This is a genomic window from Xylophilus sp. Leaf220 (assembly GCF_001421705.1).
GTDB lineage: Bacteria > Pseudomonadota > Gammaproteobacteria > Burkholderiales > Burkholderiaceae_C > Xylophilus.
Genome location: NZ_LMKO01000002.1, coordinates 1 through 56,474, shown reverse-complemented (window position 1 = coordinate 56,474; position 56,474 = coordinate 1). Strand labels below are relative to the sequence as shown.

At 70.5% G+C, this 56,474-nt stretch carries 52 protein-coding genes (1 of these 52 running past the window's edge); 31 read left to right on the top strand and 21 right to left on the bottom strand.

What is annotated here, in order from left to right:
* On the top strand, positions 1–1,185 hold the 3' portion of the coding sequence (tkt, locus tag ASE76_RS05160; RefSeq protein ID WP_055836198.1) for a transketolase. It extends 855 nt beyond the left edge of the window; 1,185 of the gene's 2,040 nt are visible here — the last part of the coding sequence; its start codon lies beyond the left edge, outside the window; it ends in the stop codon at positions 1,183–1,185.
* A gap of 97 nt (positions 1,186–1,282) precedes the next feature.
* The gene (gene gap / locus ASE76_RS05155) at positions 1,283–2,284 is read left to right on the top strand and encodes a type I glyceraldehyde-3-phosphate dehydrogenase (protein WP_055835824.1); all 1,002 of its coding nucleotides are present in this window, start codon (positions 1,283–1,285) and stop codon (positions 2,282–2,284) included.
* 72 nt (positions 2,285–2,356) lie between these two features.
* Here the strand turns inward: gap and ASE76_RS21370 are convergent, their stop codons facing one another.
* The 4 genes from ASE76_RS21370 to ASE76_RS05135 all read right to left on the bottom strand — a co-directional run bounded on the left by ASE76_RS21370 (position 2,357) and on the right by ASE76_RS05135 (position 6,513).
* Positions 2,357–3,967: a methyl-accepting chemotaxis protein gene (locus tag ASE76_RS21370; protein WP_304437650.1), complete on the bottom strand. Its 1,611-nt coding sequence runs from the start codon at positions 3,965–3,967 to the stop codon at positions 2,357–2,359.
* Positions 3,968–4,331: 364 nt separating this feature from the next.
* Complete coding sequence (locus ASE76_RS05145; RefSeq protein ID WP_055835818.1) at positions 4,332–4,655, bottom strand: hypothetical protein; 324 nt, start codon at positions 4,653–4,655, stop codon at positions 4,332–4,334.
* Positions 4,656–4,807: 152 nt separating this feature from the next.
* Positions 4,808–5,614 (bottom strand): DUF2076 family protein, encoded by an 807-nt coding sequence (locus tag ASE76_RS05140; protein WP_082448019.1) that lies wholly within the window; start codon positions 5,612–5,614, stop codon positions 4,808–4,810.
* 104 nt (positions 5,615–5,718) lie between these two features.
* Entirely contained in the window at positions 5,719–6,513 is a 795-nt protein-coding gene (locus ASE76_RS05135) for a sulfite exporter TauE/SafE family protein (RefSeq protein WP_168389217.1), read from the bottom strand.
* 139 nt (positions 6,514–6,652) lie between these two features.
* Here ASE76_RS05135 and ASE76_RS05130 point away from each other — a divergent pair, with 139 nt between their 5' ends.
* Both ASE76_RS05130 and ASE76_RS05125 read left to right on the top strand, forming a co-directional pair.
* Complete coding sequence (locus tag ASE76_RS05130; RefSeq protein WP_055835813.1) at positions 6,653–7,546, top strand: LysR substrate-binding domain-containing protein; 894 nt, start codon at positions 6,653–6,655, stop codon at positions 7,544–7,546.
* A 106-nt stretch (positions 7,547–7,652) separates the two neighbouring features.
* Entirely contained in the window at positions 7,653–7,874 is a 222-nt protein-coding gene (locus ASE76_RS05125) for a DUF3606 domain-containing protein (protein ID WP_055835810.1), read from the top strand.
* A gap of 51 nt (positions 7,875–7,925) precedes the next feature.
* On the opposite strand, the gene ASE76_RS05120 is transcribed toward ASE76_RS05125, so the two are convergent.
* Positions 7,926–9,791 carry an AAA family ATPase gene (locus tag ASE76_RS05120; protein ID WP_055835807.1) on the bottom strand — a complete coding sequence of 622 codons (1,866 nt, stop codon included), beginning with the start codon at positions 9,789–9,791 and terminating at the stop codon, positions 7,926–7,928.
* Positions 9,792–10,157: 366 nt separating this feature from the next.
* On the opposite strand from ASE76_RS05120, the gene mntP reads away from it, so the two are divergent.
* Positions 10,158–10,730, top strand: coding sequence for a manganese efflux pump MntP (gene mntP, locus ASE76_RS05115; RefSeq protein WP_055835805.1), 573 nt, complete (start codon positions 10,158–10,160; stop codon positions 10,728–10,730).
* A gap of 95 nt (positions 10,731–10,825) precedes the next feature.
* Complete coding sequence (locus ASE76_RS05110; protein WP_055835802.1) at positions 10,826–12,022, top strand: MFS transporter; 1,197 nt, start codon at positions 10,826–10,828, stop codon at positions 12,020–12,022.
* A 9-nt stretch (positions 12,023–12,031) separates the two neighbouring features.
* Here the strand turns inward: ASE76_RS05110 and ASE76_RS05105 are convergent, their stop codons facing one another.
* Positions 12,032–12,859 (bottom strand): transglutaminase family protein, encoded by an 828-nt coding sequence (locus ASE76_RS05105; RefSeq protein ID WP_055835799.1) that lies wholly within the window; start codon positions 12,857–12,859, stop codon positions 12,032–12,034.
* 261 nt (positions 12,860–13,120) lie between these two features.
* Positions 13,121–13,951 (bottom strand): metallophosphoesterase, encoded by an 831-nt coding sequence (locus tag ASE76_RS05100; protein ID WP_055836191.1) that lies wholly within the window; start codon positions 13,949–13,951, stop codon positions 13,121–13,123.
* 165 nt (positions 13,952–14,116) lie between these two features.
* On the opposite strand from ASE76_RS05100, the gene ASE76_RS20815 reads away from it, so the two are divergent.
* Positions 14,117–14,293 carry a hypothetical protein gene (locus ASE76_RS20815; RefSeq protein WP_168389216.1) on the top strand — a complete coding sequence of 59 codons (177 nt, stop codon included), beginning with the start codon at positions 14,117–14,119 and terminating at the stop codon, positions 14,291–14,293.
* A gap of 232 nt (positions 14,294–14,525) precedes the next feature.
* Here the strand turns inward: ASE76_RS20815 and ASE76_RS05095 are convergent, their stop codons facing one another.
* Positions 14,526–15,491 (bottom strand): LysR family transcriptional regulator, encoded by a 966-nt coding sequence (locus ASE76_RS05095; protein WP_055835796.1) that lies wholly within the window; start codon positions 15,489–15,491, stop codon positions 14,526–14,528.
* 133 nt (positions 15,492–15,624) lie between these two features.
* Here ASE76_RS05095 and ASE76_RS05090 point away from each other — a divergent pair, with 133 nt between their 5' ends.
* Positions 15,625–16,056 (top strand): hypothetical protein, encoded by a 432-nt coding sequence (locus ASE76_RS05090; RefSeq protein ID WP_055835793.1) that lies wholly within the window; start codon positions 15,625–15,627, stop codon positions 16,054–16,056.
* A 134-nt stretch (positions 16,057–16,190) separates the two neighbouring features.
* On the opposite strand, the gene ASE76_RS05085 is transcribed toward ASE76_RS05090, so the two are convergent.
* The 3 genes from ASE76_RS05085 to ASE76_RS05075 all read right to left on the bottom strand — a co-directional run bounded on the left by ASE76_RS05085 (position 16,191) and on the right by ASE76_RS05075 (position 20,643).
* Entirely contained in the window at positions 16,191–18,080 is a 1,890-nt protein-coding gene (locus ASE76_RS05085) for a phosphoenolpyruvate carboxykinase (GTP) (RefSeq protein WP_055835790.1), read from the bottom strand.
* Positions 18,081–18,406: 326 nt separating this feature from the next.
* On the bottom strand, positions 18,407–18,598 hold the full coding sequence (locus tag ASE76_RS05080) for a hypothetical protein (RefSeq protein WP_055835787.1): 192 nt from the start codon (positions 18,596–18,598) through the stop codon (positions 18,407–18,409).
* A gap of 86 nt (positions 18,599–18,684) precedes the next feature.
* Entirely contained in the window at positions 18,685–20,643 is a 1,959-nt protein-coding gene (locus ASE76_RS05075; RefSeq protein WP_055835784.1) for a RecQ family ATP-dependent DNA helicase, read from the bottom strand.
* 288 nt (positions 20,644–20,931) lie between these two features.
* Between ASE76_RS05075 and ASE76_RS05070 the strand changes: the two genes are divergently transcribed.
* The 16 genes from ASE76_RS05070 to ASE76_RS04995 all read left to right on the top strand — a co-directional run bounded on the left by ASE76_RS05070 (position 20,932) and on the right by ASE76_RS04995 (position 37,926).
* Positions 20,932–21,900, top strand: a complete 969-nt coding sequence (locus tag ASE76_RS05070; protein ID WP_055835781.1) for an ABC transporter substrate-binding protein — start codon at positions 20,932–20,934, stop codon at positions 21,898–21,900.
* 10 nt (positions 21,901–21,910) lie between these two features.
* The gene (locus ASE76_RS05065; RefSeq protein ID WP_082448018.1) at positions 21,911–22,810 is read left to right on the top strand and encodes an ABC transporter permease; all 900 of its coding nucleotides are present in this window, start codon (positions 21,911–21,913) and stop codon (positions 22,808–22,810) included.
* Positions 22,807–23,586, top strand: coding sequence for an ABC transporter ATP-binding protein (locus ASE76_RS05060; RefSeq protein ID WP_055835779.1), 780 nt, complete (start codon positions 22,807–22,809; stop codon positions 23,584–23,586). Before ASE76_RS05065 ends, ASE76_RS05060 begins: the two co-directional genes overlap by 4 nt.
* Positions 23,587–23,619: 33 nt before the next feature.
* Complete coding sequence (gene hutC, locus ASE76_RS05055; RefSeq protein WP_082448016.1) at positions 23,620–24,432, top strand: histidine utilization repressor; 813 nt, start codon at positions 23,620–23,622, stop codon at positions 24,430–24,432.
* A 58-nt stretch (positions 24,433–24,490) separates the two neighbouring features.
* The gene (gene hutH / locus ASE76_RS05050; RefSeq protein ID WP_055836182.1) at positions 24,491–26,131 is read left to right on the top strand and encodes a histidine ammonia-lyase; all 1,641 of its coding nucleotides are present in this window, start codon (positions 24,491–24,493) and stop codon (positions 26,129–26,131) included.
* 54 nt (positions 26,132–26,185) lie between these two features.
* Entirely contained in the window at positions 26,186–27,955 is a 1,770-nt protein-coding gene (gene hutU, locus ASE76_RS05045) for a urocanate hydratase (RefSeq protein WP_055835776.1), read from the top strand.
* A 2-nt stretch (positions 27,956–27,957) separates the two neighbouring features.
* Positions 27,958–28,959, top strand: coding sequence for an ornithine cyclodeaminase family protein (locus ASE76_RS05040; RefSeq protein ID WP_055836179.1), 1,002 nt, complete (start codon positions 27,958–27,960; stop codon positions 28,957–28,959).
* Positions 28,960–28,979: 20 nt separating this feature from the next.
* On the top strand, positions 28,980–29,789 hold the full coding sequence (locus ASE76_RS05035) for a phosphate/phosphite/phosphonate ABC transporter substrate-binding protein (RefSeq protein WP_055835773.1): 810 nt from the start codon (positions 28,980–28,982) through the stop codon (positions 29,787–29,789).
* On the top strand, positions 29,789–30,742 hold the full coding sequence (locus ASE76_RS05030) for a tripartite tricarboxylate transporter substrate binding protein (protein WP_055835771.1): 954 nt from the start codon (positions 29,789–29,791) through the stop codon (positions 30,740–30,742). Before ASE76_RS05035 ends, ASE76_RS05030 begins: the two co-directional genes overlap by 1 nt.
* Entirely contained in the window at positions 30,742–31,353 is a 612-nt protein-coding gene (locus ASE76_RS05025) for a HutD family protein (RefSeq protein WP_055835768.1), read from the top strand. The genes ASE76_RS05030 and ASE76_RS05025 overlap by 1 nt, the downstream gene beginning before the upstream one ends.
* A 66-nt stretch (positions 31,354–31,419) precedes the next feature.
* Positions 31,420–32,694, top strand: a complete 1,275-nt coding sequence (gene hutI, locus ASE76_RS05020) for an imidazolonepropionase (protein WP_055835765.1) — start codon at positions 31,420–31,422, stop codon at positions 32,692–32,694.
* Positions 32,691–34,073, top strand: coding sequence for a formimidoylglutamate deiminase (locus ASE76_RS05015; protein WP_055835762.1), 1,383 nt, complete (start codon positions 32,691–32,693; stop codon positions 34,071–34,073). Before hutI ends, ASE76_RS05015 begins: the two co-directional genes overlap by 4 nt.
* Before the next feature lie 3 nt (positions 34,074–34,076).
* Positions 34,077–34,904, top strand: coding sequence for an N-formylglutamate deformylase (gene hutG, locus ASE76_RS05010; protein WP_055835759.1), 828 nt, complete (start codon positions 34,077–34,079; stop codon positions 34,902–34,904).
* Complete coding sequence (locus ASE76_RS05005; protein WP_055835755.1) at positions 34,901–36,292, top strand: FAD-binding oxidoreductase; 1,392 nt, start codon at positions 34,901–34,903, stop codon at positions 36,290–36,292. The genes hutG and ASE76_RS05005 overlap by 4 nt, the downstream gene beginning before the upstream one ends.
* Before the next feature lie 61 nt (positions 36,293–36,353).
* Entirely contained in the window at positions 36,354–37,499 is a 1,146-nt protein-coding gene (locus ASE76_RS05000) for a histidinol-phosphate transaminase (RefSeq protein ID WP_055835752.1), read from the top strand.
* A 139-nt stretch (positions 37,500–37,638) separates the two neighbouring features.
* A complete protein-coding gene (locus ASE76_RS04995) occupies positions 37,639–37,926 on the top strand; it encodes a cupin domain-containing protein (protein ID WP_055835749.1) in 288 nt (95 codons plus the stop codon).
* A 58-nt stretch (positions 37,927–37,984) separates the two neighbouring features.
* Here ASE76_RS04995 and ASE76_RS21365 read toward each other — a convergent pair whose 3' ends face one another.
* The 7 genes from ASE76_RS21365 to ASE76_RS04960 all read right to left on the bottom strand — a co-directional run bounded on the left by ASE76_RS21365 (position 37,985) and on the right by ASE76_RS04960 (position 47,544).
* Complete coding sequence (locus ASE76_RS21365; RefSeq protein ID WP_082448011.1) at positions 37,985–39,784, bottom strand: methyl-accepting chemotaxis protein; 1,800 nt, start codon at positions 39,782–39,784, stop codon at positions 37,985–37,987.
* Positions 39,785–39,923: 139 nt separating this feature from the next.
* Positions 39,924–40,766, bottom strand: coding sequence for a PA4780 family RIO1-like protein kinase (locus tag ASE76_RS04985; RefSeq protein ID WP_055835744.1), 843 nt, complete (start codon positions 40,764–40,766; stop codon positions 39,924–39,926).
* Between the two features lie 64 nt (positions 40,767–40,830).
* Positions 40,831–41,223: a thiol-disulfide oxidoreductase DCC family protein gene (locus ASE76_RS04980; protein ID WP_055835741.1), complete on the bottom strand. Its 393-nt coding sequence runs from the start codon at positions 41,221–41,223 to the stop codon at positions 40,831–40,833.
* Positions 41,220–41,777 (bottom strand): DUF4166 domain-containing protein, encoded by a 558-nt coding sequence (locus tag ASE76_RS04975; protein ID WP_055836176.1) that lies wholly within the window; start codon positions 41,775–41,777, stop codon positions 41,220–41,222. The genes ASE76_RS04980 and ASE76_RS04975 overlap by 4 nt, the downstream gene beginning before the upstream one ends.
* Before the next feature lie 125 nt (positions 41,778–41,902).
* Positions 41,903–43,015: a saccharopine dehydrogenase NADP-binding domain-containing protein gene (locus ASE76_RS04970; RefSeq protein WP_055835739.1), complete on the bottom strand. Its 1,113-nt coding sequence runs from the start codon at positions 43,013–43,015 to the stop codon at positions 41,903–41,905.
* A 121-nt stretch (positions 43,016–43,136) separates the two neighbouring features.
* On the bottom strand, positions 43,137–44,108 hold the full coding sequence (locus ASE76_RS04965; protein WP_082448010.1) for a response regulator: 972 nt from the start codon (positions 44,106–44,108) through the stop codon (positions 43,137–43,139).
* Positions 44,092–47,544 carry an ATP-binding protein gene (locus tag ASE76_RS04960; protein WP_055835733.1) on the bottom strand — a complete coding sequence of 1,151 codons (3,453 nt, stop codon included), beginning with the start codon at positions 47,542–47,544 and terminating at the stop codon, positions 44,092–44,094. Before ASE76_RS04960 ends, ASE76_RS04965 begins: the two co-directional genes overlap by 17 nt.
* A 291-nt stretch (positions 47,545–47,835) precedes the next feature.
* Between ASE76_RS04960 and urtA the strand changes: the two genes are divergently transcribed.
* The 7 genes from urtA (at position 47,836) to ASE76_RS19880 (ending at position 54,728) form a co-directional block, all read left to right on the top strand.
* A complete protein-coding gene (gene urtA / locus ASE76_RS04955) occupies positions 47,836–49,101 on the top strand; it encodes an urea ABC transporter substrate-binding protein (protein WP_055835730.1) in 1,266 nt (421 codons plus the stop codon).
* Positions 49,102–49,400: 299 nt separating this feature from the next.
* A complete protein-coding gene (urtB, locus tag ASE76_RS04950) occupies positions 49,401–50,315 on the top strand; it encodes an urea ABC transporter permease subunit UrtB (protein ID WP_055835727.1) in 915 nt (304 codons plus the stop codon).
* A 28-nt stretch (positions 50,316–50,343) separates the two neighbouring features.
* Positions 50,344–51,549, top strand: coding sequence for an urea ABC transporter permease subunit UrtC (gene urtC / locus ASE76_RS04945; protein WP_055835724.1), 1,206 nt, complete (start codon positions 50,344–50,346; stop codon positions 51,547–51,549).
* 66 nt (positions 51,550–51,615) lie between these two features.
* On the top strand, positions 51,616–52,359 hold the full coding sequence (gene urtD, locus ASE76_RS04940) for an urea ABC transporter ATP-binding protein UrtD (RefSeq protein ID WP_055835722.1): 744 nt from the start codon (positions 51,616–51,618) through the stop codon (positions 52,357–52,359).
* A gap of 19 nt (positions 52,360–52,378) precedes the next feature.
* Positions 52,379–53,068 (top strand): urea ABC transporter ATP-binding subunit UrtE, encoded by a 690-nt coding sequence (urtE, locus tag ASE76_RS04935; RefSeq protein ID WP_055835717.1) that lies wholly within the window; start codon positions 52,379–52,381, stop codon positions 53,066–53,068.
* 57 nt (positions 53,069–53,125) lie between these two features.
* Positions 53,126–54,352, top strand: a complete 1,227-nt coding sequence (fmdA, locus tag ASE76_RS04930) for a formamidase (protein WP_055835713.1) — start codon at positions 53,126–53,128, stop codon at positions 54,350–54,352.
* Between the two features lie 13 nt (positions 54,353–54,365).
* Positions 54,366–54,728, top strand: coding sequence for a zinc ribbon domain-containing protein (locus ASE76_RS19880; protein WP_082448009.1), 363 nt, complete (start codon positions 54,366–54,368; stop codon positions 54,726–54,728).
* Between the two features lie 150 nt (positions 54,729–54,878).
* On the opposite strand, the gene ASE76_RS04920 is transcribed toward ASE76_RS19880, so the two are convergent.
* The 3 genes from ASE76_RS04920 to ASE76_RS20810 form a co-directional block, all read right to left on the bottom strand.
* The gene (locus tag ASE76_RS04920) at positions 54,879–55,577 is read right to left on the bottom strand and encodes a hypothetical protein (protein ID WP_055835707.1); all 699 of its coding nucleotides are present in this window, start codon (positions 55,575–55,577) and stop codon (positions 54,879–54,881) included.
* A 44-nt stretch (positions 55,578–55,621) separates the two neighbouring features.
* Positions 55,622–55,837, bottom strand: a complete 216-nt coding sequence (locus ASE76_RS20410) for a hypothetical protein (protein WP_156362525.1) — start codon at positions 55,835–55,837, stop codon at positions 55,622–55,624.
* Positions 55,834–56,474: hypothetical protein (locus ASE76_RS20810; RefSeq protein WP_201781836.1), on the bottom strand; the 641-nt coding region annotated here is incomplete at its 5' end. The genes ASE76_RS20810 and ASE76_RS20410, both read right to left, overlap by 4 nt.

Below are 56,474 nucleotides of genomic sequence, written 5' to 3'. Positions count from 1 at the left end.
GCCGCCTGGGACGCGAAGGAGGCCGGCGCCAAGGCCGAGGCCGACTGGAACCAGCGCTTCGCCGCCTACCAGGCCGCCTACCCCGAGCAGGCCGCCGAGTTCACCCGCCGGATGCGCGGCGAGCTGCCGAAGCACTTCGCCCAGACCGCGGTCGACACGGTCATCGCCGCCCACACCAAGGCCGAGACGGTCGCCAGCCGCAAGGCCAGCCAGCTCGCGCTGGAGAGCTTCACCGCCGCGCTGCCCGAGCTGCTGGGCGGCAGCGCCGACCTGACCGGCTCCAACCTCACCAACACCAAGAGCACCCCGCCGCTGCGCTTCGACGAAGCCGGCCAGGTGGTGCAGGTCGAGTCGGCCGTCGGCACCCCGGTCGGCGGCCGCCACATCAACTACGGCGTGCGCGAGTTCGGCATGGCCGCGATCATGAACGGCGTGGCGCTGCACGGCGGCTTCATCCCCTACGGCGGCACCTTCCTCACCTTCAGCGACTACAGCCGCAACGCGATCCGCATGGCCGCGCTGATGAAGCTGCGGGTGGTGCACGTCTTCACCCACGACTCGATCGGCCTGGGCGAGGACGGCCCGACCCACCAGTCGATCGAGCACGCCGCCAGCCTGCGCCTGATTCCCAACCTGGATGTCTGGCGCCCCGCCGACACCGCCGAGACGGCGGTCGCCTGGGCCGTGGCGATCCAGAACCAGGACCGCCCGACCGCGCTGCTGCTCTCGCGCCAGAACCTGCCCTACGCCGCCAAGGACGACCTGGGCGAGATCAGCCGCGGCGCCTACGTGCTGAGCGAGCCGGCCGCCGTCGGCCTGAAGGGCAAGAAGGCCCGCGCGGTGATCCTCGCCACCGGCTCCGAAGTGCAGCTGGCCCTGAAGGCGCAGAAGCTGCTGGCCCGCGACAGGATCGCGGTGCGGGTGGTCTCGGTGCCGAGCACCACCGCCTTCGACCGCCAGGACGCGGCCTACAAGGCGTCGGTGCTGCCCGCCGGCCTGCCCCGCGTGGCGGTCGAGATGGGTGTGACCGACGGCTGGTGGAAGTACGGCTGCGACGCGGTCGTCGGCATCGACCGCTACGGCGAGTCGGCGCCGGCCGCCGTGCTGTTCCAGCAGTTCGGCTTCACGCCGGAGAACGTGGCCGCCACGGTGCGCAAGGTGCTGGCCACGGCCGGCCGCAGGTAGAAAGAGCAGGACTGCCGCGGCGCCGCCGGCTGCAGGGCCGGGCGCCGTCGGCGGCAGGGTTTCGTGAACGGTTTCGCAACATCCAGGAGCAAGTGACATGACCATCAAGATCGGCATCAACGGCTTCGGCCGCATCGGACGCAACGTGCTGCGCTCGGCCGTGCAGAATTTCTCGGACATCGAAGTCGTCGGCATCAACGACCTGCTCGAGCCCGACTACCTGGCCTACATGCTGCAGTACGACAGCGTGCACGGCCGCTTCGACGGCAGCATCGCGGTCGAGGGCAGCACCCTGATCGTCAACGGCAAGAAGATCCGCCTGACGCAAGAGCGCGACCCGGCCAACCTCAAGTGGGACGAGATCGGCGCCGACATCGTGCTGGAGGCCACCGGCCTGTTCCTCGACAAGGCCGGCGCCGGCAAGCACCTGGCCGCGGGCGCCAAGAAGGTCATCATCTCGGCGCCGTCGAAGGACGACACGCCGATGTTCGTGCGCGGCGTCAACTGCGGCAGCTACGCCGGCGAGGCGATCATCTCGAACGCCTCGTGCACCACCAACTGCCTGGCGCCACTCGCCAAGGTGGTCCACGACAAGTGGGGCATCAAGCGCGGCCTGATGACCACGGTGCACGCCACCACCGCCACCCAGAAGACGGTGGACGGCCCGTCCAACAAGGACTGGCGCGGCGGCCGCGGCATCCTCGAGAACATCATCCCCAGCAGCACCGGCGCCGCCAAGGCGGTGGGCGTGGTGATCCCCGCGCTCAACAAGAAGCTGACCGGCATGAGCTTCCGCGTGCCGACCTCCGACGTGTCGGTGGTCGACCTGACCGCCGAGCTGAGCAGCCCGGCCACGCTCGACGAGATCAAGGCCGAGATCAAGGCCCAGTCGGAAGGCGCGCTGAAGGGCATCCTGGGCTACACCGAGGACAAGGTCGTCGCCACCGACTTCCGCGGCGACACCCGCACCTCGATCTTCGACGCCGACGCCTCCATCGCGCTCGACAGCACCTTCGTCAAGCTCGTCGCCTGGTACGACAACGAATGGGGCTACTCGAACAAGTGCCTGGAGATGGTCCGCGTGGTGGCCGCGAAGTAATCCGTGCCTCTGCGACCATGAAGAACGCGCCCGAGGGCGCGTTCTTCATTGGGGCTGCGATCGATCGCCGGGTCAGGGCGTTGTCAGCGCCCACCCGGCTTTCCGCGGCGCGCCCACCGCCGCCATCGTCGCCACCGGCACCTGCGGTGCCACCGTGCCCAGCCGGAACACCGCCACCGCCCGCACCAGTTCCTCGGCCTGCAGGCGCAGGCTGCCGGCGGCGGCCGCGCTTTCCTCGACCAGCGCGGCGTTCTGCTGGGTGGTCTGGTCCAGCTGGTTGACCGCGTCGCCGATCTGGGCGACGCCGCTGCTCTGCTCGGCGCTGGCGGCGCTGATCTGGGCCACCACGCCGCTCACCTGGCGGATGGCCTCGACCACCTCGGCCATCGTGGCGCCGGCACGGTCGACCAGCGCAGCGCCCTGGTCGGCGCGCTGCACGCTGGTGTCGATCAGGCCGCGGATCTCGCGGGCGGCGCTGGCGCTGCGCTGGGCCAGGTTGCGCACCTCGGAGGCGACGACCGCGAAGCCGCGGCCCTGTTCGCCGGCCCGCGCCGCCTCCACCGCGGCGTTCAGCGCCAGGATGTTGGTCTGGAACGCGATGCCGTCGATCAGGCCGATGATGTCGGCGATGCGGCGGCTGCTGTCGTTGATGCCCTTCATCGTCTGCACCACCTCGGCCACCACCGCGCCGCCGCGGGTCGCCACGTCGCTGGCGCCCTGGGCCAGCCGGTGCGCCTGGCGGGCGTTCTCGGCGTTCTGCACCACGGTCGAGGCCATCTCCTCCATCGACGCCGCCGTCTGCTGCAGGGCCGAGGCCTGGGTCTCGGTGCGGCCCGACAGGTCGTGGTTGCCCTGGGCGATCTGGGTGGAGCCGGTGGCGATGCTGTCGCTGCTGGCGCGCACCCGCTGCACCGTGTCGGCCAGGTTGGCGCGCATCTGCTCCAGGGCCGCCATCACGCTGCTGCGGTCGCCGGGCGCCACCGGCACCCGCACCGACAAATCACCCTGCGCCACCGCGTTGGCGACGGCCGCCGCCGCCGCGGGCTCTCCGCCGGTGGCGGCCCAGACGCTGCGGCGCACCCACCAGCTCAGGCCGAGCAGCAGCACCGTCGATAGGCAGAAAACCGCGATCTGGATCGCGCTGGCATCGGTCTGCACGGCGGCCAGCTCGGTGAGGGAGTCGTCCGCGAAGGCGGTCGCCGCCTTGACGGTGCCGTCCACGCCCTGGCGGTGGTCCAGGTACAGCGCCTGGGCGCTTCCCAGGGCGGTGCGGGCGGCAGCGGTGTCGCCCGCCGCAAGCGCTGCGAAGACCGGTGGCACCGCCGCCATGAAACGTTGCGCCGCGGCATGCTGCGCGCCGAGCAACTGGGTTTCCAGGCCGTAGGTGGGATGGGATTTCCAGAAGTCGACACGCTCCTGGTATTCCTTCTGGAGCCGGGCCGCCTCGGCCTGCGCCTGAGCCGGCGGCATGGTGCCTTCTACCGCCTGCGACAGCACCAGGCGCAACTCCAGCAGGTAGAGCGGCGGCGGCAGGATGTCGGCGGTGATGTCCTTGGCGACCAGGGCGCGTTGCACCGATCGGTTGGCGATGGACGACTCGACCACCGAGGTGGCGGTGAGTACGCCGGCGGCGAGGATTCCCGACGCGATCAGCGCCAGGAGCATGGATTTGAGAGACTTCACGGACGCTTTCTACGGTTGACACCTGCTTACAGGCGCGGCCATTAGAGCGTTGCAGTTTGCGGGTTTTTGTAGGCCGTGCGCCTGTCGTTATCCCTGTAATTCGCTATTTCTACGGGCGATAAGAAAGTTTCTTTCACCCTGATCAAATTGGCAGGTGTGGAGAACGGTGCCTGCGCCTGCTGCGACAGCCTGGTGGTAAAGCATGCGTAAAGCTTTAGGTGTGAAGCAGTTGGCGTGTTCTGTCCGGGCGACCGCTGGTGCGCAGCAGACGAGCTTCGGTGCGTGCGATTCGGATGAAAAGTAGCCGCGGCCGACGTTGCACGCCGATATTCAGCTATCGAAAAAGGAGCAGAGCCGGAGGGCGCTAGGCCGGCGTTTCGTCGGCAGTCTCGGGCGGCCAGTCGAGCAACTCGGCCAGGCGCCGGGTCACCCAGCGCGCCTCGACGTGGAGCAGGCCCGCCTCGGGAACCGAAAGCGTCGCGTAGAAGCGCTGCAGCAGCGCATGCTGCTCGGCGAAACCGTCGGGCTGCAGGGCGAGGGCCTGTCCGGTCAGGTGCTGGGCCAGGTCTTCGCAGAGTTCGTAGCGGCCCTGCACGGCGGCCAGCGGCGCCGTGGGGCGCTGGCGCTCGTCGAGGTAGAGCGCGTGGAAGGAGGGCGGCAGCGACAGCTGGTTTTCGTCGTAATCCATGCGGAAGCCTATCACCGCCCTGGCTCGGCTCACCCCCGGGCTGAGCGGGTCGCGTCTACGACCACCCCTTGCGAGGGGGCGACACCGGCGGCCCGGCGGAGCCGTCCTGCGGCATCCCGGGGACGGGGTGGCCTTCGCGGTGGCCGCGATCGTCAGATGAAGTTGTCGCCGTCGTCGTCGGCGAATCCGCCGTCGTCCACCAGCCAGCTCCCGCTGCCGTCGTCGACGGCGGTTTGCCGCGACGCGTCGGCGTAGGCGCCGTTGTCCGAGAGGAAAGGGCTGGCCGAGCCGCTGCCGGCCGAAACGTCGTCGCGCGGGCCGAGCGCATCGCCGATGCGCTGGTTGGCGGGGTCGTCGTGTCCTCCGGCCGTGGCCGCTGCGAGGGGCGATCCGTCCACCAGGTTCTTCGCGGCGCCGCCGGCATGCTCGCCCCAGTGCTGCAGGCCGTTGAACAGGAACATGCCGCCGGCCACGCCCGCCGCGGTGGCGGCCGCCTGGCCCAGGAAGCCGGAGCCGCCGCCTGCCGGGGCCGCCTGCAGCGGCGCTGTCGGCGGCTGGCCGGCGGACGGCGGGGCGCCGAAGAGCCGCTCGCGCCAACCGCCGACCGGTGCCGACGGCGGCTGCACCGCGGCGGCGGGCGGAAAGCCCGCGGGCGGCGGCATGTAGGTCTGCGACGGCGCGCGGCCGAAGCCCGGCTCCGGTGCGGGCGCGGGCGAGAGGAAGCTGCCTTCGGCCGGCGCCTGCGCCGTGGCCTGCTTCAATTGCGCGATCTGCCGCTGCGCGTCGTCCAGCGCCTGCTGCAGCAGCAGGGCGCGCTGCACCAGCAGATAAGGTGCATCGGGCTGTACGGCCAGCCGTTCGCGGATCAGGGCGTCGGCGGCAGGGTCCTTGGCGACGCTTCCCACCCGGGCCAGCCGGTCCAGGAAGTCGTCGAGCATGCGGTGTTCTTGGGGCGTCATGGTGCGGGCATCCTTTTTTCACGCGCCCATCCAGGTAGCCGGGCACGCGGTACGACTGTCGCACGCGGCGGATGTTCCGCGGCCCGCGGCCCGTTAAGCGTGGTCTAAGCCAAGGCCACCCGCACCACCATGTAGGTGCCGAGCGCCGCCAGACTCGCGAACAGGCAGCGCCGGAAAACGGCCACCGGCAGGCGCTGCCGCAGGCGCTGGCCCAGCGCCATGCCGGCCAGCGCCGGCAGCAGCAGGACCAGCGACGCGGCGGCCGGCAGCGTGTGCGGCGTCCCGGCCGCCGCGGGCGCCAGCAGCAGGCCGGCGGCGAGTGCCATGGTCGAGGTGGTGAAGGCGATGCCCATCGCCTGCACCAGCGCATCCCGCTGCAGCCCGAGCGCCTGCAGGTAGGGCACGGCCGGCAGGATGAACACGCCGGTCAGCGCGGTGACCAGCCCGGTGGCCATGCCCACCGCCGGACCCAGCCAGCGCTCCTGCGCCGGCGGCACCTGCCACGGCCGTCCGGCGAGTCCCCAGGCGGCATAGACGACCAGCGCCACGCCCAGCAGCACGCCGCTGGCGGCGCCGGCGGGCGCGCCGAAGGCCAGGGCGCCCAGCAGGGTGCCGGCCACTGTGCCCGCCTGCATGCCGGCCAGCCGGCGCGCCAGCGGCCAAAGGGTGGCAAGGGGGCGCAGCTGCCAGGCATTGGTCACCAGCGACGGCACCACCAGCAGCGCCGCCGCCTGGGCCGGCGCCATCCACAGCGCCAGCAGCGCCATCGCCACCGTGGGCAGGCCCAGCCCCACCAGGCCCTTGATGCCGCCCGCCAGCAGGAAGACCGCGCCGGCGGCCAGCCACGCGCCGACGCCGGTCCCCGACGCCAGGCCGCCACCGACCAAATGCATGTCCATCTCCGCTCCTTTCGCTGCCGGCGGCCGCACCGCGGGCCGCGCCGGCCGCCAGTGTGGGCGGTGCCGCGGCGCCTGCCTATCTGCGGTTTCCGCAGCCTGCCTTCGTCCCGGCCTGAGGCTGACGTGCTAGCGTTCGCGCATGCGCTTCGACCTCACCGACCTGAAGCTGTTCCTGCATGTGGCGGCGTCCGGCAGCCTCACCGCCGGCGCCGCGCGCAGCCACATGGCGCTGGCCAGCGCCAGCCAACGGGTGCGGGGCATGGAGGACGCGCTGGGCGTGCCGCTGCTGCTGCGCCGGGCCCGCGGCGTGGAGCCGACCGAGGCCGGCCGCACGCTGCTGCACCATGCCCGGCGCGTGCTGCAGCAGATGGACCAGCTGCACGGCGACCTGGCCGCCTATGGCCAGGGCCTGCGCGGCCAGGTCCGGCTGCTGTGCAACACCTCGGCGATGGCGGAGCACCTGCCGGTGCCGCTGGCGCGGTTCCTGGCCGCGCATCCCGGCCTGTCGGTGGAGCTGGAGGAGCGGCCGAGCGACGAGACGGCCGAGGCGCTGCGGCGCGGCGATGCCGACATCGGCATCGTCTCGGACGCGGTGGACGTCGCGGGCCTGCAGGCGGTGCATTTCCGGCCCGATCCGCTGGTGCTCGTCGTGCCGCGCGGCCATCCGCTCGCGGCGTCGCGACGGGTCGGGATGGCCGACGCGGCGGCGCTGGAATTCGTCGGCCTGTCGGCCGGCAACCCGCTGCAGGAGCACATCGCCCGGCAGGCCCGTCGGTTCGGGCAGCGGTTGCGCTACCGGGTGCGGGTCGGCAGCTTCGAGGCGGTGTGCCGCATGGTCGAGCAGGGCATCGGTGCCGGCATCGTGCCGCGCGCCGCGGCGCTGCGCTACGGCCGCCCGGCGCGGCTGGCCCGGCTCGCGATCGACGAGGCCTGGGCCCGGCGCGCACTGCTGCTCTGCACCCGGCCGGGCGAGACGCTCGCGCCGCCGGCCGCGGCGCTGGTTCGGTCGCTGCTCGCGGCCGACGCGCCCTGAGCGCCCCCGTCGCGCGCAGCGATGCGCGCCCTTTGCCTACACACGCTGCGGCGGGGCTTCCGTACGGTGGACCGCTTCACTGATCCACGACTTCCAGGAGACCGGCATGACCACTTCCACCACCGGCGGCACCCAGCCCGACCGCATCGACATCGCAGACGCCGGCGCACGCGCCGAATGGGCCGAGAAATTCGACGTGAGCGAGGAGCAGCTGCAGGACGCGGTGAAGGCCGCCGGCGACCGCGCGACCGATGTCGAGATGCACCTCAAGGGATCGCGCAGCATCACCAATGCCGACCGAGTGGACGAACTCGGCGCCGGAAACTGACCGGCCTTCGCGCCGAACCGACAGCCGGCCGCGCCATGCGGCCGGCTTTTTTCATGCCGCGCGCCGCAGCGGGGAATGCACCAGCTCTTCCACCCGGTCGCCGTCGACTTCTTCCTGCTCCAGCAGTTCGGCCGTCAGCGCCTTCAGGGCAGGCAGGTGGGCTTCCAGCACTTCGGTGCAGCGGGCTTCCAGCGCCACCAAGAGGGTGTTGGCCTGGCGCACCGCGTCGCCCACCGCCGAGCCGGCGTGCGCCTCGGGCACGGCGGCCAGGCTGAACAGGCCGGCCTCGGGCGACAGGCCGAAGCGGCCGACCATGTCGAGCGCCAGGCGAGACGCCTCCTGCAGGTCCTGCGCCGCGCCGCTCGAGGCTTCGCCCAGCAGCATCAGTTCGGCGCCGCGGCCGGCCAGCAGCATCTGGATGCGGGCCTCGATGAAGCTCTTCGGGTAGAGCACCTTGTCCTCTTCCTGCGTCACCAGCGTCACGCCCAGGGCGCCGCCGCGCGGCAGGATGGTGACCTTCTCGACCTTGCCCGAGCGCAGCGCCGAGGCCACCACCGCATGGCCCGCCTCGTGCACCGCGATGCGCCGCAGCTCGCCCTCCGACAGCGCGCGCTGGCCGCCGTTGAGTTCGCCGATGCGGGTGGTCTCCACCGACTCCATCAGGTGGGCCATGGTGACCCGCTGCGCGTCCCCGCGGGCCGCGACCAGGGCCGCGTGGTTGACGATGTGGGCCAGCGCCGCCGGCGCCAGGCCGGTGGTCATGCGGGCCAGCTGGTCGAAATCGGCCTCGGGCATCGTCGGCAGCTTGCCGGCGTAGAGCCGCAGGATGTCGGCGCGGTCGCGTACGTCGGGCAGCTTCACGTTCACCCGGCGGTCGAAGCGGCCCTCGCGCAGCAGCGCCTCGTCGAGGTTGTCGGCGAGGTTGGTCGCGCCGATGACGATCACGCCCTCGTTGTCGGCGAAGCCGTCCATCTCGACCAGCACCTGGTTGATGATGCGGTTGCCCTCGCTCTCGGCCGCGCCGGTGCCCGAGCTGCGCTTCGAGAGGCCGTCGATCTCGTCGATGAACAGGATGCACGGCGCGTTCTTGCGGGCGGTGGCGAAAAGCTGCTTGACCTTCGACACCCCCACGCCGTAGAACTTGGAGCTGAACTCGCTGCCATTGGTGGCGATGAAGTTGACGCCGGCCTCGCCCGCCATCGCCTTGGCCAGCAGCGTCTTGCCAACGCCCGGGCCGCCCAGCATCAGGATGCCGCGCGGCGCCCGTGCGCCCAGCGCGGCGAAGCGCGCCGGCTGGTGCAGGAACTGCACCACGTCGGCCAGCGCCGACTTGGCCTCGCCCGCGCCCACCACCGAGGAGAACGAGACGCCGGTGGGCTTCTCGACCAGCTTCGAGAGCGAGGTCACGTCCCGGCGCATCAGGTAGAACATCGCGCCGATCAGCAGGATCGGCAGCAGCAGGCTGATCAGCGCGCGGAACAGCTCCATGCCGCGGTCCCAGGCCTGCGAGGTGTCGGCGCCGACGCGCACCTGCGGCAGCATCGCCAACTCGAAGGCCGGGGTGGCGGCGCTCTGCGCCTGCTGCACCACCAGGCCGGCGAAGGCGCCGCGGCCGTCGACCACGTAGTAGCGCTCGCCGCCGGTGGTGGTGACCAGCAGCGCGTGCGGGGTGACGCCCACCGCGGCGACGCTGCCGGTGCGCAGGTCGGCCAGCAGGGCCGAGCCGTCGCGCTGGGTCGCGCCCCATCGGGCCGGGTCGGCGGCCATCTGCTGGCCGGCGGCGCCGGCGGGCAGGGCGCCGGCCGGTGCCGAAAAGCCGGGCCAGAGGCCCACCGCCAGCGCGGCGAGCACGGCGAGGGCGATGCCGCCGACGGCCAGGCGGTAGGTCTTCACGAAGCGGAGCAGGTTCTGTTTCATGCGGTGGGGGCCCCGCGGCAGGCGCCAACGCCTGCGGCGCGCGGTAGCAAGATTGTAGGAAAAGACCTACGGGTTGCCTTTTTGTTAGGCAATTTCTCCAGTGCCGCGCAGGCCCATTGCATCCGCCCGGCCCTGCTCCGCGTAGGGCGGGCGCCACGGCCGGCCGCGGGGCGCGGCTAGAATCGCGCCTCCTTTGGGGAGTAGCCTGCTGCCGGATGTCGGCAGCGCCCGCGTCAACAGACTCGGCACCGTGCGTGCCGTGGTGCGGGTAGCCGGAAGGTTGGCGAGACCAGCGGTGCACCGACACGGGACGGCCGGGTGGTGGTGCGCCGCGGTGTCTTGCAACCGGCTGCGTCTGTGCTCCCCATGAATCTCGCCTCCACCCTGTTCCTGGCCTTCGCCATGTCGACCGACGCCTTCGCCGCGGCCGTCGGCAAGGGCGCCGCGCTGCACAAGCCCCGCTTCCGCGAGGCGCTGCGCACCGGCCTCATCTTCGGCACCATCGAGGCCATCACCCCCGTCATCGGCTGGGCCGCGGGCCTGGCCGCCGCCAGCTACGTCAAGGCCTGGGACCACTGGATCGCCCTGGTGCTGCTCAGCGTGCTGGGCCTGCGGATGATCCGCTCGGGACTGTCGGCGCACGAGGCCGAGGAAGACCGCCCGCAGCGCAACGCCTTCTGGGTGCTGGTGTTGACCGGCGTAGGCACCAGCATCGACGCGATGGCCGTCGGCGTGGGCCTGGCCTTCGTCGACGTGGAGATCCTTCCCACCGCGCTGGCCATCGGCCTGGCGACCACGCTGATGGTGACCGCCGGCGTGATGGTCGGCCGGGTGCTGGGCCGCGTCGTCGGCAAGCGTGCCGAGATCGTCGGCGGCGTGGTGCTGATCGGCATCGGCTGCACCATCCTGTACGAGCACCTGGGCCGCGCCGGGGGCTGAGGACGGCGCGGCCGCGTCCGGCCTTTCGGGCGGCCGACGGCGCCGTGCGGGCGCGGCCCGCAGAATGTCGGGTTTCCACCACCCGGGCGAATTCGATGACGACGCACTCTCCTTCGCCGCAGGCCGACGTTCCCGGCAGCCTGGTGCTGCTGCTGGCCGTCGGTGCCGGGCTGGCGGTGGCGTCGCTCTACTACAGCCAGCCGATGCTCGGGGTGCTCGGCCCCGACCTGCGGGTGGGCGCCACCACCATCGGCCTGGTGCCGACGCTCACGCAGCTGGGCTACGCGCTCGGCATCCTGACGCTGGCGCCGCTGGGCGACCGGTTCGACCGCCGGCGGATCATCCTGGCCAAGGCCGGCGTGCTGTGCCTGGCGCTGCTGCTGTGCGCGCTGGCGCCGTCGCTCGGCGTGCTGCTGGCGGGCAGCTTGGCGATCGGGCTGGCCGCCACCCTGGCGCAGGACCTGGTGCCCGCCGCCGCCACCCTGGCGCCGGCCGCCAGCCGGGGCCGCACCGTGGGCACGGTGATGACCGGGCTGCTGCTGGGCGTGCTGCTGTCGCGGGTGGTGAGCGGCTTCGTGGCCGAGCACTTCGGCTGGCGCACGATGTACGGCGCCGCCGCGCTCAGCATCGCCTTGCTGGCGGTGGCCGCCTGGCGCGGGCTGCCGCGCTTCGCACCCACCACCCAGTTGCCCTACGGCGCGCTGCTGGCCTCGCTCGGCACCCTGTGGCGGCGGCACCCGGCGCTGCGCCGGGCCGCGCTGGCCCAGGCGCTGCTGAGCGTCGGCTTCAGCGCCTTCTGGTCGACGCTGGCGGTGATGCTGCACGGCGCGCCGTTCCACCTGGGCAGCACCGCCGCCGGCGCCTTCGGCCTGGCGGGCGCGGTGGGTGCGCTGGCCGCACCGCTGGCCGGCCGCATCGCCGACCGCAAGGGGCCGGAGCTGGTGGCGCGGCTGGGCGCCGGGCTGGTGGCGGTGTCGTTCCTGGCGATGGCGGCGGGGCCCGACCGCCTGTGGCTGATCGCGGTCAGCGCGGTGGGCTTCGACCTGGGCATGCAGGCCACGCTGGTGGCGCACCAGACCATCGTCTTCGGCATCGAGCCTGCGGCGCGCAGCCGGCTCAACGCGGTGCTGTTCACCGCCATGTTCGTCGGCATGGCCAGCGGCGCGGCCCTCGGCAGCCTGGTGCTGGCCCACGGCGGCTGGACGGCGGTGTGCGCCATGGCCACCCTGACCGCCGCGGCCGCCCTGGCGGTGCGGATGTGGCCCGGTGCGCCGCGCACCGTGCAGGCCTGACGGCCGCGCTCAGCCGGCGGGCGTCGGCTGCGAAGGCTCCGGCTCGGGCATGTCGAGCCGGGTGACGGTGGTGTGCATCTCGCCCATCTGCAGCGGCACCGCGCCGTAGTCGCTGATGAAGGCCACGTCGGCGGCGTCGCGGCCGTAGGCCACCACGATGCGGCCGCCGCGGGGCTCCGACTGGGTGGCGTCGAAGGTGTACCAGCGGCCGCCGACGAAGGCCTCGAACCAGGCGTGCATGTCCATCGGGTCCAGCTGCCAGAGGTAGCCCACGACCACCCGCGCCGGGATCTTCAGCGCCCGGCAGAGCGCGATGCCCACGTGCGAGAAGTCGCGGCAGACGCCCGCGCCGTGGATCAGCGTGTCAAGCGCGTCGGTGTTGGGGGTGCTCACGCCGTAGCGGTACTCGATGTTGGCGTGGATCCAGGCGCGGATCGCCTCCACCTGCGCGTAGCCGGGCGCATGGCCCTGCACCAGGGAGAGTGCCTGGCCCTGCATCTTGTCCGACGGGCAGTAGCGGCTCGGCAGCAGGTAGTGCAGCACGTCGTCGGGCAGCAGCGCCACCGGCGTGTAGTGGGCGTCGTGCTGCACCGCGATGTGGTCCTCCGCCTGCAGCACCATCTCGACCTCGATGCGCATCGTACCCTGCGGCACGGTGAAGCGCTGGCAGAGGTTGCCGTACGGGTCGACCATCTCCGAGGTGGGCACCAGCGGCGAGATTTCGTAGCGCTCGCTCATCATCCACTGCGCCCGGCCGCTGCGGGGCCGCAGCACGGCGACGACCGGGCTGTCGGCATAGGCGGTCACGGTCATCGAGCAGTGGGCTTTGAGTTTCATGGGGCGGAGCGTGGGAAGGGACGGGCGCCGTGCAGACGCCGAAAGTCGGAACGAAAAAAAGCGCAGCTGTCGTGCCGCGCCTTGTAGACCCCGAGCGTAACCGGCGGCGCCCCGCATCCGGTGTAGGCCGCCTGCCCGGCTCTGCGGCGCGGCGGGGTTTTCCGGATGCGGCGGTACGGCCGGTGCGTGCCCCGCCGGGGCGCACCGGCCGATACTGCGAACGAAAATGGCCTGGGGCCGGCGTGGATCGCCGGCATGCAGCTATGGTTTTCGTAGCGCGGGCACCTCGACCAGCCAGTGCGGCCGGAACGTCGCCTGCTCGCCCTTGCCGGCATAGCCCAGCGGGTTCGCCACCACCCGGCAGCCGGCCTGCCGGTAGTCGCTGGGCGCATGCAGGTGGCCGTGCAGCCAGAGCTGGGCCCGGGGCAGCAGAGGGTCGAGCGCGTTGCAGAAGCCGGCGGTCCCGGGCACCAGGCCGTAGCGCGGATCGGCGCTGCCCAGGCTGGGCGCGAAGTGGGTGACGACCACCGTCGGCCCGGCGAAGGGCGTGGCCAGCGCGCCGGCCAGCCACTGCTGGCAGGCCAGGGCTTCCTCCCGCACGCCTTCGGACAGCCAGGGCGCGCCGTGGCGGGTGGTGCCGGTCTTCCGCAGGTAGAAATCGGCGGCGCGCATCGCCTTGCCGCGGGCCTTGAGCGCGGCGGCGGGTGCCGCACCGGCGGGGACCAGGGCCTCGAAATCGGCCCAGAGGGTGGTGCCCAGGAAACGCACGCCGTCGACCGCGACGGTTTCGCGGTCGAGCCAGCCGATGCCGAGCCGGTCGCAGAGGCGCCGCAGCCGGAGCCGGGCGGCGTCGACATCCTGCCCGTCGTATTCGTGGTTGCCCGGCACGAACAGCACCGGCTGCGGCCAGCCGCCGAACTGCGGCAGTGGCGAGAAGCGGGCAAGGCCGAAATCGTCGCCCGGCAGGCGGGAGGACGGATGGTGGGAGCCGATGTCGCCCGCCAGGACCAGGAGGTCGGCGCCGGGCGTGGGCGAAAAGCCGAAATCGGGTTGCACTTCCAGGTGCAGGTCGGACAGGAGCTGTAGCTGCATTCGGCCATTGTGCGGTGCGGCGACGCTGCCCATTCCCGTGCGCTGCGCACCAGAGTGGAACAGGTTATGCACGCTCGGCATGGGCAAGGGGTGGGCAAGGCTAGGGAAAACCCTTAATCTACCCCTATCGCCACTTTTTGATGCACCCACAAGGTGCAAGACGCCATGTTCACGCTGATCGCCCGCCTCCTGAGCTCCGCCCCTGCCTCCCGCGGGATGGCACCGCCGGCCGGCATTGCCAACCGCCTGATGGAAAGCGCCGAGGCCCGCGCCGGCCAGGACCCGCACCACGCCCACGAGCTGCGCCAGGCTGCGCGCGCCTACCTCAGCGTCATCCGCTGACGAAGATGTGAGAGAACCTGCTGCGCGGCCCGATTGCGCGCCTGCGGTCCTCACCGTACCTGAGTACGGCTCCGGTCCTCCACGCACACTCGGGCCGCCCGCTACGGTTCTTTCACATCTTCTGCGTTGTGTGGGAATACCAGTTTCCATAGCCGACGCTATTTAATTGATAGCTATAGGCCTTTTTCCCGAGCCGGCTAGCGTCTCAATCGTTCTTGAACTTTCTATTCACTCACAGCAGTGGATGCAGCACTGCCGATCGCTCCACCGCGTTGCGCAGCCACTCGTGCGCGGCCGACGGTTGCTGGCGGCGGTGCCAGAGGGCGTCGACGTGGACGGTCGGTACCGGGAACGGCAGGGGGCGCCAGACGATGTGTTCGGCCAGGCCGGTCGCGCCGACGAAATGGCGCGGCAGGATGGTCAGCATGTCCGACTGGGCCACCACCCGGCCGGCGGTGAAGAACTGGTTCACCGTGACCGCCACGTGGCGGGTGCGCCCCAACAGCGACAGCGCCTCGTCGATGAAGCCGTAGGGGCGCCCCGAAAAACTCACCAGCATGTGGCGCGCCGCGCAGAAACGGTCGATGGTGAACGCGTCCTGCGATAGCTCCGACAGCGGATGGCCGCGCCGCATCACGCAGACGTACTGGCCGTCGTAGAGCCGGTGGTGGGCGAAGCTCTCCAACTCGCCGGCCTGGCTGCGGGCGGTCAGGTCGGCCATCACCGCGGGAAAGTAGCCGACCGCCATATCGGCTTCTTCGTCGGCCAGCAGCCGGCGCGGGTCGCGGGTGGCCAGCGGCACCACCCGCACCTGGATGCCCGGCGCTTCCGCTTCCATGATGTTGACCAGCGCCGGCATGACCACCGCCGCGGTGGCGTCGGCCATTGCCAGCACGAAGGCGGTGGACGCCTCGGCCGGCACGAACACGTCGGGCGCCAGCGAGCGCTGCAGCTGCCGCAGCGCCTCGCGCACGTCGGGCCAGATCGCCGCGGCCCGGGCGGTCGGCTCCATCACCGCACCGTTGCGCCGAAGCAACTCGTCGCCCAGCACCTCGCGCAGGCGCCGCAGGGCGTTGCTGACGGCCGGCTGGGTGATCGACAGGTTGTGGGCCGCGCGGGTGAGGTTGCGCTCGGCCATCACCTCGTCGAAGACCCGCAGCAGGTTGAGATCGAGGGCGCGGAAGTTGGTGGAAGCCATGCGCCGCACGATAGGCCATCACCGTGGTGAATGCCAAGCATCACGCAAATAAATTTGAGGAATGCCGGGGTAAACCCTAATATTCACCCCAGGCGCTGAAATCCTCTTCCGGCGCTACCCGCAGGAGATCACCATGACCAGCTTCGTACACCCTCAGTTCTCTTCCCAGCACGTCGGCGCCAACCGCGCGGTCCGCACCGTCGAGCATGTCTCCGGCCTCGTCCAGGGCGCCCGTGGCGGCGCTTCGCTGCTGCTGGCCGCCGTCGTGTCGGCCGTCCTCGTCGTCGCCAACCAGGTGGTCGACACCTGGTCCGAAGGCCATCTGCTGACCGCCTGGGCCGTGCTCTGGGCCATCGCCTTCGCCGCCCTGGCCCTGCTGGCCGGCCCGCTGCGCCGCGCCGCGATCACGCTGCGCGCCACCGTCTTCGCCTGGAACGAGCGCCAGATCGCCGCCGAGCAGGACCGCCAGATGATGCGCGTCGCCATGACCGATGCCCGCGTGATGGCCGACATCAGCCGCGCGATGAGCATGGGTGCCGCCCGCGACGTCCGCAACTACTTCTGATCGGCGCCGGGCGCGCGACGCGCCCCGCCTGCAGAAAAGCCGCTGGTCCCGGAAGGGGCCAGCGGCTTTTTCAATGGGCGGTCGGTCGGCGCAGGGCCTGCACCGGCGCACCGCAGCCGGTGCGCGGCGGGCGATCAGCCCTGGATGCGCGCTTCCAGTTCCGCGCGGGTGTCCTTCAGCTCCTGCGGCAGGCCGCGCGCCAGCTGGGCGAACAGCTCGTCGTGCAGTGCCAGCTCGGCGCCCCAGGCGGCGTCGTCGGTGCGGGTCACCGTGTCGAACTGCGCGGGGGTGAAGTCCAGGCCGGTCCAGTTCAGGTCTTCGTAGGCGGGGCTGGTGCCGGTGAGGTGATCGACGCCGGCGCCGGCCGTGCCTTCGATGCGGTCGATCATCCACTTCAGCACGCGCATGTTCTCGCCGTAGCCGGGCCAGGCGAACTTGCCGTCGGCACCCTTGCGGAACCAGTTGGTCTGGTAGATCTTCGGCAGCTTCGCGCCCCGGGCCTGCAGCTTGGCGCCCAGGTCGATCCAGTGCTGGAAGTACTCGCTCATGTTGTAGCCGGCGAACGGCAGCATCGCGAACGGGTCGCGGCGCACCACGCCCTGCTGGCCGAAGGCGGCGGCGGTGGTCTCGGAGCCCATGGTGGCGGCCATGTAGACGCCTTCGTTCCAGTTGCGGGCCTCGGTCACCAGCGGCACGGTGGTGGAGCGGCGGCCGCCGAACAGGAAGGCGTCGATCGGCACACCGGCCGGATCGTCCCAGGCGCTGTCGAGCGCCGGGTTGTTGGTGGCCGCCACGGTGAAGCGCGAATTGGGATGCGCGGCCTTGGCGCCGGTCTCCTTGGCGATCTGCGGCGTCCAGTCCTTGCCCTGCCAGTCGATCAGGTGCGCCGGCAGCGCCTTGCCCGGTGCGTCCTGCTCCATGCCTTCCCACCAGACGTCGCCGTCGTCGGTGAGCGCCACGTTGGTGAAGATCACGTCGCGGTCCAGGCTCTTCATGCAGTTGGGGTTGGTCAGCATGTTGGTGCCGGGGGCCACGCCGAAGTAGCCGGCCTCGGGGTTGATCGCATACAGCCTGCCGTCGGCCGCGGGCTTGATCCAGGCGATGTCGTCGCCGATGGTGGTGACCTTCCAGCCGTCGAGGGCCGGTGGCGGCACCAGCATCGAGAAGTTGGTCTTGCCGCAGGCCGACGGGAACGCCGCCGCCACGTGGTACTTCTTGCCGGCGGGCGACTGCACGCCCAGGATCAGCATGTGCTCGGCCAGCCAGCCGGTGGCCGTGTCGGTCGCTTCGGCGCGGCCCATGGCCGAGGCGATGCGCAGCGCCAGGCACTTCTTGCCCAGCAGCGCATTGCCGCCGTAGCCCGAACCGTACGACCAGATCTCGCGCGTCTCGGGGAAGTGCACGATGTACTTGGTGGTGGGATTGCACGGCCAGGCCACGTCCTGCTGGCCGGCGGCCAGGGGCGCGCCGACGGTGTGCAGGCAGGGCACGAACTCGCCGTCGTCGCCCAGCACGTCGAGCACCGCGCGGCCCATGCGGGTCATCAGCTTCATGTTCACCGCCACATAGGCGCTGTCGGACAGCTCGACGCCGATGTGGGCGATGTCGCTGCCGAGGGGCCCCATCGAGAACGGCACCACGTACATCGTGCGGCCCGCCATGCAGCCGTCGAACAGCGGCTGCAGGATGCCGCGCATCTCGGCCGGGGCCTTCCAGTTGTTGGTCGGGCCGGCGTCTTCCTGCTTCTCGGAGCAGATGAAGGTGCGGTCCTCCACCCGTGCCACGTCGCTCGGGTCGGAGCAGGCCAGGAAGCTGTTGGCGCGCTTGGCCGGGTTGAGGCGCTTGAAGGTGCCGGCATCGACCAGCTGCTGGCAGAAGCGGGCGTATTCCTCGTCGCTGCCGTCGCACCAGACGATGTCCTGCGGCTTGCAGAGGGCGGCCATCTCCGACACCCAGGCGATCAGCCGGGCGTTCTTGACGTAGGAAGGGGCCTGTACGGGCAGTCCTTGGGTGGGGGCGTTCATCGGTCGAGCTCCTGAGTTTGAAAACCGTCTTGTCCAAGACCGCGTGCGCGGGTGGTCTTGGAGAAGGCGGCTCCGGACTACCGATGGGCGTTGCTGCAGGCACCCCGGGGTGCGGCGCAAGCCGGTTTCGGCGGGGGCGGATGACGATTTTATGAATCCGGGCCGGAAGCGAAACCGGATTACCCTGTAATTTCATGCAAACAAAGCATGGGGTTATGCGCGCGATGACGATGGCCGGACGGCAAAAAGCCGCGTCGAGCGCGGCTTTCGGGAGGGGGACGCGGGCGTCGCCCGCGCAGACCGATGCGGGCCGGCCCGCCGCCCGGTCAGGCCATGTAGATCGCGATGAAGGCCAGCAGGAACATCAGCACGCCGCCGACGATGGGCAGCACGATCGGCATCAGGTGCACCACCTGCTCGACCGCGTCCTTCTCGTGCTCGGCCGCGATGTGCGCGCGCGGATCGTGGGAGTTGTCCGGCTCGGGCGTGTTGGTGGCGGCATTGACGGGTAGGGGCATGGGGCTTCCTTCGGGAGGTGCATCGGTGCAGCGGCCGATTTTAGCGGCCGGATGCCCCTGCGCGGCGGTTCGCCGTCTGGGGGATTTCACGCCCCCATCGACACCCGCAGCACCTCGTCGCCGTAGGCCTCGAGCTTCTTGGCGCCGATGCCGGTGATGCCGTGCAGGTCGTCCTGCGAGCGTGGCGCCCGCTCGGCGATGGCGGCCAGGGTCGCGTCGTGGAAGATCACGTAGGCCGGCAGGTTGTGCTCGCGCGCCACCTCGGCGCGCCAGGCCTTCAGCGCCGCGAAGCGCGTCTGGCCGTCCGCGTCGAGCGCGGCGGCGGCGGGCGACGCGGTCTTGCCGGTTCCGCTGCGCTCGCGCCGGGGCTTGCGCTCGGCCGGCGCCGAGATCGACGCGCGCAGCCGCACCGGCACCTCGCCCTTGAGCACCGCCCGGGCGCCGGGCATCAGCTGCAGCGTGTTGTAGGCCTCGGCATCGACATGCAGCGCGCCGGTCGCGATCAGCTGGCGCAGCACGCCGCGCAGCTGCGCCTCGCTGAAGTCCGATCCGCGGCCGAAGGTCGAGAGCCCGTCGTGGCCGTGCTGCTTGGTCTTGTCGGTCTCCTTGCCGCGCACGATGTCCATGATGTGGCCGGCGCCGAAGCCGATGCCCTGCTGCTTGCGGATCCAGTAGATGGTCGAGAGCAGTATCTGCGCCGCCTCGGTGCCGTCCCACAGTTCGGGCGGGTTCAGGCAGTTGTCGCAGTTGCCGCACGTGTACTTGGGAGCCCCCCGGCTTGCCACTTCGTGTGCTTCGCCACCCCCAGAGGGGGAGACACGGCCGCCTTGGAGCGGTCCTGCGGCGCCGTACGCCTCGCCGAAGTACGACAGCAGCCGCACCCGCCGGCAGTCGGTCGCCTCGGCCAGGGCCAGCAGCGCTTCCAGCTTGCCGACCAGCGCCTGCTTGAACTGCTCGCCCGCCGGGCTCTCGTCGATCATGCGGCGCTGGTTCACCACGTCCTGCAGGCCGTAGGCCATCCAGGCGTCGGCCGGGGCACCGTCGCGGCCGGCGCGGCCGGTCTCCTGGTAGTAGCCCTCGATGTTCTTCGGCATGTCCACGTGGCCGACGAAGCGCACGTCGGGCTTGTCGATGCCCATGCCGAAGGCGATGGTGGCCACCATCACGATGCCTTCCTCGCGCAGGAAGCGGTCCTGGTGCTTCTGCCGCACCTTCGCGTCCAGGCCCGCGTGGTAGGGCAGGGCGTTGATGCCGGCGGCCGACAGCGTGGCGGCCAGGTCCTCGACGCGCTTCCTGGACTGGCAATAGACCACACCCGCATCGCCCGGGTGCTCCCGCTCGATGAAGCGCAGCAGCTGGGTGGTGGCGTCCTTCTTCTCGACGATCTGGTAGCGGATGTTGGGCCGGTCGAAGCTGCTGACGAACTGGCCCGCGTCTTGCAGCTGCAGCCGCTCGACGATGTCGGCCCGGGTCAGCGCGTCGGCGGTGGCGGTGAGCGCGATGCGCGGCACGCCGGCATAGCGCTCGTGCAGGATCGACAGCGCCCGGTACTCGGGCCGGAAATCGTGGCCCCACTGGCTCACGCAGTGCGCCTCGTCGATCGCGAACAGCGCCAGCTGGCCGCCCTGCAGCAGGCCGTCGAGCAGCTCCAGGAAGCGCGGCGTCGTCAGCCGCTCGGGCGCCGCATAGAGCAAAGTGATCTCGCCGCGCGACATGCGGCGCTCGACCTCCAGCGTCTCCTGCCAGTCGAGCGTCGAGTTGAGGAAGGCCGCGTCCACGCCCGCCTCGTGCAGCGCGCCCACCTGGTCGTGCATCAGCGCGATCAGCGGCGAGACGACGATGGTGATGCCGTGCCCCGCCCGCTGCCGCGCGATCGCCGGAATCTGGTAGCAGAGCGACTTGCCGCCGCCGGTCGGCATCAGCACCAGCGCGTCGCCGCCGGCGGTGACGTGCTCGACGATGTCCGCCTGGGGCCCGCGGAACCGGTCGTATCCGAAAACCTCGTGAAGGATGTGCAGCGGATCGGCGGAGAGAGAGTCTGGCATGGCGCGTTTTCGGGTGAGCCCCCGATTTTGCGGCCATTGCGGTCTGGCACGTGTCGTGCTTGTCTAGTCAACCTGGGCAGGGCCGGGGAGATGCGCACGGAGAGCGTGCCGTTTTCGGGCCTTTCGGGTGCCATCCGGCCCGTGGAATGCACCGGCACGGTTGCGGGTTAGCCTGTATGTACAGGTCTGGTGCATTCCCGACAATCGGCGCCTGCCCGGTCTCCGGTTCCCGGCGGCCGCCCGCGGGCGGACCACCCCGTTTTTCTTCAATCGCAAAGAGGTAGATCGATGAGCAAGCGTTCCATGGTCAAGTTGGCGGTCCGCACGGCGGCCGGCGTGTGCGCGGCAGCGCTGGCGTTCGGCTCGGCAGCGCAGGACACGAAGATCGTGCTGGGCATGTCGGGCTGGACCGGCTTCGCGCCGCTCACGCTCGCCGACAAGGCCGGCATCTTCAAGAAGAACGGCCTCGACGTGGAGATCAAGATGATCCCGCAGAAGGACCGCCACCTGGCGCTGGCCTCGGGCGCGATCCAGTGCGCCGCCACCACCGTCGAGACGCACGTCGCCTGGAACGCCAACGGCGTGCCGATCGTGCAGATCTTCCAGATGGACAAGTCCTACGGCGCCGACGGCATCGCGGTGCGCGGCGACGTCAAGAACTTCGCCGACCTGAAGGGCAAGACCATCGGCGTCGACGCGCCCGGCACCGCGCCCTACTTCGGCCTGGCCTGGATGCTCGGCAAGAACGGCATGACGCTCAAGGACGTGAAGACCGTCACCATGACGCCCCAGGCCGCGGCCCAGGCCTTCGTGGCCGGCCAGAACGACGCCGCCATGACCTACGAGCCCTATCTCTCCACCGTGCGCGACAACCCGGCCGCCGGCAAGATCCTGGCGACCACGCTCGACTACCCGATGGTGATGGACACGGTGGGCTGCGCGCCCGAGTGGCTCAAGGCCAACCCGAAGGCGGCGCAGTCGCTGGCCGATTCCTACTTCCAGGCCCTCGACATGATCAAGGCCGACCCGGCCAAGTCCAACGAGATCATGGGCGCGGCGGTCAAGCAGTCGGGCGAGCAGTTCGCCAAGTCGTCGGCCTACCTGCGCTGGCAGGACAAGGCGGCCAACCAGAAGTTCTTCGCCGGCGAGCTGACCGCCTTCATGCAGGAAGCCCAGAAGATCCTGCTCGACGCCGGCGTGATCCGCAAGGCGCCGGCCGACCTGGCCGTGACCTTCGACGACCGCTTCATCAAGTAATCCGCCGCCCATGTCCGCCCTGCCCGCTGCCGCCGCGTCCGTCGCACCCGTCCCCTCCGCCGCCTCGCCCGGGGCCGCCGCACCCGCGGCGCTGCCGCCCATCGCCGCGCCGGTCTCCGCGCGCCGGCGCCGGGCGCTGGCGCCGCTGGAGCCGGTCGGCGGCACCGCGCGCTGGATGCTGGGCCTGGGCTTCTTCGTGCTGTTCGTGGCGGTGTGGGCGTTCTTCACCCTGGGCGGCTTCGTGCCGCCCACCTTCCTGGCCAGTCCGGTGACGATGGTGCGCGAAGGCTGGCTGCTGTTCACCGAATACAACTTCATCCACGACATCGGCATGACCGTCTGGCGGGTGGTGGGCGGCTTCGCCCTGGCCAGCGTGCTGGCGGTGCCGCTGGGCATCGCGATGGGCGCGTACAAGGGCGTCGAGGCCTTCTTCGAGCCCTTCGTGTCGTTCTGCCGCTACCTGCCGGCCTCGGCCTTCATCCCGCTGCTGATCCTGTGGGCCGGCATCGGCGAGACGCAGAAGCTGCTGGTGATCTTCATCGGCTCCTTCTTCCAGGTGGTGCTGATGGTGGCCGTCACCGTCGGCAGCGCCCGCCGCGACCTGGTCGAGGCCGCCTACACCCTGGGCGCCGGCGACCGCGGCGTGATCGCCCGGGTGCTGATCCCGGGCGCGGCGCCCGGCATCGCCGAGACGCTGCGCCTGGTGCTGGGCTGGGCCTGGACCTACGTGATCGTGGCCGAGCTGATCGGCTCGTCCTCGGGCATCGGCCACATGATCACCGACAGCCAGGCGCTGCTCAACACCGGGCAGATCATCTTCGGCATCATCGTGATCGGCATCATCGGGCTGGTGTCCGACTTCGCCTTCAAGGCGGCCAACCGCCGCCTCTTCGCCTGGAGCACGCTGTGAGCGACCATCTTTCCGTGCGCGGCGTATCGCGCATCTTCCAGGGCACCAAGGGCCAGAGCACCCAGGCGCTGCTGCCGGTCGATTTCGAGGTGCGCGAGAACGACTTCGTCACCATCCTCGGCCCCTCAGGCTGCGGCAAGTCGACCCTGCTGCGCATCGTCGCCGGGCTCGACTACCCGACCACCGGCCAGGTGATGCTCGACGGCCGCCAGGTCGAGGGGCCGGGCGCCGACCGCGGCGTGGTGTTCCAGAGCTACACCCTGTTCCCCTGGCTCACCATCGCGCAGAACATCCGCTTCGGCCTGCGCGAGCGCGGCCTGCCCGAGGCGCAGCAGAAGGAGCGCGCCGACTACTTCATCGCCAAGGTGGGGCTGCGCGGCTTCGAGAACCACTTTCCCAAGCAGCTCTCGGGCGGCATGCAGCAGCGCACCGCCATCGCCCGGGCGCTGGCCAACGACCCCAAGATCCTGCTGCTCGACGAGCCCTTCGGCGCGCTCGACAACCAGACCCGGGTGCTGATGCAGGAGCTGCTGCTGGGCATCTGGGAGTCGGCGCGCAAGACGGTGCTCTTCGTCACCCACGACATCGACGAGGCGATCTTCATGGCCAACCGGGTCGCGGTGTTCAGCGCCCGGCCGGGCCGCATCAAGACCGAGCTGGCGGTGGATTTCCCACATCCGCGCCACTACACGATCAAGACCTCGCCCGAGTTCATGGACCTGAAGGCGCGCCTCACCGAAGAGATCCGCGCCGAATCCCTGGCCGCGGCGCACTGACCACCGCGCATCCGCCTCTCCACCGATCTCCGCATGACCGCCCGCAACGCCCTCCCCGTGCCCAAGAACGGCGCGCCCCCGCCGCAGACGCCCGCCGTCGGCGCGGTGCCTGCCGCCAACGACGGGCCCGGCGCACTCGCGCTCTACCAGCAGGTCAAGGATTTCATCTCGCGCAAGATCCAGGACGGCAGCTGGCCCGCCGGCACCCGGCTGCCGTCCGAGCACGAGCTGGTCGCACAGTTCGGCATGTCGCGCATGACGGTCAACCGCGCGCTGCGCGAGCTGGCCGGCCAGGGCCGGGTGGTGCGGGTGCCGGGCGTCGGCAGCTTCGTGGCCGAGGACAAGCCCCAGTCGACCCTGCTGCAGATCGCCAACCTGGCCGACGACGTGCACCACCGCGGCCACGACTACGCCTGCAAGGTGCTGTTGGTCGAGCGGGTGTCGGCCTCGATGGAGACGGCGGCGCTCTTCGGCCTGCGCACCGGGGAGTCGGTGTTCCGCGCCGTCTGCGTGCACCTGGAGAACGGCCTGCCGGTGCAGCTGGAAGACCGCTTCGTCAACCCGCGGGTCTCGCCCGATTTCATCCACCAGGATTTCTCGCGCCAGCAGCCGTCGGAGTACCTGGTGCGCACCGCGCCCTACGACGAGATGGAGCACGTGGTCGATGCGGTGATGCCCACCGCCGAGCAGGCGCTGCAGCTCGAGATGCCCACCGCCGAGCCCTGCCTGCTGCTGACCCGCCGCACCTGGATGCAGGGCGTGCCGGTGACCTTCGCCCGCTTCCTGCACCCTGCCAGCCGCTACCGGCTGGGCAGCCGCTTCCGCACCGACGGCAACGCCCGCTGAGCGGCTGCGCTCGGCAACCGACCGGTTTTCATTTCCATCAACCTGTATAGACATGCACATGCTTACTCCCGACGCCGCCCCCGCCCACCCGGTGCCCGTGCCGGGCGACGGCGTGCTGATGCTCGACCCGGGCCGGGTGGTGCTCGCCCAACTGCGCCGCATCCACACCGGCGGCGTATCGCTGCAACTGCATGCCGATGCCCGGCAGGCCCTGCGCGCCGCGCAGTCCGCGGTGCAGCGCATCGTCGATGGCGGCGAGGTGGTCTACGGCATCAACACCGGCTTCGGCAAGCTGGCCAGCACCCGGATCCCGCGCGAACGGCTGGCCGAGCTGCAGCGCAACCTGGTGCTGTCGCACAGCGTGGGCACCGGCCAGCCGCTGCCCGCCGCGGTGGTGCGGCTGGTGCTGGCGACCAAGGCGGTGAGCCTGGCCCGCGGCCACTCGGGCGTGCGGCCCGAGATCGTCGACGCGCTGCTGGCGCTGGCCAACGCCGGCCTGCTGCCGCGCATCCCCGCCAAGGGCTCGGTGGGCGCATCGGGCGACCTGGCGCCGCTGGCCCACCTGGCCTGCGTGCTGATCGGCGAGGGCGAGGCCTCGACGCCCGAGGGCACGGTGATCCCCGGCGCCGAGGCGATGCGCCGCGCCGGCTTCGCGCCCTTCGTGCTCGGCCCCAAGGAGGGACTGGCGCTGCTCAACGGCACCCAGGTCTCGACCGCGCTGGCGCTGGCCGGGCTGTTCCAGGCGGAGAACGTCTTCGCCGCGGGCCTGGTGGCCGGCGCGCTGTCGCTGGAGGCGATCCAGGGCTCGATCAAGCCGTTCGACGCCCGCATCCACGCGGCGCGCGGCCAGCCCGGGCAGATCGACGTGGCCGCCGCGGTGCGCGCACTGCTCAACGGTAGCGAGATCGTGCCCTCGCATCCCGACTGCGGCCGGGTGCAGGACCCGTACTCGATCCGCTGCGTGCCGCAGGTGATGGGCGCCTGCCTCGACAACATCCGCCATGCCGCCCGGGTGCTGCAGACCGAGGCCAACGCCGCCTCCGACAACCCGCTGGTCTTCTCCGGCGCCGGCGGCGATGAAGGCGACGACGAGGTGATCTCCGGCGGCAACTTCCACGCCGAGCCGGTGGCCTTCGCCGCCGACATCCTGGCCCTGGCCATCGCCGAGATCGGCGCGATCTCCGAGCGCCGGCTGGCGCTGCTGCTCGACTCGGGCCTGTCGGGCCTGCCGCCCTTCCTGGTGCGCGACGGCGGCGTCAACTCGGGCTTCATGATCGCGCAGGTCACCGCGGCCGCGCTGGCGTCGGAGAACAAGTCGCTCGCCCATCCGGCCAGCGTCGACAGCCTGCCCACCTCGGCCAACCAGGAGGACCATGTCTCGATGGCCACCTTCGGCGCCCGGCGCCTGGCCGAGATGGCCGACAACACCGCGGTGGTCGTCGGCATCGAGGCGATGGGCGCGGCGCAGGGCATCGAACTGAAGCGCAGCCCAGGCGGCCTGCGCAGTTCGCCGCTGCTCGAAGCCACCTTCGCCGACCTGCGCAGCCGCGTCGCCTTCCTGGACCAGGACCGCTTCCTCGCGCCCGACGTCGAGGCGATGCGCCTCTGGGCCGGCCGCACCACCTGGCCCGACGCGCTGCTGCGCCTGCTGCCGAGCCATGCCGATGCATCCGCCGCAACGCCCGCCGCCACCGCCTGACACCCCGCACCTCAGCCCCCAATTCTTCGACCGCCCTTCTTCGGAGCCCCGACCATGAACGCACCCGACGCCTTCACCGCCACCACCGACACCGCACCTGCCGTACCGGCCGCGCCGGCCGACACCCGCTGGGCCGACCGGGTCGTCCGCGCGCCGCGCGGCAGCACCCTGTCGTGCAAGAGCTGGCTGACCGAGGCCGCCTACCGGATGATCCAGAACAACCTCGACCCCGAGGTCGCCGAGAACCCGCAGTCGCTGGTGGTCTACGGCGGCATCGGCCGGGCCGCGCGCAACTGGGAGTGCTTCGACCAGATCCTCGCCTCGCTGCGCGAACTGGAGGACGACGAATCGCTGCTGGTGCAGTCGGGCAAGCCGGTGGGCGTGTTCAAGACCCATCCGAACGCGCCGCGGGTGCTGATCGCCAACTCCAACCTGGTGCCCAAGTGGGCGAACTGGGAGCACTTCCACGAACTCGACCGCAAGGGCCTGTTCATGTACGGCCAGATGACCGCCGGCAGCTGGATCTACATCGGCGCGCAGGGCATCGTGCAGGGCACCTTCGAGACCTTCGTCGAGGCCGGCCGCCAGCACTACGGCAACGATCTCGCCGGCCGCTGGATCCTCACCGGCGGCCTGGGCGGCATGGGTGGTGCCCAGCCGCTGGCCGGCGTGCTGGCCGGCGCCTGCGTGCTGGCGATCGAGTGCCAGCAGAGCAGCATCGACTTCCGGCTGCGCACCCGCTACGTCGACAAGCAGGCCAAGGACCTGGACGACGCCCTGGCCCTGATCGCCCACCACACCGCGAAGAAGGAGGCCGTCTCGATCGCCCTGCTGGGCAACGCGGCCGAGGTGCTGCCGGTGCTGCTGGAGCGTGTGCGCGCCGGTGCGGTGCGGCCCGACCTGGTGACCGACCAGACTTCGGCCCACGACCTGGTCCACGGCTACCTGCCGGCCGGCTGGTCGGTGGCCGAGTGGAAGGCCGCGCAGCAGGACCCGGCCCAGCATCCGCGCCTGGTGGCGGCCGCCGCCGCCTCGTGCGCCACGCACGTGCAGGCGATGCTCGACTTCCAGGCGCTGGGCATTCCCACGGTGGACTACGGCAACAACATCCGCCAGGTGGCGTTCGACCAGGGCGTGCAGAACGCGTTCGACTTCCCCGGCTTCGTGCCCGCCTACATCCGGCCGATGTTCTGCGAGGGCAAGGGCCCGTTCCGCTGGGTGGCGCTCTCGGGCGATCCGGAGGACATCTACAAGACCGACGCCAAGATCAAGGAGCTGTTCCCGGACAACCACCACACCCACCGCTGGCTCGACATGGCCCGCGAGCGGATCGCCTTCCAGGGCCTGCCGGCGCGCATCTGCTGGCTGGGCCTGGGCGAGCGCGACAAGGCCGGCCTGGCCTTCAACGAGATGGTGAAGAACGGCGAGCTGAAGGGACCGATCGTCATCGGCCGCGACCACCTCGACACCGGCTCGGTCGCCAGCCCCAACCGCGAGACCGAAGGCATGCAGGACGGCACCGACGCGGTTTCCGACTGGCCGCTGCTCAACGCGCTGCTCAACACCGCCGGCGGCGCCACCTGGGTCAGCCTGCACCACGGCGGCGGCGTCGGCATGGGCTACTCGCAGCACGCCGGCATGGTGATCGTGGCCGACGGCACCGACGCCGCAGCCGAGCGGCTGGCGCGGGTGCTGGTCAACGACAGCGGCTCCGGCGTGATGCGCCATGCCGATGCGGGTTATCCGGTGGCGGTCGAGACGGCCCGGCGCCAGGGCCTCACACTGCCGATGGTGGCGGCCACCGTGGCAGCCCGCAAGGAATGAGCATGCAGGAAATCCATCTCCACTACCTCAACCACCCCGACGTCCAGGCCCTGGCGATGACGGACGCCGAGATCGTCGCCGCAGTCGAGCGCGGCCTGCTGGCCCAGGGCCGCGGCGAAACCACGATCGAGCCGCGGATGCACCTGGTGCCCGAGAAGGACTATCCCGGCCACTTCAACGTGCTACGCGGCTACATCCGCCCGATGGGCGTGGCCGGCGTGAAGGTGGTCGGCGACTTCTACCGCAACTACGAGCGCGGCCTGCCTTCCGAGCTGGCGGTGCTCAACCTGTTCGATCCCAAGACCGGCGTGCCGGTGGCGATCATCGACGCCTCGGACATCACCGACATGCGCACCGGCGCGATCACCGCCATCGGCGCCAAGCACCTGGCGCGGAAGGATTCGAAGATCCTCGGCCACATCGGCGCGCGCGGCACCTCGTACTGGAACGTGCGGCTGCTGCATGCCATCTTCCAGTTCGACGAAATCCGGGTGCACTCGCGCCGTCCCGAAAGCCGCAACGCCTTCGCCGAGACGCTGGAGCGCGACCTGGGCATGAAGATCGTCGTGACCGAGGACTGGGAGTCCTGCGTGCGCGGCGCCGACATCGTGGTCGAGGCCTCGCGCCTGGAGAAGCCCGAGCCGATGCTCAGGACCGAGTGGATCAAGAAGGGCGCCTGCGTCATTCCCTACGGCACCATGAGCGCGGTGGAGCTGTCGCTCACCGACATCATGGACAAGATGGTGATGGACGACTGGGGCCAGGCCAAGGCCGGCCCCTTCGGCGCGCTGCGGGCCCATGTCGACAGCGGCCGCCTGTCCGAGACCACGCTGCATGCCGAGCTGGGCCAGATCGTGGCCGGCCTGAAGCCGGGCCGCGAATCGGACGACGAGACCAACCTCTTCTGGCACCGCGGCCTGTCGCTGTCGGACATCGCGCTCGGCGTGGCGATGCTGGAAAAGGCGCAGGCGATGGGCCTGGGCCAGCGGCTGCGCTTCCGCTGAGCCTCGACGCAGCTTCGGCCATGCCCCTGCCCGTCGCCAACGCGCGGATGTACTCCGCCACCCCCGGATGCCGTGCCGACTGGAAGGCGCTGCTGGGCTGGGTGCTGGCGCGCGCCGGGCTGCCGTGGCAGGTGATCGACCACGACCCGCCCGCGCCGCTTTCGGCCCTGTGGGCGCGCGACGACCTGGGCCTGGCGCTGATGTGCGGCCTGCCGTTCGCCCGCCACCTTCCGCGGCCGCTGCTGGTCGCCGCGCCGGTGCCGTCGCCGGCCCGCTACGGCGGCCTGCCGCGCTACTGCAGCGACATCGTCGTGCGGTCCGACAGCGGGCATCGCCGCATCGAAGACACCTTCGGCGGCACGGTGGGCTACACCGTCGCCGATTCGCTCTCGGGCGGGGTGGCGCTGCGCGACTTCCTTTCGCCGTACCGCGCCGCGCACGGCGGCCGCCTGTACCGCGGCGCTGTCGGCGGCCTGGTCCATGCGCGCGGCGTGATCGACGCACTGGCGGCAGGCCGGATCGACGTCGGCGCGCTCGACAGCTACTACCACGACCTGCTGCGGCTGCATGCGCCCGTGCTCGCCGCCCGGGTGCGCACCGTGGCGCAGACCGCGTGGCGGCCGATACCGCCGCTGGTGGCCACCGCCGCCCTCGACGAGGCGGCGAGGGCCGCTCTGCGCGCGGCCCTCGCGGCCGCCGGCGGCGCGGCCGAACTGGCGCCGCTCAGGGAACGCTTGTTGCTTGCCGGGTTCGCGGTGCCCGGCCCTTGCGACTACGCACCGCTGGCCGCGCTCGCCGGCCTGCCCACCCCCGCTTTCGAGGATCTCTGATGAAACGCTTCCTGATGGCCGCCCTGCTCGCGGCCGCTCCCTTCGCGGCCTCGGCCCAGGCCGCCGCGCACACGGTCCACGTCGTGGTGCCCTTCCCGCCGGGCGGGCCGGTCGACGTGCTGGGCCGGGTGCTGGCGCAGGACTTCGGCGAGGCCACCGGCCAGACCTTCGTCGTCGAGAACAAGGCCGGCGCCGCCGGCAACATCGGCACCGACGCCGTCGCCAAGGCCGCGCCCGACGGCGCCACGCTCGGCATCATCCCGGCCGGCAACATCGCGGTGAACCCTTCGCTGTTCCCGGCGCTGCCCTACAAGGCCTCCGAGCTGGCCCCGGTCGCGATGCTGGCCACGGTGGAGAACGTGCTGGTGGTGAACCCGGCGGTGCCCGCCCGCAGCGTGCAGGAACTGCTGGCCCTGGCCGCCGCGAAGCCCGAGAGCGTCAGCTTCGCCTCGCCCGGCGCCGGCAGCCAGGCGCACCTGGCCGGCGAATTGATGGCCCTGTCGGGCAAGGTCCGGATGCTGCACGTGCCCTACAAGGGCATCGGCCCGGCGCTCAACGACCTGATGGGCGGCCAGGTGACGATGATGTTCGGCCAGATGTCGTCGGTGCTGCCGCTGATCCGCTCGGGCAAGCTGCGCGCCGTCGGCGTGGCCAGCGCCCAGCGTTCGGCGCTGCTCCCCGACGTGCCCACCGTCGCCGAGCAGGGCCTGCCGAAGTTCGAGGCCGTGTCCTGGTACGCGCTGATGGTGCCCGCCGCCACGCCCGCCGCCACGGTGGAGCGGCTGCACGCCGCCAGCGCCCGGATGCTGGCCAAACCGGCGATCCGCGAGAAGTTCGCCGCGATGGGCATGGAGCCCGGCAAGGGCACGCCGCAGGAGCTGGCCGCCACCATCCAGTCCGAGACGGTGCGCTGGGGCGAGGTGATCCGCGCACGCAACATCAAGGCCGACTGATGGCCGCGCCGCGCCTGCACCGCTTCGATACCGCCACCCTGCCGGTCACGCCGTGGAAGAACGGCGGCGGCACCACCCGCGAGGTCGCCTGCCACCCGGCGGGCGCGGGCGCCGACGGGTTCGACTGGCGGGTGAGCATCGCCACCATCGCCGCGGGCGGGCCGTTCTCGGAGTTCGGCGGCAAGCGCCGGGTGATCATGCTGCTGGCGGGCGACGGCGTGCGGCTGCAGGCGCAGGGCTTCGACCACCGGCTGGCGGCGCAGTACGCGCCCTTCGAATTCGCGGGCGACGCGGCGGTGCAGTGCACGCTGCTGGGCGGCCCCTCGACCGACTTCAACCTGATGTTCGACCCGGCGCGCTGCACCGCATCGCTGCAGGTGCTGGACGCGGCGCAGGCACTGCCGGCCTCCCGCGGCGGCGTGGTGCTGGCCCTGCGCGGCGGCTGGGCGTGCGCGGCGGGCGAGGGCGGCGGTACCGCCACGGTGCTGGAGGAGGGCGAGGGACTGTGGTGGACCGGCGAGCATCCCGCGTTCTCCGTAGAGCCCATGGGCGGCGGCGGCGGTGGCGCGCGGCTGGCGGTCGTCCTGTGCGATCCCGCGGGAGATTCTTGAGCCAAAAAGGCCTGTAGCCGGCGACTGGCGCCGGCCTCCAGATATCAATTCGATAGCAAACAGCCCATGACCCCCTCCCTTTCCCCGCAGCGCAAACATCCCTCGGCCGACGGCCTGTGGACCGGCCTGCGCCTGGCCCCCGGCGCCGCCCCCGGCGCCGACCTGACCGACGGCGCCACCGCCGCGTTGGCGGTGCGCGGCGGCACGGTGCTGTGGGTGGGCGATGCGTCCGCCGTGCCGGCCGGGATCGCCGCCGCCTGCGCGGGCCTGCCGGTGCACGACGGCGGCGGCGCGCTCGCCACGCCGGGCCTGGTCGATTGCCACACCCACCTGGTCTACGGCGGCCAGCGCGCCAACGAGTTCGCGATGCGGCTGGCCGGCGCCAGCTACGAGGAAGTGGCCGCGGCCGGCGGGGGCATCGTGGCGTCGGTACGCGCCACCCGCGCGGCCGACGAGGACACGCTCTTCGCCCAGGCCGCCGCGCGGCTGGAGCCACTGCTGGCCGAGGGCGTCTGCGCGATCGAGATCAAGTCGGGCTACGGCCTGTCGCTGGAGCACGAGCGCAAGCAGCTGCGCGTGGCCCGCCGGCTGGGCGAGGCCTACGGCGTCACCGTGCGCACCAGCTTCCTCGGCGCCCATGCGCTGCCGCCCGAGTACGCCGGCCGCAGCCAGGACTACATCGACCTGGTGTGCCACGAGATGCTGCCCGCGCTGGCGGCCGAAGGGCTGGTCGACGCGGTCGACGTGTTCTGCGAGCGCATCGCCTTCACCCTGGCCGAGACCGAGCAGGTGTTCCGCGCTGCGCAGGCCCTGGGCCTGCCGGTCAAGCTGCATGCCGAGCAGCTCTCGGACATGGGTGGCGCGGCGCTGGCGGCGCGCTACGGCGCGCTGTCGTGCGACCACGTCGAGCATCTCTCGGCCGAGGGCATCGGCGCGATGCGCGCGGCCGGCACGGTGGCGGTGCTGCTGCCCGGCGCCTACTACACGCTGCGCGACACCCACCTGCCGCCGGTCGCGGCGCTGCGTGCGGCCGGCGTGCCGATGGCCGTCTCCACCGACCACAACCCGGGCACCTCGCCCGCGCTCAGCCTGCTGCTGATGGTCAACATGGCCTGCACCCTGTTCCGCCTGACGGTGCCCGAGGCGCTGGCCGGCGTCACCCTGCACGCGGCCCGCGCGCTGGGCCTGCAGGACACCCACGGCAGCATCGGCGCGGGCCGGCCCGCCGACTTCGTGCTGTGGAACCTGCAGGAGCCGGCCGAGCTGGCCTACTGGTTCGGCCAGCGCCCGGTGCGCACCGTGGTGCGGCAGGGCCGCATCGCCGTGGGAGCCGCCGCATGAACCGCACCCTGTTCGCCGCCGATGCGCTGCTGCCCGCGGGCTGGGCGAAGGACGTGCTGCTGGCCTGGGACGACGCGGGCCGCTTCACCCGCGTCGCGCCCGGCGCATCGCCGCCGGCCGGCACGCCGGTGGCCGCCGGCCCGGTGCTGCCCGGCATGCCCAACCTGCACTCCCACGCCTTCCAGCGCGGCTTCGCCGGCCTCACCGAGCACCGCTCGGCCGAGCAGGACAGCTTCTGGAGCTGGCGCACCCTGATGTACCGCTTCGCCGCGCGCCTGGGCCCCGAGCAGATGGAGGCGATCGCCACATGGCTCTATGCCGAGATGCTGGAGGCGGGCTACACCAGCGTCTGCGAGTTCCAGTACGTGCACCACGGCGCCGACGGCCGCGCCTATGCAGACGACGCCACGCTCAGCTGCGCGCTGCTGCGCGCCGCGCAGGCCGCCGGCATCGGCTTCACCCTGCTGCCGGTGCTCTACCAGACCAGCGGCTTCGGCAGCCGGCCGCCCACCGACGGCCAGCGCCGCTTCGTCCGCGCCACCGACAGCATGCTGCGACTGCTGGAGGCGCTCGGCCCCGCCTGCGCCGGGCAGGGCGCGCGGCTGGGCCTGGCGCCGCATTCGCTGCGGGCGGTGCCGCCCGACGGGCTGCAGGCGGTGCTGGCCGGACTCGATGCGCTCGACCCCGCTGCGCCCATCCACATCCACATCGCCGAGCAGACGCAGGAGGTCGACGACTGCATCGCCTGGAGCGGCCAGCGCCCGGTGGCGTGGCTGCTCGACCATGCGCCGGTCGATGCCCGCTGGTGCCTGGTGCACGCCACCCACATGGACGATGCCGAGTACGCCGCGGCCGCCCACAGCGGCGCGGTGGCCGGCCTGTGCCCCACCACCGAGGCCAACCTGGGCGACGGCATCTTCGACCTGCCGCGCTGGCGCGACCACGGCGGCGCCTGGGGCGTCGGCTCCGACAGCCATGCCTGCGTGAACGCGGCCGAAGAGCTGCTGATGCTCGAATACAGCCAGCGCCTGGGCCGGCGCCAGCGCAACGTCGGCGCCAGCGCCGCGCAGCCCCATGTGGCCACCGCGCTCACGCTGCAGGCGGTGCAGGGCGGCGCGCAGGCGGCCGGCCGTGCCATCGGTGGCCTGGCGGTGGGCCAGCAGGCCGACCTGGTGGTGCTCGATGCCGCGCGGCCCGCGCTGCAGGGCCTGCCGGCGCCCGACATGCTCTCGGCCCACGTCTTCGCCAGCCACCGCAGCTCGGCCATCGACAGCGTCCGGGTGGCGGGCCGCGTCCGCGTCTCCGGCGGCCGGCACCCCCTGCACCACGGCGCCGCGGCCGCTTTCGTCGCCGCGCGCACCCAACTTCTTCAGGACTGATCGATGCACTTCTCCACCACCGAACCCGCCTTCCGCTTCCGCCAGGGCACCCGTCCGCTGCTGATCTCGATGCCCCACGTCGGCACCCACGTGCCGCCTGCGCTGGCCGCGCGCTTCACCGACGAGGCGCGCCACGTGCCCGACACCGACTGGCACCTGGAGCGGCTCTACGACTTCGCCGACGCGATCGGTGCGTCGGTGCTCGTCGCCACCCATTCGCGCTACGTGATCGACCTCAACCGCGCACCCGACGGCGCCAGCCTGTACCCCGGCCAGAGCGTCACCGGCCTGTGCCCGGTCGACACCTTCGACGACACGCCGCTCTACCTGCCCGGCGCCGCGCCCGACGACGCCGAGATCGCCCAGCGCCGCGAGGCGATCTGGCAGCCCTACCACGCCCAGCTCACGCAGGAGCTGGCCCGGCTGAAGGCGCGGCACGGCGCCGCGGCGCTGTGGGACGCGCATTCGATCCGCTCGGTGCTGCCCCGCTTCTTCGCGGGCACGCTGCCCGACCTGAACCTGGGCAACGGCCAGGGCATCAGCTGCGACGCGGCCATCGCCGACCGGCTGCTCGGCATCGCCACCGATGCGCCCGGCTACACCGCGGTGCTCAACGGCCGCTTCACCGGCGGCTACATCACCCGCCACCACGGCAACCCCGCGCAGAAGGTGCAGGCGGTGCAGCTGGAGATGACCCAGAGCAGCTACATGCAGGAGGCCTTGCCCTTCGGCTACCTGCCCGAGAAGGCCGCGCGGGTGCAGCCCACGGTGCGCCGCATGGTCGAGTCGCTGCTGGCCTACGTCGAATCGCCCGCGGTACAGGGCGCATGACCGGCGCCGCAGGCTTCCTGCAGGCGCTGGCCGAGGCGGCCGGCGCCGATGCGGTGCTGGCGGGCGACGCGGTACCGGCCCCCTACCGCACCGACTGGAGCGGCCACGCACCCGTCGTGCCGCGTGCCCTGGTGCGGCCCCGCAGCACCGAGGCGGTGGCCGCGGTGATGCGCCTGTGCCATGCGGAGCGCGTCCCGGTGGTGCCGCAGGGCGGCCGCACCGGGCTGGCGGGCGGCGCGGTACCGGACGCGGCCGGCATCGTGCTGTCGCTGGAGCGGATGGCGGCCGTCGAATCCATCGACGCCGCGGCCGGCACCGCCACCGTGCAGGCCGGCGCCACGCTGCAGGCGCTGCAGGAGGCGGCGGCCGCGCAGGGCCTGCAGTTCGGGGTGGACCTGGGCGCGCGCGGCTCCTGCCAGATCGGCGGCAACCTGGCGACCAACGCGGGCGGCAACGGCGTGCTGCAGTTCGGGATGATGCGCGAGCAGACCCTGGGCCTGGAGGTGGTGCTGGCCGACGGCACCGTGCTGCCGATGCTGCGGCCCATGCTCAAGAACAACACCGGCTACGACCTGAAGCAGTTCTTCATCGGCGCGGAGGGCACGCTGGGCGTGATCACCCGCGCGCTGCTGCGGCTGCACCCGGCGCCGCCGGCCCGCGTCACCGCGCTGGTGGCGCTGCCGCACTTCGACGCGGCCCTCGGCCTGCTCGGCCGGCTGCAGGCCCGCTGCCCCGGCGGCGTGGCGGCCTTCGAGCTGATGTGGCGCGATTTCATCGACACCTCGATCGCCTGGCAGGACCTGCGCCCGCCCTTCGACCTGCCGCCGCCGCTGGCGGCCCTGGTGGAGCTGTCCGGCCCCGAGGCCGATGCGCTGCAGGCCGGCCTGCAGGAGGTGGTGGGCGAGGCGCTGGAAGCCGGCACCGCCCTCGATGCGGTGCTGGCCCAGTCGCAGGCCCAGGCGCGCACCCTGTGGCGGCTGCGCGAGGCACCGGCCGAGTTCCCGGTGCGGATGCACCCGCCGGTCAACTTCGACGTGAGCCTGCCGATGGCGCGCATCGGCCATTTCGCCGACGCCTGCCGCGCCGCGCTCGACGCGCGCTGGCCGGGGCAGCACAGCATCTTCTTCGGCCATGTGGGCGACAGCAACCTGCACGTCACCGTCGACGCCGCCACCGCCGGCCATGACGAGGCCGCGATCGAGGCGCTGGTCTACGGCCTGGTCGCGGAGTTCCGGGGCAGCATCTCGGCCGAGCACGGCATCGGCCTGCACAAGAAGCCCTGGCTGGGCGCCAGCCGCACGCCGGCCGAGATGGCCGCGATGCGGGCCATCAAGCGGGCGCTGGATCCGCTGGGCATCCTCAACCCCGGCAAGGTGTTCGACCGGTAGCCGCCGTGCGCGCGCCGCCCCCGTTCTTTTCCTCCCTCTGCACTCTCTCCCGACCCGCCCCATGCCTTCGCACGCCATCCTCGCCCTGGCCCGCCCCGAAGTGGCGCCGCTGCCCGTCTACAACGCCGGCCTGTCGTCCGACGCGGTCCGCGCGCGCTACGGCGTGACCGACGTCGCCCGCCTGGCCAGCAACGAGAACCCCTACGGCGCCAGCCCCGCGGTGGGCCGCGCGCTGGCGGGCTTGGCCGGGCAGGTGGCCTGGTATCCGGATGCGGCCTGCACCGCGCTGCGCGCCGCCATCGCGGCCGGCAGCGGTGCCGAGCCGGGCCAGATCGTGGTGGGCAACGGCTCGGAGGACATCCTGCAGATGCTCTGCCAGGCATTCCTCTCGCCCGGCGACCGGGTGCTGACGCTGCAGCCGTCCTTCGGCCTGCACGAGATCTATCCGCGGATGATGGGCGCCACCGTCGAGATGCTGCCGGCGACGCAAGACCTGGCGTTCGACGTGGACGCCTGGTGCGCGGCGGTCGCCCGCGGCCCGAAGCTGGTGCTGCTGCCCAATCCGTCGAACCCTGTCGGCTGCATGCTGGACGCGGCCGGCTTCGCCCGCCTGGTGGCCGCGGTGCCGGCGGGCACGCTGCTGGTGGTGGACGAGGCGTATGTGGAGTACGCGCGCCTGGCGCCCGGATTTCCCGACGCATTGGCGGTGCTGCGCGCCCAGGCCCGGCCCTGGATCGTGCTGCGCACCTTCTCCAAGGCCTGGGGCCTGGCGGGCCTGCGGGTGGGCTACGGCATCGCGTCCGACGCGGCGCTGGTGCAGATGCTCGACCGGGTGCGCACGCCCTTCAACGTGAACGCCGCCGCACAGGCCGCCGCGCTGGCCGCCTGGGGCGATGCAACCCACATGGAGCAGGCGGTGGCCCGCACCGTGGCCGAGCGCCGGGTGCTGGAGCGGCAGCTCCACGGCCTGGGCGTTCCCGGGCTGCGCTGGGCGGCGTCGGCCACCAACTTCCTGTTCCTCGACCTGGGCCGGCCGTCCGGCCCGGTGGCCGACGCGCTGCTGGCCCGCGGCATCATCGTCAAGCCCTGGAAGGAGACGGGCTGGACCCACTGCCTGCGGGTGACGGTGGGCCTGCCCGCCGACAACACACGCTTCGTGCTGGCGCTGGGCGAGATCCTGCGCTCCGTGCCGCACGCGGCGGCCTGAGCCTTCCGCCGGCCCTGCGTCAAGCTATCGCGGCGATCGAGACGCGCCGCTGGCGGCGCACCGAAGCCTGTGCGAACCTTGCGGCCCGCGCCCCCAGAGGGCGTTCCGCCGCAAGGCCCACCCACCCCCGGAGCCCCCGATGACGTTGCCCACCTTCGCCGATTTCGAACAGGCCGCCCTGCGCCAGGGCTTCGACGAGGTGGCCGAGCGCGTGTGGCAGCCCGGCACCGTGGTCGAGGACCACGGCCACCCGTTCGCGGTGCAGGCCCTGGTGGTGCGGGGCGAGATGTGGCTCACCCAGCACGGCGCCACCCGCCACCTGCAGCCCGGCGACCGCTTCGCCCTCGACCGCGACGAGCCGCATGCCGAGCGCTACGGCAGCGCCGGCGCCACCTACTGGGCCGCCCGCCGCCACGCGGTGGGGTGACCTGGCCACCCCGCCCGGCGGCGGCCACCGCCCTGTGCAGCGGGGGCGCCGCCGGGGGCTAGAAGCTTTCCCAGTCGGCGTTGTCCTTGTCGGACGCCGCCGTCGCGGTCGCCGCCGGTGCCCTGGCCGGCAGTGCGGGGGGCGCCGGCGTGCGGGCGGCCGGTGTTCCCGGTGCCTTGGCTACCGCCGGCAGCCTGGTCGCAGGGCGACGTGCCGACAGCGCAGGCGCCGCCACCGGCGCCCGCACCGCCTGGGGCCGGACGGGTGCCGCCTGCAGCGGATCGCCGCCGAGCTTGAAGACGCCGACCACATCGGCCAGCCGCAGCGCCTGCACCCGCAGGCTGTCGGCGGCGGCGGCGCTTTGCTCGACGAGCGCCGCGTTCTGCTGCGTCACCTGGTCCAGCTGGCCCACCGCGTCACCCACCTGGCCGATGCCCAGCGACTGCTCCGACGTGGCATTGGAGATTTCGCCGATCAGCTGGCCCACGCGCCGCACCTGGGACACGATGGCCTCCATCGACGCGCCTGCCTCGTGTACCTGGCGCGATCCGGCCTCGACCTTCTCCACGCTGTCGCCGATCAGGCTCTTGATCTCCTTGGCGGCATTGGCACTGCGCTGCGCCAGGCTGCGCACTTCGCTGGCGACGACGGCGAAGCCGCGGCCCTGCTCGCCGGCGCGCGCCGCTTCCACCGCGGCGTTCAGCGCCAGGATGTTGGTCTGGAAGGCGATGCCGTCGATCGTGCCGATGATGTCGGCGATCTTTTTCGACGAGACGGCGATGTCCTGCATCGTCCGCACCACCTGGCCCACCGCCGCGCCGCCCTGGGCCGCGGCCGCGGAGGCTTCGGCCGCCAGCCGGTTGGCATGGCCGGCGGTGTCGGCGTTGGCCTTGACGGTGCTGGTCAGTTCCTCCATCGAGGCAGCGGTTTCCTCCAGGTTGCTGGCCTGCTCCTCGGTGCGCTGGCTCAGGTCGGCGTTGCCGGCGGCGATCTGCGACGAGCCGGTGGCGATGCTGTCGCTGCTCTGGCGCACCTGGCCCACCACGGCGGCCAGCCGGTCGCGCATCGTGGCCATCGCGGCCAGGATGCTGTGCGTGTCGCCCGAACGGGTCGAAATGGCCACGGCCAGGTCGCCGCCGGCGATCGCGCTGGTCACCCGCACCACTTCCTGCGGCTCGCCGCCCAACTGGCGGATCAGGCTGCGGGTGATCAGCACGGCCAGGCCGATGCTCAGGACCGCGGCCAGCAGCGCCAGGACCGAAACGGTCACCGTGGCGGAGGCGCCATCGGCCTTGGCGGCGTCGCCCTCGCGCGCCATGATGCCGGCCTGGAAGGCGATCATCCCGTCGACCTGGTCGAAGAATTCCTTCTGCGCCGGCCGCACGCTGGAGGCGAGGTAGGTTCCCGCGTCCTCGACATTGCCTGCGCCGATCCGCTGCACCACCTGGTTGCGCTCCTGCCCGTAGCGGGTACGGGCGGCCGCCATGGCCTTGAATCGCCGCGTGCCCTCTTCGGTGTTGATGCTTTTGCCCAGCAGGTCCATCAGCTCGTTGTTCCTGGCCGATGCCGCCTCTACGACCGCCAGTTCGCGCTGCACCACGGCGGAATCCCGCGCGCCGAGCAAGGCGTCGCGCAAGGCCAGCGCCTGTGTCTCGACGTTCTTCTCGATCTGGGTGGACCGGATGACCTTGACGTAGCGGTCGTCCAGGATCTGCGTCACCCGCCCGTTGATCGTCTGGATGCGCATCAGCGCCAGGACCGCGATGGTGACAAGCATGAACAAAAGGAAGCCGAAGCCGAGGGCCAGTCGGGTGGCGACCTTCAAGGAGCGTCGAGGAGCGGGGGCGGCAGCGTTCATCTGTAAGTGTTAGAAAAAGTTAGCAAGCTTACAGATTTCTTGCATCGACCGGGGAGTTTGCATGGTCGATTTTGCAAATCGCTCCACCAAGGCGGGCCTACCGTCCACTGCCTCGAACCCGCCTGGCGGTGCGGTGTGCTTAGGCGCCCATGCGCAGCACCCGTGCCGCCTCTTCGGCCCGGGCGTCGTCCACCTCGCGCAGCACGCCCTGCAGGTCCACCGGGCCGTCGGGCCGGTCGAAGCGGCCGGTGAGCGGGGTCTGCGGCGTGAGGGTGCCGCGCTGGTAAAGCGACCAGATCTCCTCGCCGTAACGGGTGGCGAGTAGTTCGGGCGCGAACTGGCCGAAGAACTGGCGCAGGTTGTCCACGTCGCGCAGCAGCATCCGGCCGGCGTGGTTGTTGCCGGCCGCGTCGACCGCCTGGGGCAGGTCGATCACCACCGGACCGTCGGCCGCCAGCAGGATGTTGAACTCCGACAGGTCGCCGTGCACCACGCCGGCCGCCAGCATCCGCACCACCTCGACCAGCAGGCTGGCATGGTGGCGCCGGGCGTCCTCGGGCGAGAACACGACGTCGTTGAGCCGGGGCGCGGCGTCGCCGTGCGCATCGGTCACCAGCTCCATCAGCAGCACGCCCTCGTGGAAGTTGTAGGGTGTCGGCACCCGCACGCCGGCTGCGGCCAGGCGGTAGAGCGCATCGACCTCGGCGCTTTGCCAGGCGGCCTCGGCGGCCTGGCGGCCGAAGCGGGTGCCCTTGGCCATGGCGCGGGCCTGGCGGCTGTTCTTGACGCGGCGGTTCTCGGTGTAGTCCACCGCCTGGCGGAAGCTGCGCTGCGTCGCGTCCTTGTAGATCTTGGCGCAGCGGGTGTCGTCGCCGCAGCGCACCACGTAGACCATCGCTTCCTTGCCGCTCATGAGCTGGCGCACGACGGTATCGATCAGGCCTTCGTCGACCAGGGCCTGCAGGCGGGGAGGTGCTTTCATGGTCCATTGTGCGCGAGGGGCGCGGCGCGGCGGTCCGGGCGGGCGGATGCCCCCCGGCGGCTCCTCAGTCGAGGAAGCGGCCGGCCGTGCCCGGCGGCGGCAGCATGCAGGCGTCGGCGCGGCCGAAGACCCGGTAGCGGTTGCGCGCCAGCAGCCGGTAGGCCGCGTCGCGCAGCGGCGCCGGCACCAGCCAGGCGGCCCAAGCCAGGCGCCACGCCCCGCCCAGGGCATGCAGCAGCCGCAGGATCGCGCCGGTGTGCTGCCAGCGGCGGCCGGCGTCGTCCACCACCAGCAGCGTCTCCAGGTTCTCGGTGGGCAGGCCGGCGTCGCGCAGCAGGGCGCTGCCGGTGGCGCCCTGCATCGACGCATAGCGGATGCGGCCGTGCCGGTCGTGCCGCAGCAGGAACTGCACCCAGCGGTTGCAGAGCAGGCACTGTCCGTCGAACACGACGATCACGGCAGCGCCTCGGCCGTCGCCAGGTCCAGCCAGCCGTGGTAGCGCGCCACCATGCCCAGCAGCGGCACCGCCGCCCGCACGTCGAAATGCAGCCGTGCGCCGTCGGCCCCGGCGGCGTCGGTGCCCCGCTCTTCGGCCACCACCTGCGGCCGCAGCCAGCCCGGGCACGGAATGCCGAAGAAATGCAGCGACTGCAGGTGCATGGCGAGGCCGCCGCCCGTTTCCCGCAGCCGGAACACCAGCCGCGCCGGGCCCAGCCGTTCCACCACGCGGCCGTCGGCCTGCAGCCGCAGGCGCGAGCGCATCGTGCGGCCGGGGAAGTGGCGCGTCCAGTGCTCCTCCTGCGGACCGGCCTGCAGCACGAACGCCACCGGCCCGGTGCGCGCCTGCAGCGGCGTGCCCAGCAGCCCGCCCAGCAGGCGTGCCGGCAGGCCGGCCGGCGGAGCGGTCGTCGCATGGCCCCGCAGGCCGATGCGGCCCTGCAGCCCATGGAAACGCTGCAGGGCGGGATGGAGCCGCGCGAAGGCGTCGGCACCCAGGGCGGCCCGGTACATCGATGCGCTGGCGGCCCGGTGGGCGGTACCGTCGTCGGCACCTGCCGGCGCGCCGTCGTCCGCGTGCGGCAACCGGGTCGCGGCGGCCGGGTGTGCCGGCGCCACGGGGCCGGCGGCGAGAGAGGTCATGCGGCAAGCTCCTTGAAGGTGATGGCCAGGCCGTGCGCCTCGGCCGCGAAATCGTCGATGTCCAGCAGGCCGACGCACGGCTGCGCACCCGCCGGCAGGCTGCCCGCCACCCGCAGGCGGCGCAGCAGCGCGGCGGCGGCCAGCGTGGGCACGTACGGCCCGTCGCCGCCCAGGGCCTGCAGTTCCCAGCGGCGCAGCACCGGGTGGCCGCCGTCGGCCAGCCCTTCCACCTCGACATGCATCGCGCCCGCATCGCTGCCCAGGTGCCGGAACAGGTCGGAGGCCGTCTTCAGCCATCCGGCATGCGCCGACCAGTCGCGCACCCAGCCGCGCCGGGCCACCGCGGCCATCAGGTTCATGCCCCGGTGCAGCAGCCGCAGTTCCAGCCCCGCGCCGAAGCGGACGGCCGGCGTGCCGGGGTAGCGCGCCGGCAGCAGCGCCAGGTCGGGCACGTCGCAGGGCGACAGCAGCCGGGTGCCGACCGGCGCGGCATAGCGGTGCCGCCACCGGCCGCTCCAGCCGTGGCCGTGCGCGCCGCCGGGCCCGATCGGCCGGCCGCAGTAGCCCAGGATGCCGCGCACGGTGGACAGCCCCCGCTCGGTGCGGTTGCCCGGGCTGATGCCGATGTCGATGCGCCGCACCGTGGCCAGGCCCCGTGCCAGCCGGTCCACCGCCGCGCCCGAGAGCGCCGGCACCGAGCTGGCACCGGAGACCACCGCCACGCCGGCCCGCCGTGCCGGTCCGTCCAGCGCACCGATGCCCGCCACGAAGTCGCGCCCGTCGGCCAGGTCGATGTAGTGCACGCCAGCGGCGATGCAGGCGCGGGCCACCCGCCAGTCCTGCCCCTGGAACGGGCCGGCGGTGTGCACCAGCGCGTCGATGCGCAGCGCGAGCAGGGCGTCCACGAGGCCGGGCCGGTCCAGGTCGAGCGCCACCGCCTCCAGCGCGGCCGATGCGGTGCCGCGCAGCCCCGCGGCCAGCGCCCCGGCCGACGCCAGCGACCGCCCCGCCACCAGCACGGTGCAGCCCTCCCACCCCGCCAGCCGCCGCACCAGCCGCCGGCCGAAAAAGCCGTAGCCGCCGAGGACGAGGATGCGCAGGGGTGCCATGCGGAGAGTGTAGGCACTGGCCGGCGCCGGATCGGCCGACGCGTCTTTGCTATCGAATATGTAGCTGGAGGCCGGCGAACCACGCCGGCCCCGGCCACTTTTCATCCAGAAAACCGCGGGTCTAGCCCACCGGCAGCATCTGCCCGGCCAGCGCCGCCGCGGCGGTGCGCGTCTCCACGCCCAGCTTCTCGAAGATGTGCTCCAGGTGCTTGTTCACCGTGCGCGGGCTCATGCCCAGGATGTCGGCGATGTCGCGGTTGGTCTTGCCCTTGGCGAGCCACGAGAGCACTTCGGATTCGCGCGGGGTCAGGGGCACGTCGGGCTGGCGCGGGGCGGCGGCGGTGCCGGCGGCGGCGAGGTGCAGCAGCAGCATCGATTCGGAAAACCCGCTCTGGCCCATGTGGCGGGCGACCAAGCGGCGGCCGTCGGGCAGCGGGGCGGAAGCCTCGCCGCCGGCGGGCACCGACTGCAGCCAGGCGGCGCCGTCCTCGGCGTGCTGCGCGGCGGCGAAGGCGCCGTCGAGCCAGCGGGTGGCCTGGGGCGAGCGCCAGGCGACGCGGCCCTGGCCGTCGAGCACCACCGCGCCCATGCCGACCACGTCGACCGCCTCGCGCGCCAGCCGGGTGGCCTGGGCGTTGCGCACATGGGTGGCCAGGCGGGCCAGCACCTCGGGGATGCGCAGCGGCTTGACGACGTAGTCCACCCCGCCGCTGTCGAAGCCCTGCAGGATCTGCTCGGTCTCCGACAGGCCGGTCATGAAGAGGATGGGCACGTGCGACCAGGGCGGCGTGGCCTTGAGCTGGCGGCACAGGGCGAAGCCGTCGATGCCGGGCATCACCGCGTCCAGCAGCACGCCGTCGGGCACCGCGATCTCGAAGCGCTGCAGCGCCTCCTGCGCGTCGCGCGCCACCAGCACCACGTAGCCCTCGGCGGCCAGCGCGTCGCAGAGCATGCGCAGGGTGTCGAGGGCGTCGTCCACCACCAGCACCACCCGCTGGGGCGTGGCGGCGGGGACCGGCGCGGTCACCGCGCCCACCGGCCGCGGGGCAACGGCGGGTACGGGCGGCGGCGCGGGGTCAGGCGGGGGGCACATGGTCGGGTTCTCTCAGTTCGTCGGCCAGGGCCTGGAAGTCGAATCGGTCGCAGTGCACCTGCAGGCGCTGCAGCATCGCGGCGTGCACGGGGTGGGCCTTGCGCGCCTCCCGCAGCCGCTCGCGCAGCACCGCGGCGTTGCCCTGGCGGGCCAGCCGCTGCAGGTCTTCGCGCAGGTCGTCGGGCAGGGGCGGGGGGCTGGCGGCGGCGTCCCCCGCGCCTTCGGCCGGCGGCGCGACCTTCGGCGTGCCGGCCGGCGCCAGGGGTGCATTGTCGTGCACCCACTCCAGCTGCAGCGCGCGCTCCAGCGCGGCCAGCAGTTCCGATTCGATCACCGGCTTGCCGACGAAGCCCTGCAGGTCGAGCGCGGTGAGCCGCTCGGGCCGGTAGTCGAACAGGTTGGCCGAGACGAAGACGATCGGCAGCTCCGACGCGGGCCGCAGCGCGCGCAGCAGGGCGGCGGTCTGCCAGCCGTCCAGGTCGTCCATGCTCAGGTCGAGCAGCACCATGTCGGGCGGGGCGTGCTCGACGATCTCCAGGCATTCGCGGCCGCTGGCGGCCTCGCGCACGGTGAAGCCCAGCGGCACCAGCAGGGCGGCCAGCAGCTGGCGCTGCAGCGGCTGGTCGTCGACCACCAGCAGGGTGCGGCGCGGGGCCAGGTAGCCGATGGCCGGGCGCAGGGTCGCGGCGCGGCGCAGTGGCCGGGCCGCCTCGGCGGCGATGCCGGGCAGGTACAGCCGCACGGTGAAGGTGCTGCCGGCGCCGGGCACGCTGCGCACGGTCAGCTGGCCGCCCATCAGTTCGGTCAGCAGGTGGGTGATGGTCAGGCCCAGGCCGGTGCCGGTCTCGCTGGCGCGGCGGCCGGCGCTGCCGCGCTCGAACGGCAGGAAGATGCGCTCCTGGTCGAGCGGTGCGATGCCGATGCCGGTGTCGACCACCTCGATCCGCGCGACGTGGTGGCTGAAGTCGAGCCGCAGCGTCACCGTGCCCTGGTCGGTGAAGCGCACCGCGTTGGCCAGCAGGTTGATCAGGATCTGCCGCAGCCGCTTGGCGTCGACCCGTATCCACTCGGGCGCGTTGCCCTCGGTCTGCACCGCGAAGCGCAGGCCCTTGGCCTCGGCCTGGGGCCGCATCATGCGCTCGACGTCGTCGAGCAGCTCGGCCAGCGGTATCGGCGCCGGGTCGAGCCGCAGGCGCCCGGCCTCGATGCGGGCCAGCTCCAGCGATCCGTCGATCAGCGCGTGCATGTGCTGGCCGCTGTGCTGCATCGTGGCCAGCGTCTCGCGCAGCCAGCCGTCGACCTGCGGGTTCTTCAGCAATATCTGCGCATAGCCCAGGATGCTGTTGAGCGGCGAGCGCAGCTCGTGCGTCATGCCGGCCACGTAGCGGGTCTTGGCCTGGTTGGCCGCATCGGCGATGTCCTTGGCGGCCTGCAGTTCGGCATCGGTGCGCTTGTGGGCCTCGATCTCCTGCAGCAGCAGCTGGGTCTGGCGCTCGGACTCGTCCTGCGCCATGCGGCGGCTGTCGGTGGAGAGCACCACCCACCAGGCGCAGACGGCGGCCAGCAGGGCGAGCAGCGCGAACACCTTCAGGAACGGCATCCGCAGGAACTGCGCGGGCGTGTCCAGCCCCTCCTGCACGTACACCACGCCCACCATGAAGGCCATCACCGCGCCCAGCGACACCAGCACCACCAGGTACTGCCCCAGCCGGAAGTTGAACTTGAGCGCCCAGGTGCGCGGCAGCAGCCAGGCCACCACCGCCCGCAGCTGGTCGGACGCGCGCGAGCCGGTCTTGCAGCGGTCGTGGCAGCGCGATTCCAATGAGCAGCACAGCGAGCAGATCGGCGCCGCATAGGCCGGGCAGCGGGCCATGTCCTCCGACTCGAACTGGTTCTGGCACACCGCGCAGCGCACGATCTCGCCGGGCTTCCAGCCGGTGTCGGGCGATCGCGCCAGGTAGTAGCGGCCCTTGGTGGCCCAGGCCAGCAGCGGCGAGAGCGCCATCGACAGCGCCAGCGCGATGAAGGGCGAGAACGCCGCCGCCGTCACCCCCAGCAGGCCGGCGTGCGCGGCGCTGGCCACCACCGCGGCCATCAGCATCGCGCCCAGGCCCACCGGGTTGAAGTCGTAGAGGTGCGCCCGGCGGAACTCGATGCCCTTGGGCGAGAGGCCCAGCGGCTTGTTGATCACCAGGTCGGCCACCAGCGCGCCCACCCAGGCGATGGCCACGCTGCTGTAGATGGCCAGCACCTTCTCCAGCGCCTCGAACACGCCGAGGGCCATCAGCAGCGTGGCGATGCCCACGTTGAACACCAGCCACACCACCCGCCCCGGGTGGCTGCGGGTGACCCGCGCGAAGAAGTTGGACCAGGCCAGCGAGCCGGCATAGGCGTTGGTCAGGTTGATCTTGACCTGCGACACCACCACGAAGACCACGGTGAGCGCCACCGCCAGGCCGGGCAGCCCCAGGCCCTGCGTCACCTGCTGGAAGCCCGCCAGGAACATCTGCGTCGGCTCGGCCGCGCGGTGCACGCCCACCTCGAACTGCAGCGCGGCGAAGGCGAGGAACGCGCCGGCCGCCATCTTCAGCATGCCCATCACGATCCAGCCGGGCCCCGCGACCAGCACAGCGGCCCACCAGCGGCCCCGGTTGGCGCGGGTGCGCTCGGGCAAAAAGCGCAGGATGTCGACCTGCTCGCCGATCTGCACCACCAGCGAGAAGATCACCGCCGCCGCCGCGCCGAACATCAGCGGATCGAAGCCGTTGCTGCCGCTCTTGATGCCCGAGAGCCCCGCGAAATCGCGGTAGAGCTGCGGCTGCGACAGCGCGATCCAGACGAAGGGCAGCAGCAGCAGGAACAGCCACAGCGGCTGCGTCCAGGCCTGCAGCCGCGAGATGAGGGTGATGCCCCGCATCGCCAGCGGCAGCACCACCAGCGACGAGGCGACGTAGCACCACTCGATCGGCCAGCTCACCACCATCTGCAGGGCCAGCGCCATGATCGCCGCCTCCAGCGCGAAGAAGATGAAGGTGAAGACCGCGTAGATCAGCGAGGTGATGGTCGAGCCCAGGTAGCCGAAGCCGGCGCCGCGGGTCAGCAGGTCCATGTCGAGGCCGTAGCGGGCCGCGTAGTAGGTGATGGGCAGGCCGGTGAGGAAGATGACCAGCCCCACCGCCAGGATCGCCCACATCGCGTTGGCGAAGCCGTAGTTGAGCGCGATCGCCCCGCCGATCGCCTCCAGCACCAGGAAGGAGAGCGAGCCGAAGGCGGTGTTGGCCACGCGGAACTCGCTCCAGCGCCGGAAGCTCTTCGGCGTGTAGCGCAGGGCGTAGTCCTCCATCGTCTCGTCGGCCACCCAGGCGTTGTATTCGCGCCGGAACTTGAAGATGGTCTGCGGGGCGGGCTGCAGCAGCGGGCGGGGGGCGGTGGGCATGGGCGCTTTCAAGCAAGAAGCGGGCTTGTGCCCGGCTGCACGGCAGGGCAGCAACGGGGCACCGGTGCGGCATTCTGCAAGCAAAAAGGGCCTGCAGCCGGCGCGGATCGCCGGTCATCAGCTATCGAAACCATAGCAGCGACCTGCGCGCACCCGGGCAGGTTACCGGCGGCTACGCATGCGTACGTCGTTTGACGTATGGGCCGCACGCAGGGTCTTCCCTAATCTTCGGACCAGCGCGGCACCTCTGCCGACATTTCCCACCGCCTGCTGCAAGGAGCGCCTTTCATCATGAAGCACCAACCCGACGCCAACGCCCCCACCTCCCTAACCGCGGACGCTGGCCGCCGCCGGTTGCTGCAGGCGTTCGGCGCCGCATCGGTCGCGGGCCTGCCGGCCTGGGGCCACGCGCAGCCGACGGCGCAGGTCAACACCACCAAGCTGGCGGTTACCGACACCGAAGTCACCGTGGGCCAGCTGCACTCGGCCACCGGCACGATGGCGATCTCGGAGACCGGATCGATCCAAGCCGAGCAGCTGGCGATCGACGAGATCAACGCCATGGGCGGCATCCTGGGCCGCAAGATCAAGGTCATCAAGGAAGACGGCGCCTCCGACTGGCCGACCTTCGCCGAGAAGGCCAAGAAGCTGCTGATCAGCGACCACTGCGCCGCGGTGTTCGGCTGCTGGACCAGCGCTTCGCGCAAGGCGGTGCTGCCGGTGTTCGAGAAGGAGAACGGGCTGCTGTACTACCCCACCTTCTACGAAGGCCTGGAGCAGTCGAAGAACGTGATCTACACCGGCCAGGAAGCCACCCAGCAGATCCTCTACAGCCTCGACTGGGCCAAGAAGGAGAAGAACGCCAAGACCTTCTTCCTGATCGGCTCCGACTACATCTGGCCGCGCACCTCGATGAAGATCGCGCGCAAGCACATCGAGAACATGCAGAAGGGCAAGGTCGTCGGCGAGGAGTACTACCCGCTGGGCAGCACCAACTTCGGCTCGCTGATGAACAAGATCAAGGTGCAGAAGCCCGACTGCATTTACGTCGCGGTGGTCGGCGGCTCCAACGTGGCCTTCTACAAGGCGCTCAAGGCAGCAGGCATCACCGGCGACAAGCAGCTGCTGGTGACCCTGGCGGTGACCGAGGACGAGATGACCGGCGTGGGCGGCGAGAACTTCAAGGGCTTCTACTCGTCGATGAAGTACTTCCAGACCCTGGAGAACGAGAACAACAAGAAGTTCGTCGCCGCCTTCAAGGCCAAGTACGGCGCCAACGCGGTGATCGGCGACGTGACCCAGGCCGGCTACCTCGGCCCCTGGCTGTGGAAGGCCGCGGTGGAGAAGGCCAAGAGCTTCGACGTCGACAAGGTGGTCGCCGCATCGCCGGGCATCGAGCTCAAGACCGCGCCCGAGGGCTACGTGAAGATCGACGCGAACCACCATTTGTGGAGCAAGTCGCGCATCGCGCAGGGCCAGGCGGATGCGAGCTTCAAGGTCGTCTCCGAATCGCCCGAATTGATCAAACCCGATCCGTTCCCGAAGGGTTACCAGTAAAGCTCGCCCCCAGGCTTGCCCACTGCGTGTGGCCGCCAACCCCCTACCGGGGGCGATGCCAGCGGCCCGGCAAAGCCGGTTCCGCGGCATCTCTGAGGAGGGCTTCGCTTCGCTTGCCGAGGCGCTGCCGGCCACCAGAAGCGCGACCGATCGCCCTCTCCCGCCTGCGGGAGAGGGAGGGGTGAGGGGGAGCCGGTTGCCCGTGCACGCGCCCTCACCCCAGCCCTCTCCCGCGTGCGGGAGAGGGGGCAAGACATGACAGCCAGAAGCGCCTGCGTCGCTTTCTCCGGAGCCTTTCCATGACCGTTTCCGAAATGATGAACATCGGCCTGATGCAGGGCTTCGCGGGGCTGAGCCTGTTCGCGGTGCTGCTGCTGATGGGCCTGGGGCTGGCGATCATCTTCGGCCAGATGGGCGTGATCAACATGGCGCATGGCGAGTTCATGACCATCGGCGCCTACACCATCTACCTGGGCTCCACCCTCACGGCCACCCATGCGCCGCAGTGGACGCCCTACTACTTCCCGGTCGCGATCGTCGCGGCCTTCTTCATCGCCTTCGCGGCCGGCTGGCTGGTGGAGTGGGGCCTGATCCGGCACCTGTACAAGCGACCGCTCGACACGCTGCTGGCCACCTGGGGCATCAGCCTGGCGATGCAGCAGTCGTTCCGCTCCTTCATCGGCCCGAAGGAGGTCAGCCCCACGCTGCCCGACTGGCTGCTGGGCTCCTGGGCGCCGGCCGAGGGGCTCGACATCCCGATCAACGGCATGTTCGTGCTGGCGCTCACCGCCGTCGTCACCGCCGGTGTGCTGATCGCGCTGCACAAGAGCCGCTGGGGCCTGCGGGTGCGCGCCACCGTCAGCAACCGGGTGATGGCCAACTCGATCGGCATCGACACCAAGAAGACCGACCGCCTGACCTTCGCCATCGGCTGCGGCATCGCGGGCATCGCCGGCGCCGCGTTCACCACCATCGGCTCCACCGGGCCGACCTCCGGCTCGCTCTACATCGTCGACGCGTTCCTGGTCGTCACCTTCGGCGGCGCCGCCAGCCTGCTGGGCACGGTGGTCTCGGCCTTCGGCATCGCCCAGACCCAGTCGATCACCGAGTTCTTCCTGGCCGGCTCGATGGCCAAGGTGATCACGCTCTCGATGATCGTGCTGATCCTGATGATCCGCCCGCAAGGCCTGTTCGCCTCGAAAGTACGCCGCTGATCGCGCCTGGACAAGCCGGAGAAATCTTATGAACCTCGTCAAATCCTGGATCCTGCGCTACCAGCTCGCCAGCATGCTGATCCTCGTCGCGCTGCTCGCGGTGGTCCTGCCGCTGTCGCTCGACATCTTCCGGCTCAACCTGGTGGGCAAGTACCTGAGCTACGCCTTCGTCGCCATCGGCCTGGTGATGGTGTGGGGCTACGGCGGCGTGCTGAGCCTGGGGCAGGGCGTGTTCTTCGGCCTGGGCGGCTACGCGATGGCCATGTTCCTGAAGCTGGAAGCCTCCGACCCCGAGACCACCAAGATCCAGTCGACCCCGGGCATCCCCGACTTCATGGACTGGAACCAGATCACCGAATTGCCCAATTTCTGGGTGCCGTTCAAGAGCCTGCCGTTCTCGCTGGCCGCGGTGATCGTGGTGCCCACGCTGCTGGCCTGGATCGTGAGCTACGCGATGTTCAAGCGCCGCGTGGGCGGCGTGTACTTCGCCATCATCACCCAGGCGGTGGCGCTGATCGTCACCGTGCTGATCATCGGCCAGCAGGGCTACACCGGCGGCGTCAACGGCATGACCGACCTGAAGACCATCCTGGGCTGGGACACCCGCACCGACAGCGCCAAGTACATCCTCTACTACGTCTGCGTGGGCCTGCTGGTCGGGGCGATGCTGCTCTGCCGCTGGATACAGACCAGCAAGTTCGGCACCCTGCTGCTGGCGATGCGCGACAAGGAAGACCGGGTGCGCTTCTCAGGCTACGACGTCTCCAACTTCAAGGTCTTCACCTTCTGCCTGGCGGCCGCGCTCTCGGGCATCGGTGGTGCGCTGTTCACCCTGCAGGTGGGCTTCATGTCGCCGAGCTTCGTCGGTATTGTGCCTTCGATCGAGATGGTGATCTACGCCGCCGTCGGGGGCCGCATGAGCCTGGTCGGCGCGGTCTACGGCACGCTGCTGGTCAACGCGGGCAAGACGTATTTCTCGGAGAGTTTCCCCGACCTGTGGCTGTTCCTGATGGCGGGCCTGTTCATCGGCGTGACGATGGCCTTCCCGATGGGACTGGCCGGCGTGTGGGAAGAGCATGTGGTGCCCCGCTGGAAGAACCGCCGCGGCGGTGCTTCACGCAAGGCAGCGATGGCGGCCACCACCGCCCGCGAACCCGATGCGCCCGCCAAGCCGCCCGCCCCCATCGCGCCGGCCCCGACCCTGCCCGACGGCGTGCGCAGCCAGGGCGTCTGAGCCTAGGCCCGCCGCCGCACCGCACGCCCGCACGCAACCCCTTTCCGCCATCTGCAGGACCGCCCCATGAGCAACACCGACTTCGCCCTCGCCGTGGAAGACCTGACGGTCTCGTTCGACGGCTTCAAGGCCATCGACGCGCTGACGCTCTACATCGACAAGAACGAGCTGCGCGTGATCATCGGCCCCAACGGCGCCGGCAAGACCACGCTGCTCGACCTGATCTGCGGCAAGACCAAGGCCAGCGCCGGCAGCATCAAGTTCAAGAACACCGAGCTGACCCGCATGGCCGAGCACAAGCGGGTGCGCCTGGGCATCGGCCGCAAGTTCCAGACGCCCTCGATCTACGAGAACCTGAGCGTGTTCCAGAACCTGGAGGTGTCGTACCCCGCGGGCCGCAGCGTCTTCGGCGCGCTGGCCTTCAAGTGCACCGACGAGGTGAAGAGCCGGGTGCGTCTGGTCGCCGAAGACATCGGCCTGCACGACAAGTTGGACACCGAGGCCGGCCTGCTCTCCCACGGCCAGAAGCAGTGGCTGGAGATCGGCATGCTGCTGATGCAGGAGCCCGAGCTGCTGATGCTGGACGAACCCATCGCCGGCATGAGCGCCCGCGAGCGCGAGCTGACCGGCGAGCTGCTGCAGCGCATCTGCAAGAACCGCGCGGTGATCGTGATCGAGCACGACATGGAGTTCGTCAAGCGCATCGCCCACAAGGTCACCGTGATGCACCAGGGAAAGATCCTGGCCGAAGGCCCGATGGACAAGGTGCAGGCCGACCCCAAGGTCATCGACGTGTATCTCGGCCACTGAATCGAAGAGAGCGACCACCATGCTGAAAGTCACAGACCTCCACGTCGCCTACGGCCAGAGCGAGGCGCTGCACGGCATCTCGTTCGAAGGCAACGCCAACGAAACCGTCGCCATCATGGGCCGCAACGGCATGGGCAAGACCACGCTGTTCAAGAGCCTGATGGGCGTGCTGCCCACCAAGAGCGGCCGCATCGAGGTGGCGGGCCAGGACGTCTCGAAGGACGAGAGCTTCCGCCGTGTCGCCAAGGGCATCGCCTACGTGCCGCAGGGCCGGATGATCTTCCCCACGCTGACGGTCGAGGAGAACATCCAGACCGGCCTGGAGAACGCCAAGCACAAGATCATTCCCGAAGAAATCTTCGCGCTGTTCCCGGTGCTGTGGGACATGCGCCGGCGCAAGGGCGGCAACCTCTCGGGCGGGCAGCAGCAGCAGCTGGCCATCGCCCGCGCCCTGGTCACCGACCCGAAGGTGCTGCTGCTCGACGAGCCCACCGAGGGCATCCAGCCCTCGATCATCAAGGACATCGCCAAGGCCTTGAACGAGATCCGCAAGATGCGCAAGCTGACCATCGTCGTCTCGGAGCAGGTGCTGAGCTTCGCGATGGACGTGGCCGACCGGCTGTTCGTCATCGAGGGCGGCCGCCTGGTGCACGAGACCACCCGCGCCAATACCGACCAGCAGCGCATCAAGTCGTATCTCTCGGTCTGACGGCCGCGCCCGTCGTACCCAACCGCACCCGTTTACTCACCCCCAAAGGAGCCCGCCGTGACCGACACCCTCATCAAGGTCGATTTGACGAAGTCGCCCACCGAGAACGAGAACATCCACAACCGCTGGCACCCGGACATTCCGATGGCCTGCTGGGTGAACCCTGGCGACGACTTCATCCTGGAAACCTTCGACTGGACCGGCGGATTCATCAAGAACAACGACAGCGCCGACGACGTGCGCGACATCGACCTGACCACGGTGCACTACCTCTCGGGCCCGGTGGGCGTGAAGGGCGCGGAGCCGGGCGACCTGCTGGTGGTCGATCTGCTCGACATCGGTGCCAAGCAGGACAGCCTGTGGGGCTTCAACGGCTTCTTCAGCAAGAAGAACGGCGGCGGCTTTCTGACCGAGCATTTCCCCGAAGCGCAGAAATCGATCTGGGACTTCAAGGGCATGTTCACCAGCTCGCGCCACATCCCGGGCGTCAACTTCGCCGGCCTGATCCATCCCGGTTTGATCGGCTGCCTGCCCGACAAGAAGATGCTGGACCTGTGGAACGAGCGCGAGCAGAAGCTCATCGACACCGACCCCACCGCCGGCCTGGCCAACCCGCCTTCGGCCGGCACCGCCCACATGGGCCGCTTGAAGGGCGAGGCCCGCGACAGGGCGGCCGCGGAAGGCGCCCGCACCGTGCCGCCGCGCGAGCACGGCGGCAACTGCGACATCAAGGATTTGTCGCGCGGATCGAAGGTGTTCTTCCCCGTGTATGTCGACGGCGCGGGCCTGTCGGTCGGCGACCTGCACTTCAGCCAGGGCGACGGCGAGATCACCTTCTGCGGCGCGATCGAAATGGCCGGCTGGGTGCACATGAAGGTGACGCTGATCAAGGGCGGCATGGCCAAGTACGGCATCAAGAACCCGATCTTCAAGCCCAGCGTGATCGCGCCCCAGTACAACGACTATCTGATCTTCGAAGGCATCTCGGTCGACGAGGCCGGCAAGCAGTACTACCTGGACGTGAACGTCGCCTACCGCCAGGCCTGCCTGAACGCCATCGAGTATTTGAAGAAGTTCGGCTACAGCGGCGCGCAGGCCTATTCCATCCTGGGCACCGCCCCGGTCCAGGGCCACATCAGCGGCGTGGTCGATGTGCCCAATTCGTGCGCCACGCTGTGGCTGCCCACCGGGATTTTCGACTTCGACATCAACCCGAACGCCGACGGCCCGACCAAGTTCATCGACGGCAGCATCCAGATGCCCCTATCGCACGACATCGTGTAGGCCCCGCACCACCATGCCCACCTACGACTACCAGTGCGCCGCCTGCGGCGGCTTCGACGCCATCCGCAGCCTGGCCCTGCGCAACGAGCCTGCCGCCTGCCCCGGCTGCAGCGCGGCGTCCCCCCGCGTGTTTGCCAGCGCCCCCAGGTTGGCCTGCATCAGCCCCGACCAGCGCCGCGCCTTCGACACCAACGAGCGGGCGCAGCACGCGCCGCGGTCGTCACGCAATACCGAGCAGGGGAGCTATGGGCGGATGCGGCATCCGGCGGGGTGCGGGTGCTGCAGCAGTACGGCAGGGAAGCGGGGGGCTACGGTGACGGGGGCGAATGGGGCGAAGGCGTTTCCTACGAAAAGGCCTTGGATGATTAGCCATTGAGGCGACAGCTTTCGGAGTTATGCAAACAGTTGTTGCAGGCTGGTTTATGGGTCGTGCGTCGCAGCCCTGCGCCGGCGGTTTTCTCTATGCGCATCGGACGCTTATGTGCGAGTTCAGCAGACGGCGAAGCCGTCCCGCTGCCGCGCAGGGTTAGCATTCCGTCGGCTGCGAACGTTCAAGCATTTCATCATTGGCTTCGATCCATTTTTCTAGTTTGTCAAATGCGTCTGGCCACTCGTGGTTGTACTCCGCATCAAAGACAGCCGCACATGCCTTTATAGAGCCCAAATGACTGGTGCCGTACATGGCATCCCAGCGATTCTCAAAGGTGGTGATGAACTCAGTTGAGTCGTTCGAGGAATAGCCCGCGAGCATGCCTTCGTAGTTCGGGTGGGCGGATTCGCACAGCGCCTCATACCATCCAAGAAGACCAGGGAATCGCTTGTCGGCCCTTTGAAGGACTGTCAGTATGTTGATGGACACGAGATTCGTGGTCTTATCGCGGGACCCCAGAAGCAACTGACTAGTGCGCTTTGAAAACTCGTGGAAGTTCAGCTCATTGGCAACCACCCGGCGAATGTCTTGATTCGAATAGATCAGCATGCCGAGAGTCTCAAAGGCAGACCTCACCAGAATGCGTGCGCCCAATACATGCTTTGCTTTATGCAGCTGGACTGACTGCTGCATAAGATCTACCAATCGCCAAGCTACCGCTTCGCGAAGAAGCAGCGCCCGCCATGGCGCCTTCCATTTGTGCGCCGAAGGGCTTCTCGCTATAAGTCTGCCAACATCAACCTCTTTGCACAGCGTGGTCTGCCATGCAATAAGTGCTTCTTCAATGTCCGGCATAGAGGCCTAACGTCCGCTCTAGCAAAAGGTTGAGCATTGCACTCCTAGATCTCTGCGTCATATACCTCATGCCCAAGAGCAAGCGTCCGCTTTGCGCAGAACTTGGTTACCCAGCCTTGAAAGAGCAGAAGCTCAATGTTTCCTCCCAGCAGCAGGCCGCTTGGCTCCATTGACGCGACGAGGTACTTTGAACTGTCGAGTGGGCCGAACCAGTCCGGAATGTTGAACATAGTTAGCACTTTTGCTTCAATCAAGATCACATCAAACCACGTTCCTTGTTTTTTCGGAGTGCATCTTCACCATATTTATTTAAACAATATTCTGCATCAACATGGGACAGCGATGTTCTAATTAATCCAATAGATGAATACATGGTTCTTTCCATATGTTCATCGAGGGGTGGCTTGGCTATCTCCTCCTCTAAAGCCGTTGGCAAACCCTTGCTTACGGCTTTTTCAAGAGCGTTAAGGTTTTTGTAGCCATACTCTTGAAGTTCGGATAGTAGCTCGGAGAATTCATCTGATGAGTGACTTTTCCTGTCTGGAAACTTTGATTTCCCATAGGCCATTAATATATCCAAATTCAAATTTGCTTTTAGGGATTGGGGATCTTTTTCAGTGATCTCCTTCTCTTTGGATTCAATATACATTAGCCGCGCACTTTTTAAATTCTCGAACTGATCGTCGGCGGTCTCAAATAGGCCTGACAATGCACTCAGTTTTCGCATTAGTGCTTTTGGGACATCTGATTCATTTTTGTATGCCAAATGATGAGCAACTAAAGAGTCCGCCCTGAACAATTCCGTTCTCAGCCGCAGGCCGATCGGTTCTCGACCGGAGCGGCGAGCAGCGCTGCAATAACCGCCTGCATCGACAGCCCGAAGCGGGCGCAATAAAG

Coding starts and splice junctions, on each gene's coding strand:
- gap (WP_055835824.1), top strand. CDS start 1,283: ATGACCATCAAGATCGGCATCAACGGCTTCGGCCGCATCGGACGCAAC.
- ASE76_RS05145 (WP_055835818.1), bottom strand. CDS start 4,655: ATGGATTACGACGAAAACCAGCTGTCGCTGCCGCCCTCCTTCCACGCG.
- ASE76_RS05140 (WP_082448019.1), bottom strand. CDS start 5,614: ATGACGCCCCAAGAACACCGCATGCTCGACGACTTCCTGGACCGGCTG.
- ASE76_RS05135 (WP_168389217.1), bottom strand. CDS start 6,513: ATGGACATGCATTTGGTCGGTGGCGGCCTGGCGTCGGGGACCGGCGTC.
- ASE76_RS05130 (WP_055835813.1), top strand. CDS start 6,653: ATGCGCTTCGACCTCACCGACCTGAAGCTGTTCCTGCATGTGGCGGCG.
- ASE76_RS05125 (WP_055835810.1), top strand. CDS start 7,653: ATGACCACTTCCACCACCGGCGGCACCCAGCCCGACCGCATCGACATC.
- ASE76_RS05120 (WP_055835807.1), bottom strand. CDS start 9,791: ATGAAACAGAACCTGCTCCGCTTCGTGAAGACCTACCGCCTGGCCGTC.
- mntP (WP_055835805.1), top strand. CDS start 10,158: ATGAATCTCGCCTCCACCCTGTTCCTGGCCTTCGCCATGTCGACCGAC.
- ASE76_RS05110 (WP_055835802.1), top strand. CDS start 10,826: ATGACGACGCACTCTCCTTCGCCGCAGGCCGACGTTCCCGGCAGCCTG.
- ASE76_RS05105 (WP_055835799.1), bottom strand. CDS start 12,859: ATGAAACTCAAAGCCCACTGCTCGATGACCGTGACCGCCTATGCCGAC.
- ASE76_RS05100 (WP_055836191.1), bottom strand. CDS start 13,951: ATGCAGCTACAGCTCCTGTCCGACCTGCACCTGGAAGTGCAACCCGAT.
- ASE76_RS20815 (WP_168389216.1), top strand. CDS start 14,117: ATGTTCACGCTGATCGCCCGCCTCCTGAGCTCCGCCCCTGCCTCCCGC.
- ASE76_RS05095 (WP_055835796.1), bottom strand. CDS start 15,491: ATGGCTTCCACCAACTTCCGCGCCCTCGATCTCAACCTGCTGCGGGTC.
- ASE76_RS05090 (WP_055835793.1), top strand. CDS start 15,625: ATGACCAGCTTCGTACACCCTCAGTTCTCTTCCCAGCACGTCGGCGCC.
- ASE76_RS05085 (WP_055835790.1), bottom strand. CDS start 18,080: ATGAACGCCCCCACCCAAGGACTGCCCGTACAGGCCCCTTCCTACGTC.
- ASE76_RS05080 (WP_055835787.1), bottom strand. CDS start 18,598: ATGCCCCTACCCGTCAATGCCGCCACCAACACGCCCGAGCCGGACAAC.
- ASE76_RS05075 (WP_055835784.1), bottom strand. CDS start 20,643: ATGCCAGACTCTCTCTCCGCCGATCCGCTGCACATCCTTCACGAGGTT.
- ASE76_RS05070 (WP_055835781.1), top strand. CDS start 20,932: ATGAGCAAGCGTTCCATGGTCAAGTTGGCGGTCCGCACGGCGGCCGGC.
- ASE76_RS05065 (WP_082448018.1), top strand. CDS start 21,911: ATGTCCGCCCTGCCCGCTGCCGCCGCGTCCGTCGCACCCGTCCCCTCC.
- hutC (WP_082448016.1), top strand. CDS start 23,620: ATGACCGCCCGCAACGCCCTCCCCGTGCCCAAGAACGGCGCGCCCCCG.
- hutH (WP_055836182.1), top strand. CDS start 24,491: ATGCTTACTCCCGACGCCGCCCCCGCCCACCCGGTGCCCGTGCCGGGC.
- hutU (WP_055835776.1), top strand. CDS start 26,186: ATGAACGCACCCGACGCCTTCACCGCCACCACCGACACCGCACCTGCC.
- ASE76_RS05040 (WP_055836179.1), top strand. CDS start 27,958: ATGCAGGAAATCCATCTCCACTACCTCAACCACCCCGACGTCCAGGCC.
- ASE76_RS05035 (WP_055835773.1), top strand. CDS start 28,980: ATGCCCCTGCCCGTCGCCAACGCGCGGATGTACTCCGCCACCCCCGGA.
- ASE76_RS05030 (WP_055835771.1), top strand. CDS start 29,789: ATGAAACGCTTCCTGATGGCCGCCCTGCTCGCGGCCGCTCCCTTCGCG.
- ASE76_RS05025 (WP_055835768.1), top strand. CDS start 30,742: ATGGCCGCGCCGCGCCTGCACCGCTTCGATACCGCCACCCTGCCGGTC.
- hutI (WP_055835765.1), top strand. CDS start 31,420: ATGACCCCCTCCCTTTCCCCGCAGCGCAAACATCCCTCGGCCGACGGC.
- ASE76_RS05015 (WP_055835762.1), top strand. CDS start 32,691: ATGAACCGCACCCTGTTCGCCGCCGATGCGCTGCTGCCCGCGGGCTGG.
- hutG (WP_055835759.1), top strand. CDS start 34,077: ATGCACTTCTCCACCACCGAACCCGCCTTCCGCTTCCGCCAGGGCACC.
- ASE76_RS05005 (WP_055835755.1), top strand. CDS start 34,901: ATGACCGGCGCCGCAGGCTTCCTGCAGGCGCTGGCCGAGGCGGCCGGC.
- ASE76_RS05000 (WP_055835752.1), top strand. CDS start 36,354: ATGCCTTCGCACGCCATCCTCGCCCTGGCCCGCCCCGAAGTGGCGCCG.
- ASE76_RS04995 (WP_055835749.1), top strand. CDS start 37,639: ATGACGTTGCCCACCTTCGCCGATTTCGAACAGGCCGCCCTGCGCCAG.
- ASE76_RS21365 (WP_082448011.1), bottom strand. CDS start 39,784: ATGAACGCTGCCGCCCCCGCTCCTCGACGCTCCTTGAAGGTCGCCACC.
- ASE76_RS04985 (WP_055835744.1), bottom strand. CDS start 40,766: ATGAAAGCACCTCCCCGCCTGCAGGCCCTGGTCGACGAAGGCCTGATC.
- ASE76_RS04975 (WP_055836176.1), bottom strand. CDS start 41,777: ATGTACCGGGCCGCCCTGGGTGCCGACGCCTTCGCGCGGCTCCATCCC.
- ASE76_RS04970 (WP_055835739.1), bottom strand. CDS start 43,015: ATGGCACCCCTGCGCATCCTCGTCCTCGGCGGCTACGGCTTTTTCGGC.
- ASE76_RS04965 (WP_082448010.1), bottom strand. CDS start 44,108: ATGTGCCCCCCGCCTGACCCCGCGCCGCCGCCCGTACCCGCCGTTGCC.
- ASE76_RS04960 (WP_055835733.1), bottom strand. CDS start 47,544: ATGCCCACCGCCCCCCGCCCGCTGCTGCAGCCCGCCCCGCAGACCATC.
- urtA (WP_055835730.1), top strand. CDS start 47,836: ATGAAGCACCAACCCGACGCCAACGCCCCCACCTCCCTAACCGCGGAC.
- urtB (WP_055835727.1), top strand. CDS start 49,401: ATGACCGTTTCCGAAATGATGAACATCGGCCTGATGCAGGGCTTCGCG.
- urtC (WP_055835724.1), top strand. CDS start 50,344: ATGAACCTCGTCAAATCCTGGATCCTGCGCTACCAGCTCGCCAGCATG.
- urtD (WP_055835722.1), top strand. CDS start 51,616: ATGAGCAACACCGACTTCGCCCTCGCCGTGGAAGACCTGACGGTCTCG.
- urtE (WP_055835717.1), top strand. CDS start 52,379: ATGCTGAAAGTCACAGACCTCCACGTCGCCTACGGCCAGAGCGAGGCG.
- ASE76_RS19880 (WP_082448009.1), top strand. CDS start 54,366: ATGCCCACCTACGACTACCAGTGCGCCGCCTGCGGCGGCTTCGACGCC.
- ASE76_RS04920 (WP_055835707.1), bottom strand. CDS start 55,577: ATGCCGGACATTGAAGAAGCACTTATTGCATGGCAGACCACGCTGTGC.